Consider the following 57,671-nt stretch of genomic DNA (forward strand, 5'->3'; position numbering starts at 1 on the left):
ATATCACACGGCGCAGAAAAAAACAACCTGCGTTCTGCGAAATCTTGACAGGATGGCGAGTTAAGGAGGCTGTTCCCTCTTCAGAAGAGGAGTTGCAACATTCATTTATCGGTGCGTAGCGGTTGGCCGCAACTCAGCATCAAAATGCTTAACCTCCCACCCATTAGGGGGGGGGGCTCTTCCGTGGCGCCTGTTTTGGTCTTAATCCCTCACTCCGCAACGGGAACAACATCTTCCACTGAGTTGACCCAGTCCATGAAGATTTCATATCCGACGGCCAGCAAAACCGCGCCGAGGAACAGGCCGATGAATCCGCCCACCACCATGCCGCCCAACGCGCCGATCAGCACGACCGGCATCGGAACATCAACGCCCCTCCCCAGCAACATGGGCTTGAGCACATTGTCAACCATCCCGGCCACCAAGATATAAAGGGTGAAAACGATTCTCAGCAAAATCGAAAGATCCCCGCCCATCCAAAGATAGGCAATCACCGGCAGGGACACGACCATGGCCGGCAGCTGCATAATCCCGAGCAGCAAAACAATAACCGCCAGCACTCCAGCGGCCGGCACCTGGGCGAAATAGAATCCCGCGCCCAACAACAGCGCTTGGACAAAGGCCACGCCCAGCACGCCGGCAACCACCGAACGAACCGTCGCAACCGACAGGCCCTGCAGCTGAGGCCCTTTAACGGGACCGGCCAACCGAATAAAGATGCGCCGCATAGCGCCGGTTCCCGGGACGCCCCATGCCATTATAATTCCGGCAACAACCAGTGCGCCCAGAAACAGGAATACAGAGCTGACCGAGCTTTTCACGAAGGTGAATGCCCGCATCGAGAGCGTTTTTAGTTCCGGTTTATACGTATCCAAGAAGCCGGAAAAATTCGCGGAGGCCTGGTTCCAGGCCTTGTAGATTGGTTTGCCCACTACCGGCCATTCTTCAACAGAGGGTGCCGGCGGTTTAATGCTTAGCTGCTCGGTGGCCAGCTTTGCATGAGCCGTTTTGATGTGGCTGACGAATGAGCCCCCGAGCGTGACCATCGGACCGCCGACGAGCAGCAGGCCGACCACCACCAGCACCGTCGACGCCCGGCCCTGTTTTCCGCCCATGCGCTTTGCCAGCATTTGATGCACTGGATAAAGCATGACCGCAAGCATCAGCCCCCAAGTCATGATCGCCGTGAACGGGGCAAAAATGCGCACGCATAAAAACACCAAGAAAGCGACTAAACTGAAACGGATCAACGTGTTCATCAGCACCATAGACTGCATTTTTTCTGTCATAGTATTTTCTTCCGACATGGGAGTTCTCCTGATGATAAAGATAATTATTTAAGCGTGTGCTTCCAGTATTTGGTTCGGTCCAGCATTTCGTCCTTAACCGACTCGGGAAGGAGATCGACCGGATCGCGGTTATCGCGAATCTGCCAGCCGCCGCCCAGCGCTTTGTAGAGCTTGACGAGATTTCCGGAAACATTGCCCTTGGCCGTGGCGAGCAGATCCTGCTGCTGGGCGTCGGAGCTCAGCGTGGAGATTACGGTGTTGAAAGGAATCAGGCCGTTTTTATACTGGGTCTGCGAAATATTCACGGCGCGTGCAGAGGCGTCGGCCGCCAACTGGTACGACACGAGTTGGTCGTGCGACTTGAGGTAGGCCACAATCGCGTTTTCCACATCGGCCTGCGCACTTAGCACCGTGTTCCGGTAATCAACCAGCTGCTGCTGGAACAGGGCATCCTGTAGCCGGATATTGCTGCGCAGCCGCCCATAGTTGAAAATGTTCCATTCAAACATGCCGGAGAGGCTCCAGTTTTCGCTGTCGCTTTCAAACAGCTCCCCTTCCTGGCTGCCGCTCGTTCCGACGGTGCCGCCGATGGAAAAGTGCGGATAGAGCTCCGTCACGGCATAGCCGATCTCGGCGCTCTGCGCTGCCAGCTGCCGCTCGGCGGTGCGGATGTCCGGACGCCGGCGGATCAAATCCTGCGGCATGCCGATGGCGATGTCGGCCTTCACCTTGGGAATTTGGTTGGTGGCGGTCAGCAGATGCGTCATGGCCTGCGGAGGCTCTCCGAGCAAAACCGCCAGCGAATTTTTAAACTGCTGGAGCGACACCTCATAGGTCGAGATGGTGGCCTTGGTATTGTTCAGCAGGCTTTCGGCCTGATCAACGTCCAGCTCGCTGACCTCGCCGGCATTAAACTTGGCCTGGGCAATCCGCAGATTGTCCTCCTGCAGCGTAATGTTGGTTTTGGCTACTTCCACCCGGCTTTGGTAGGTCCGGATCAAAATATAATTTTGGGCCACTTGGGAAATCAGGGAGACGAGTGCGCCGTCATAGCTTGCAACACTGGCATCCAGCTCCGCAGAAGCCGACTCCACCTGACGGCTGAAGCGCCCCCACAAATCGGCTTCCCACGCAATGTTCAGGCCGAGGCTGTAGTTGTTCGCAATCATTTCGTTCGCTTTCGAGCGCGAGGCTCCGCCGGTGGCCTGCTGCTGTTGCGGAAACTGGCTGCCGAACGCAATGGCCAGCTGCTGCTGCGACTGCAACACGCGCAAGGCCGCCGACCGAAGCGACAGGTTTTCCTGCAGCGCCTGTTCGACCAAAAGATCAAGCTCGGCATCCGCAAAAGCCGTCTTCCACCATTCGGGATCCGTGGGCGGCGCATTGGTGACCAGCGAAGCCTCTAATTCGCTCCAACCGGTTTCTACAGCTGCCTCGGGCTCGGCGTATTCGGGGCCAACCGCAACGCAGCCGCCGAGCACGGACGCCAGCAAAAGGCCGGCCGCTCCAATTTTCCAATCCTTGGAAAAACGTCTCACTGTTTTTCCCCCGAACCCGTGTGCACCAGAATCGAAGCCGTGGTGCCCACGCGCAGTTCAACCCCGTCCGGCAGCTTGTCGAGATGAATCCGCACGGGCACACGCTGCGCCAACCGGATCCATTCAAAGGTCGGGCTGATGGTGGGCAGCAACTCAAAGCCGGTGCTGCCGTCCTGCTGGGCAATGCCCCATCCAAGGCTGTCGACCGTGCCTTTGATCGGCTTGTCCGGATACGACATCAGCGTGACCTTGGCCTCGTTGCCGCTGCGTATGTTTTCGATGGTGTTTTCCTTGAAGAATCCCACGATCCAGTAGCTATTGACGTCCACCAATGCCAGCACCGGCTGGTTGGCGACGGCCTGGCTGCCGTCGCGCAGATTGAGGTTGGTGATATAGCCGGCCACCGGCGCGCGCACCTTGGTGAATTCAAGATTAAGCTCCGCCGTGCGCACCGCCGCCTGCGCCGCGCGCAGGCTGGCGTTGGCGTCGCCGGGTTCGCCGAGGTTGGCTTTGGCCTCGGCCAGCGCCGCCTCGGCCTGAGCCAGTCCTGCATGGGCCTGGGTCAAGCTGGCCACGGAACCCTTGCGCTCTTCGATGGAAACGTCGCGGTTGGCCTTGGCCCGCTCGACCGACTTTTGGGAGGTGGCCTTTTGCGGCAGCATTTCCTGCTGCCGCGCATATTCGGCTTTCACTTTTTCAATCTGGGCATCGACCTGCTTAATGCCGGCTTCGGCCTGCACGACCGAGGCTTCCGCAGATTTTACGTTGGCCTCTGCAGACAGCACTTTCTTTTCCAGCGCCACATAGTTGTCCTTGGCTTCATCATACTGCGCCCGGGCCTGCGCGAGATCGGCCTCGAAGGTGCGCGGATCAATTTCGAACAGCACATCGCCGGCCTCTACAAACTGGTTGTCCACCAAGGGAAGGTTGATGATCGGGCCGGACACCCGCGGCGTGATCTGAATGACCTCAGCGCGTACCTGTCCGTCACGCGTGCGGGGATTGATGCTGTGGTTTTTGGCCATCAGGGCAACCGCTAGGACAGCCACCAGAACCACCAGTCCAGTTGTGATATATTTTGGATTCATTTTCATAGAATTACACCTTTACGACAAACGTTCCGATCAGAACGGTATAAATGACACTCAGCGCCAGAAAGACCAGCGGGGGATAAAAAAAGTATTTGGAAAGCCGGCAGCGGTTGAGCAGCCAAGCCGTTGCAACAGCCGCCAGCACGCCCAGGAAACCGGCCACCATTAACGGCGGCATATACACCCCGCCCACGGCAAAATCATGCGGCATTTGATTCATATCTGATTCCTCTGTTCCATCAATAAAACCGTTCTTCGCGCCAGGGCGTCCAATTGATTGCGCCCGTGTTTCCGGCATAGTCGACCAAGGCTTCGGACAACCCGCGGTACGCCCCCAGCAAATGATAAAACCGTTCCGCATCCTGAAGGCTAAGGACACGCTCCTCCGGCAGCGATGCAAGGGCCGCCATGCGCACTTCCAACCGCTCCCGGATTCCAGCCAAACGGGAAGAAAACTGCTGGTGGTCTCCAGAGGCTGGATCGGCCGACAGCTGCCGCGCAACGTCCTGCACATCTTTGCGCCATTCGATAAAGTCGGTCTGGAGTTCCTTCTCCAGCGCCGGAGACTGAAGCTGGTTGCGCTCTTCCAGCAGTTCTGTCATTCGGAAGCTGAGCGACTGCACGCTGGCCAGCATCGCCTGAACCAGCTCCTTCGTGGTTCCCCCAAGAATCTTTTCGTCCAATCCTGGCGCCCAGCTTCCGATTTTTTCCGGCAGGCTGGCCACCTCGTGCAGATGAAAGTTTTTACGCTGTCCCGCCATCCACGAATCCGATTTCGGCGCAGCAAGCAGATATTCATAACTCCGGAAAAAGCGGCGCAGGAGCCGCAGCATGGCACGGTCCGGCCGGGATAAAAACGGAATATTCGCCGTAACCAGCAGCAACACAAAAAGAAGCGGGAACATCAAGGCTGTGCCGGCCACCACCATAAAGCTATAGCTCTGTTCATTGGAAATTGACGCAATCGAAATAAACATGGCCAGTCCGAAGGCTCTGACCAGCATCTGCTTGGGGGCGGCAAAAAAATAACAGAAGCCGAAGACCACAACAAAAATCAGCAAGCCGAGTTCCTGATAGCTGGACAGCCGGGGCATAATGCAGAGATAGATAAGACTGGCGCATATCACCCCGAAGATTACCGGACCGGCCAGCTTATTCACCCGTAGCTGAGGACTCGTTGCGAATATCATGCCCAGAGGCCCCGCCATCGACACCAGCCCGCTTCCGCCCGGAATGCAATCCACATAAATCAAGGCTAGATAGGCCAGCCACAACGTCAGCATCGCGCGGAAGGCGGCGAGTCCCCGGTCGGGATCAAATGCAGCAGCGGTGCGCGAGGCAGCCACCTCGCTGACCGTGAGCGGGCCAAACCCTTTGATGCCGCCGACCTGTTCAAACATGGACTGCGTGATGCCATCGAGCTCCTTCAGACGCTTCCAAGCCACCACCACAGCGGCACGCTGAAAGTGCGGAAGCGCTTTTAGTTCGGATTGATCCAGCGCCAGCGCAACGGCTTCGGGCTGTTGCGGCGGGTCCTCCCCTTTCAGCATACGTTCAATCTGGACAAACCGCTGATCTAGTTCAGCGCTGAAGGCGGAAAGATTGGGGAGCAGGCGCGCAAGGTCCAACAACTGAATTTCGGCAACGTTCTGGCTCCACCGCTCCACCGTTTCCGTCAGCTTAAAAACCAACCCGCGATAGACCTGCCAAGCCTGCCGGTCTTCCCACACCTCATAGGTGTCGGCCACCGCGGCCGCCAGCAGCTGCGCAAAGCGGGTCTGCCCTTGAAGCACCTGCGCTTTCAACGACGGCACTTCATTCTCAGCCTCGGGCTGGGTTATCCGTTCAAAGCAAGCGATGAGCAGCTGCCGGTGCGCCTCGGCCTGCGCATGGACGGAGTCCACAAAAACCGAGCGGGAAGAGGCCGGCCAAAGCAACAGCGCCACCACGCTGTAGACCAGAATGCCCAGTCCGGTTTCTTCCGCGCGAAGCACCGCCATGCTGAAGGCATTGGTAGGGTCGGGACCGGTATCCATGCAGACAATCACGCTGACAAGGCCAGCCACGTTCCAGAAATACGGGTTCTTCGGTCCGGCCATCATGTAGGTGCATACACCGATAAAGACCGACAGAATCCCCATGAAAAGCCAGCGCTCCTGCGGAAAGAGCGCAACAAACAGCAGGGACGCGCCCGCGCCCAGCAAGGTCCCGCTCATCCGCAACGCCGCCTTGGTGAACGACTGCCCGATGGTCGCCAGACTACAAAAGGCCACGACAAAGCCCGCCCACATCGGTTTTTCCCAGCCCCAGCTCAGCGCAAGACCATAGGCAATGCTCATGGCCAAAGCGGTCTTGATCGCCTCTTTTGCTTTTCTGGAGGGAAAATCAATCATTGGTTTGGCTTATGCCGTTTCCGGCTCCGCGCGCTTCAACCGCGCAGCGAGCAAGGCAACCAGCGGGTTGGCGCTCAGGCCATGGCCAATGACACTCAGCAAAATGGTGCAGACCGCCGTCATGGTGATGGTCTCGGCATGAGGAAGGTGCTTGTTGAGCACGATCACCGCAAAGACAATGCTGGCCAGCCCGCGCGGCCCGAACCAGCCCATGAACAGTTTTTGATCGATCCGCAACTTCAGGCCGGTCAGCACCAGGAAGACCGGCAGCATCCGGATGACGGTTAGGCTGAGAATGGAATAGAGCAGGATGGACCAGCTGTACAGGCCGATCGATTTTCCAATGACCACGGCGCCAAAGCACACCCAGGTGATGATGGCCAGCGTATCGCCGGTGCCCTCAGCCGCCAGTAGATATTCAGTCTTGTGCCGCTTGGCAAGGGCGCCGGCGAGCAGGCCTCCTGTGAAGCAGGCAATAAATCCGCTGCCGCCGAGGAGCTGGGTAACGGCATAACAGGTGAAGGCCAGCGCCAGCACCGGCAACTGCCTCCAGCTTTCGGTAATCCACCCGTGGCGGGCGGCCATCTTGACGATATGCCCCGCCAGAAAAGTCAGGCCAAGGCCCACGGCCAAGCCGATGCCGATTTGCTCTCCGACCAGTTTAAGTGCCAGCGCTTCGGTGTTACCCTCAGCCGTTCCCGTTACGGGGGGAATGAGCGCCAGGAAGATAAAGAGGATCGGCACGCAGATGCCGTCGTTAAGGCCGCTTTCCACATTCAGCCCTTCGCGGATATTTCCCGGAACGGATTTGTTGGTCACCACCGCCTTGCCCAGCGCCGCATCGGTGGGGGCCAGCATGGTGGCTATAATGGCCACCTCCAGCCAGGTCAGCTCGGGGAACATAAGCATCCCCGCGCCAAAGCCCAGTACGATGGTGAGAGGAAGGCCGATGAGCAGAAGGCGCACCGGAATCTGCGAGCTGCGCTTGAGAATGCCCAGGTTGGCGTTGGCCGCATCCGTGAAAAGCACCAACGCCAGAGTCAGTTCCGCCAAGGTGCGCATTTCCTCGGCATTGACATCCACCTTCAACAAATCCAACCAAATCGGCCCCATGATGAGGCCAAAAGCCGCAAAAACCACAGCGCCGTTGATCGGCGTTCGTTCAAGCCCGCCGCTCACGATGCTGTATAAAAAAACAAACGCGCCAAGAATCGCTAGATTTTCATACATGACGTTCCTCCCTGAAAACTAATTATTAACGCCTGTAAAAACTTACTGATTGATTCCAAACGGGGCAAGCAAACCACTAGCCCCAAAGTCCCAGCAACATCCCTACCCGTCAGTTGACCGCTTGCCGAAGAAAATGGACACTACCTTTTCCCGCCCGAGCGCCCCCACGAGGGTTGAGGTGGCGTTATATACGATTAAAAACAGAACGGTAATCAGATGCGTTGCGACAAACCGGTGCCAATGAATCTCTCCGCCGAGGTGCTTGAAAGCTTCCCACGCACCCCCGCTTTTTTTAATGAGAGGAATCCATTCCTCCAGAATTTGAAAGACCAGCACAATCGATGCATAAAGCAGGCTGCGCCAGATGACATTATAGACCAGGCGGTTTTTTTTGAACCAGTTGGAAATGGGCAGCAGATCAGCAATCAGAATCGACTTACCGACAATTAATGCGCCGATAAGGGCCGCGACCGATGATTTTGCAGGAATTCCATACTGGTTGACCATCAACGAGCGAATGATGATAATCACATAAAACAGTACGAGGAAGTACAGAAAGGGCGGCAACAGCTCCAACAGTTCTTTTTTGATTACAGCCAATGCTTTTTTCATGGTCCCATTCCCTCGGTTCACAGCCCACCCGACTCAAATCTGTCTGTCTGACTGACTGTTTCTATAAAATCCTGCAGCTTTCCTAAACTCTATTCTGATTAATACTGCACGGACTGAACCGATTGAATGAAGCCGTTAATCCCAAAAGCAAAAACCTCCAGACACCAATGGAGGGTTCCGCTTCGTCGGAACCTAGCGGTGACCAAGCGCCGCCCTCCAGCTCTCTATAATTTAAGCGATGGGCAACCAGTCTCCATCGCCCACAATGGGGGATAAACGAGGTACTGACAAACTTAGCTCACCCTCGTAGACAGGGAACCAATATGCCACAAAATCATGATCGGGGTTTAGAGGTAATGGCAATGAATTAAAGAGTTTTTCATACACCGAAGGTGTTTGTGTTTCATCATCAGCCCCGGGTTGGAACAACCCTGGGGCGGGTGCAAAGAAAACATCAACCCCAACGGGGTTGTGTCCAAACCAAACCCAAAGGGACACAACGCTTTCAGCGTTGATTGCCTTCCTGCGAACAACCCAAGGTAGCCGTTGGCAACCTTGGGCTTATGACAAAGCCCTTTCAGGGCTGTTCGCGTGGTAAACGACCTTAAGTCCGTTCCATTAGGGTTTAGAGGCACCGTGCAACAACAGGATATGGTAAAAAATGGAAGGTAAAATATTAAGGAAGAGATACATACATCCCTCGGGCTCTATTTTTTACCTTCCATTTTTTACCTAACCCGCCAGAACTGCTTTACGGAGTTGGCGGCATTGCTCAGTGCGTTTTCAGGTTCTGCAGGTTTTCCTGCATGACCGTAAAATAGTCGCCGTGGGCGGGGCGGTTGCCACAGGGATCGAAGACGCGGGGTTGCAGGCCTTTCTTTTCCACCATGAGCTGGATGGTCGGGAGCGGCGCTCCTTCCCACAGCATGATTTTCGCGGGGTGCGCTTCGAGCATGTCATCGAGCTCCCGCTCCATAGTTTGATCCGGAAGCGCATCCGGTTCCCAGTGCACGCTTTTCATGTTCAGTCCATATCGCTGGGTCAGATATTGATAGACCGGATGCGATCCAATCAACGGTTCGTTTTTTATCTCAGAAAAGGCGGCTTCGAACTGGGCATCGAGCTCGCGCAACTCCTTTTCCAATGCCTGGCAGTTGGCCTCAAACGTTGGCGCATGTTCTTTCCAACGATAGGAAAAAACATCGCGAATGGCGCTGGCCTGCTGTACCGCCAGTTGCGGATCGAGCCAAGTGGTAAAGGCGATTTCGCCATGGGCATGCTTTTCCCCTGCCCCGTGAGCATGGGCCGCCGCTCCGCCGATGGAAATGAATTGATTCCACTGTCATCCCATAGATTTTAAATAAAAAGGCTGGCTTGTGAGCTCTAAATCCTCCACTCGGAGGGTATGAAAAAACAGAGACAAAAACACAAACCAGCCGGACATAGGTATACAACCTTGAAGCAATTGTGCAATCTGATTCCCGGACACATGGTCACGAACCTTGCGAAGAAGCATGGCGTCGATGCCCGAAGCCGGACGTACACGCCATGGAGCCATGTGGTTTCGCTGCTTTATGCCCACTTTGCTCATGCGCTCGGGCTTAACGATGTATGCGACGCGCTCCAGATGAATGCGGCGGCGCTCTCCACCATCCGCGGTGCGGTTCCACCGTCCCGCAACAACCTGAGCCATGCGAATCAAGTGCGCGACGCGAACATGGCCGAAGAGCTTTATTGGAGCATGATGAAGCATCTGATGGACACGGTGCCTGGTTTTGCGAAGGGAAAGGTGCGTAGTGGATACCTCCGTCGCTTCAGCAAGGCGATCCATGCGCTCGATTCGACCACGATACAGCTGGTGGCCAATAGCATGGACTGGGCAAAGCACCGCCGCCGCAAGGCCGCCGCGAAGTGCCACATGCGTCTGGACCTGCAAAGCTTCCTTCCACGATGTGCCATTGTCGACACTGCAAAACACCATGACAGCCGCAAGACCTTGAGCTTGTGTGCCGACCTTGAAGCCGGAGAAATCGTTGTATTCGACAAGGCTTATATCAAATTCAAGCATCTCTTTGAGCTAACGGAGCGCGGCATTAATTGGGCGGGTCGAGCGAAAGACAACATGCAGTACACGGTGATGCGCTCCCTCGAAACGACTAAAAACAAGCGCATCCTTCGCGACGAAGTCATCGAGCTGATGCTCGAAAAATCGAAGAAGGCCTACCCGTGCGAGTTGCGCCGCGTTGTAGCCCTCGTGGAGATCAACGGCAAGGATGTCGAAATGGTCTTCCTGACCAACCATCTGGAGTGGAGCGCGTGGACGGTCGCGGAGCTCTACCGCTGCCGGTGGGATATCGAGGTGTTCTTTAAGGAAATCAAACAGACGCTCCAGCTCTCCGACTTTCTCGGCTACAGCGCTAATGCCGTACGCTGGCAGGTATGGACCGGGCTGCTCGTCCATCTGCTGATGCGCTGTCTCAAATTCATGCACGGATGGGATCACAGCTTCAAGCGCCTGTTCACCGTCGTAAGGGTCTCGCTTTGGCGTCGCTGGAACCTGCCCGCCTTGCTGGAATCCTATGGGACAGCCAAACCACCCGGTCGCATCCGAGGAGCACCGGAACAGGCGTATCTGCCGGGGTTCATCTAAATGCTGTGGGACAGCCAACTGTTTAAAACGGGGAATCATCATTACTCTTCAACAAAAAATCGGAATCGACTAAATAAACTAAACATCAGAAACCTTAACAAAAACGGGAGCTGACACTCCGTTAGCGGCCTCTATGGGATGACAGTGAATTGATTCCTAAATCCTTTCGAGGTATCGATCAGCTTGGCCGGGGGCAGCGAAACCTGCTGCACCCATTTGGCATACCCGGCCCCGTTGAGCAAAATCAGGTCCGCTTTTTGATCCGCTGCAATTTGTTCCGCAACCGGACTCCAGAAGGCCGGGTCGCCCTCCATTTCCGGAAAGACCACCTCCACCGCATCGCAGGCAATGCGCTCGGCAAAATAGGCGAGCGGATAGTTGACCGTATAAACCACCGGCGCGGCATTCTCCGGCACCGCGCTCTCCTGCGTCGAGCAACCCGCAACAACAACCGCTCCCAGCAGCATCATGAATACACGTTTGTTCATCGTCCTAATCTCCTTAATTTCTATTCATCGCCGTTTAGGAAAAATAATTTTTCCAGCTGAACTTCATGTATGAAATCTGAATCATCAGTAACCCATGAGGGCGGCTTCTGTTTATAAGGGTTTAATTCCGGGCGTCAGCAGGCTAATGGGGACGGCAAACAGACGATCGCCAAAAGGCAGTATATTTTCGCCATCATAAAAGACGACACCGGCTGCGAAGGTTTCGCTACAGGCTTCTTTCAGTTTGTTTAGTCCTTTAAAGTCGTCTTTCGTGACGGTCGCTGCGGCTTTGACCTCGATACCGGCGAGGCGAGTTCCCTGTTCAATGATGATGTCCACCTCCACTTTGTCTTTGTTGCGGAAGTGGTAGAATTTCAGTTCTTCATCATACCAGTCGGCCTGCTTTCGGAGTTCCTGATAGATGAAGGTTTCCAGCAAACGCCCGAGCAACGCTTTGTCCTGCCACAGGGTTTTGCTATTCATCCGCAGTAACGCACAGGCGAGCCCACTGTCCGTTAAATGCATTTTCGGCGTTTTAATCAGACGGCTGAGGCGGTTCGTGTGCCAGGGTTGCAGTTGCTCAATGAGAAAGATCTGTTCGAGCAGCGTCAGATACTCGCGAATGGTTGGACGGCTGATAGAAAACGGCGAGGCTAAGTCGGTCGCGACAAACAACTGGGCGGTCTGGCCAGCCGCCAAAGTTAACAGTTTCGGAAGAAGTTCAAGATGTTGGATGCGGGCAATGTCCTGCACGTCCCGTTGAATCATGGTCGTGATGTAATCCCGATACCAGATGGCACGGCGATTGGCGGTTTTTCGGGCGATCGCCGCCGGATAGCCGCCGCGGCAGATCAATTCAGCAAGCGATTCGCCCATACGTCGTAATGGGCCGAGATTCGCATTCATCCGAAAATCAGCTCTAAATAGTTGTTCTATGAACGTCGGTTTTTGTCCGGCTATTTCGCATTGGGCCAGTGGTCGAAGGTGAATGATTTCCATCCGGCCCGCCAAAGAATCCGACAGGGTCGGAAGCAAGAGCACATTGGCCGATCCAGTCAAAATGAAGCGCCCTGGAGCTCGGTTTTGATCGATGCTGGCCTTGATGGAGGTAAAGAGCTCCGGCACGCGCTGGATTTCATCGAGAATAACATGTTCGGGCAAACTGTGGACAAATCCCACCGGGTCGGTTTTGGCCGCTTGCAGCTGGTTGTCGTCATCGAAACTGATGTAGTGATAGTTCCGCTCTTTCCCAATCAGTTGAGCAAGGGTGGTTTTGCCACACTGGCGCGAGCCATGGATTAGAATGGCCGGCGTATCTTGCAGGGCATCCTTCAATGCATCTGCCGAATATCTTTTGTATAGCACTTCATCCATGCGTAGTGATCCCGTTGTGCGAGTTATCCGAACACGTCCATATGTAAATTATAATTCGTCCAAATGAAAGAATCTATTCGTCAAAATGCAAATGGTGTAGGCCCGATGCCCTCATCGGGCGAGCGGTGCTACGGTGCGGGTGAAAACACGAATCATCCAGCGCGACTTCCACCTTGTAGAAGCCGGCCGGTTCGTTGGTGCCGGCGGTGCGCAGGGCCCTCCCTGGGTGTAAATTTCGACGATAAACACAGCGAAGGGCAACTTTTCGTCAAAAACAAATGGATTTCGACGAAGCATGGCGATATACAACTTTTCGACGACGCCCACTTTTACCGTTAGTTTTTCGACGAACAAGAAAGGATCTTCGACTATGAACCTTGACATAGAGACACCTTCGATCTTCCAGGAAACGCTTGCCCCCCCCGGCACACGGCTGGCCGGATGGGCCGCATTGGTTCACGCGCTTTCCATTCAGGCGCCTGTTCGAAACCCCAGCTGTGTTTCAGAGAAACATGTCAGCGGAAGCCGCAGAAACGAAAACAACTGGGTTGTATTTGATAAGCGGTATTGGAGTGGAGATAATTTCGAATGTCATTTGACGTTTGCCTTGCGACATGAAGCACTGGATCTCCTGATCTTAAAGCGGATATGCGCTGCAGTCGCACCAGCAATTATTGAAGACCTTGTTCGCGCCACGCCCACCGGAACCGTGGCGCGGCGCATCTGGTTTTTCTATGAATTCCTAACCGGACGCCCCCTCAGATTGCCCGACGCGCCCGGAAACCTTACCGCCATCGACCTTCTCCCTTCAGATGCATACTTCACCGGCAAGGCAACGCTCTCAAAACGCCACCGCGTGCGGGACAACCTGCTGGGCACAGCAGCATTCTGCCCGGTTATTCGAAAAACAAAAGCCCTGGAGGAGTTCGTCGGACTGAGCCTTTCCGATAGGGCAAGAAAAATTATCGGCCAGGTCGGGGCCCGCCTCATCGCACGCGCGGCAAGCTTCATGCTTCTCGCCGACAGCCGCGCCAGTTTTGAAATCGAGGGCGAACGACCGCCGCGCAATCGTCTGGAACGGTGGGGCCGAGCCGTATCCCAGGCCGGCAAGAATGCTTTGTCGATGGATGAGATCGCGCGCCTCCACGGTGTTTTGATTGAGGATAGGCGTTTTGTTCAGGTTGGGCTGCGCCCCGATGGGGTTTTCCTGGGTGAACGGGACAGCGATAACAATCCACTGCCTGAATTCATCGGGGCTCGACCGGAAAATCTGAGCGAGTTGATGGAAGGGTTGCTCGATGCCAACAGACGTATGGGCAGAGACGGGCTTGATCCGGTGCTGCAGGCTGCAGCAACCGCCTTTGGATTTGTATACATCCACCCCCTTCAGGACGGCAATGGCCGTCTGCATCGATATCTGTTCCACCACATTCTGGCCGACCGGAAGTTCACACCTCCAGGGATGGTTTTCCCGGTATCATCCGTCATCTTTGACCGAATTGATGAATACCAGAAGATACTGCAAAATCATTCCAGACCATTAATGGAGTTTATCGAGTGGCGCGGGACGGCCAGCGGCAACGTTGAGGGGTTGAACCAGACGGCGGATCTGTATCGTTATTTTGACTGTACGGATGCGGCGGAATTCCTATACGCCTGCGTTCGACATACCGTCGAGCATGACTTGCCCGGGGAGATCGACTATTTACAAAAAAACGACGCGGCGATTCGCCACATTACGGATCTTGTCGAGATGCCGGATCAAGTGGCTCAAAGCCTGATCCTGTTTGTTCGGCAGAATCAGGGCACCCTGCCTACTAAACGCCGCAAAAAAGAATTCGAACTCCTCACCGATGAAGAGGTCGCATCCCTCGAGCAAATCATTCGTGATGAATTCGAGGGGCTTGGTGAGCAGCCCGGACATTAAAAGAGAAGGCCATTCACTTGATCAAGGTTTTGGAGTGCACCCCGCCGCTGCGGGGTGCTTTTCAAAGCGCTTCGCTTGACCAACCCGCCTTGAAAAGCTGAACCAAAGTTCAGCACTCCGAAGGTTTTTTTAGTCCGGCTCAATCTTCAGGCGAATGAACGGTGCGCACGCGCGCCGGGTGAGGCACCCGGCCTACAGACCACAGCGTTGGCCATCCTCGCTTCTACTTCACCAGCTCAATCTCACCCGGGCGCCAGGTTTGGTCGATCCAGGCTTTTCCCGGGCCGTAGATGCGCAGCGCGATGAACCAGCTCTTGCCGGGAACGGTCTGGAGCCAATTGCCCTCTTTGCCTTCAGGCGCTTCGGGGGCGAAGTAAATGTCCATCGAACCGTCCGCGTTGGTCTTGATTCCTTTATCCTGGCTGCCCAGGGTAGGGAACGGCTGGTCGGTTTGCAGCTGCGAGCGGGTCTGGGTGTCGTACATGGTGATGGCCCAGAAATCCTTGGCCGGCGGGTTCGGCGGGATATGCAGTTTGTAGGTCTTGGAACCATTCATAACCTTGCCTTCGGAATCGAGCATGCCCATGGAGTAGTCCGATCCTTTGCCGGCCACCGTCATGGCCATGGCGGGAGAGACGCAGATGTAGCCGAAGTGGAAGAGGACGCGCGGGTCGAGGCGATAGGCGCCATTGCGCGTGAAGGTGGTGTCCTTGTCGGCGTAGGCGGTAACCCAGGCCTTGCTGTCCTTGAAGGTCAGGTTGCCGGGATCGCGCGGGAAGTAGCTGATCGCACGGGCGGCGCCGTTGCCGATGGCCGCCGCGTCGGTCAGAATTTTTTTCATGCGGGCGTCCGGGTTGAAGGCCTTGCCCTTTTCAATGCCGATGGCGGCCATCATTCCTTTGGCCTCTTTGCCGAGATAATCATCCGGCTCGGTCTGAATCAGGGCATGCAGTTTCTCAAAGGCGCTGTAGTCGTTGGGAACAATCATATGCATGTCTTTGCCGGACACGTTGATGAATTCCATCGCCGGCGGGTTTTTCACCGTCGACAGCGGGTAGACTTTCAACGTGCTGCGGATGTTCTTCGACGCGGCCGGAATCGCCTGCTCAATCGGCAAGCTCTTATCGAGATAGCCGCGCATGAAGACCCATAACCCGCTGGTTTTTGACGGAACCACAAAGTAGCCCTTAGGAATATCCCCTTTATAGCCGGGAGGCAGCACAAGATATTTGCCGCCTTTGCCCTTGTCGGGCCCCGCGACGCCGAGGTCGGTCATATAATGAAACTCCATGTCGTCGAGGATGCCGAGCATTCCCTTCGGCAGGTCGATGACGGTCGGGCCGTCTTTGAGGAGATCCATGAAACCCACGGCGTACATCGTCGAGGTATTGCCGGTCAGCAGAATCGTCTTCGAGTCCATCAGGCTGTCCCAGATGCAGATCTTGTTGCAGGCATCCGCGCCCATGGCCACCTGCCCTTCGCGCAGGGCGTTCATGGAGAGGGCCGGGATCGAGTTGAGAAAAACGTTTACCGCCCGCGAGGTGTCGAGATAGTCGTAAATCGCTTCGGTGCTCTTTTCCGAGGGCACGCCATCAAAATATTTCAGGGTGCCGATCGAGGTTTTCACCTTGTCCGGTGCGGTGTAGGCCTCCGGAATTTTAGAGGTCATTTTCATCACGGGTGGCTTTGCCGCCTGTGCAGTACCGAGGATCATTGCGCCTGCGAGCGCGGTGGTTAGCATTTGTTTCGTTTTCATCTCATTCTCCTTGTTGATTGCCAGAATTTATTAACTATCGTGCTACGTTCCGTACGCACCCTCACCACGAAAAGGTCAGGCAGAATGATTGGGTGGCAGAATGATTTTTCCTGTACTAAGTTCTGAAATTATTCTGCCACAAAATTATTCTGCCTATATTCCTCCTGCAACGAGCCTCGTTAGACTATCAGGTTTTTATTTGATCCGCTCAAAGTCGTTGAGCACCCATGTCTTTTTGATATATCCCTCTTCCGGTCCGTAGAAACGGAAGACCACGAAAAAGCCTTTTGCCGGATCAGTCTTGATCCAGTTCTTTTCTTTTCCTTCCGGGCATTTGGGGCCGAAATACATGTCGACCGATCCGTCGGCGTTGACCTCGGGTTTGCTCATGCTGCCGACGGTAATATTGCCGCCGGAATCGAGCAAGCTGCGGCTGAGCGCATCGTAGGCGGTGACGGCCCAGAAGCGTTTGACCGGAGGTTTGGCCGGAACGCTAAGCCGGTACGTATTGTCGCCGAGCAGGTAGTCGCCCTCTTTGTCTCGGAAGCAGGTCAGGTACGATGTGCCGACGCCCGGCGTGGTGGAGAGCAGGTTCGGGGAAACGCAGATGGCCTGATAGTGCCAAACGGTGCGGGCCTCAATATCCGTATGTCCGTTCTCGGTGAACTCGGTGTTGCGAATGAACATTTTTTCCCAGTGGCGGTTCGACCAATATTTAATCTCGGGATCGCGGCAGTCGTAGACAATCGTGCGCGACATCGCGACACCCTGTTTAGCCGCCTGTTCGAAAATATTTTTCATACGAGCATCCGGATTAAACGGTTTGCCTTTTTCAATGCCGAGCGTAGCCAGACGGCCAAGCAGTTCCGGGCTGAACAGTTCGGTCGGCTCGTACTGAATGATTTCATTCAGCGTTTCGTAATAGGATCCGTCTTCAGGCGGCAGCGTATTCGCGCCTATTCCGGAACAATTGACCGCCTTGTGTTCCCGTGGGCCGGAAGCCAACGGATAAACTTTAAGGCGGTCCTCAAACCATTTCACGGCTTGATCGCCGTTGCCGACTTCGCCGAAGCCGCGCATCATGGCCCAGATCCGATAGCCGGGCGAATGAAACACAAAATATCCTTTCGGAATCTTCCCTTCATAGCCGGGCGGCAGGAATAGATATTTACCGCCCTTCCCTTTGTCGGGACCAGTCGGACCGAAATCCGTCAAATATTTAAAGGCCGCATCGTTTGCATTGCCGTACATGCCCGGCGGAATTTCCACCACGGTCGCCCCGTCGATCTTCAGGTCGATGGAGGCAAACGCATACACGGTGATGTCGTTTCCGGTGAGATAGTTTTCAGTCGGTGTCATGAAATCGGCCATCACGCCGATATCGGATGCCGACTTGAAACCGAAATCCCGAATCTGGGATTTGACGATGGTGTAGAGCGACATAGGTGGGAAAAAGTCCATGTAGGCTTGAGTCGCACGCTGCAGATCCATTTCGTCGTAGATTTTTTGCGCGGATTTTGCATCGGGAAATGCACCGCCTTCAAACTTAAGCGTGCCGAACTCCGTTTTAATTTTCTCCGGAGCCGGAGCAAAGTCGCTTGCCGTTTCCTTCTGCCCCGCCGTCTTGAACAGGTTTCTATTTGCGCCTGTATCAGCGGCCTGCGCACCGGCCCCAATCAAGCTGGCCAGTGTTGCTGCAATAATCTGTTTTTTCATCTCATTCTCCGTGTTGACTACCAAAATTCATGTCATCCACTGTCCTGCGTTCCGTACGCACCCACCCACCACACGAATTTTTTAGGCAGAACAATTGGGTGGCAGAATGATTTTCCCCGCTCTTGGAACTGAAATTATTTTACCTACACTCCTTCTGCTACGGGGTGGTTTAGGTGAAAATCGAGGGGTATAAAAATCTATGCGCATGCTCGGATTTTTCTGCCACAAAAATTTTCTGCCCATAATCATTCTGCAACATCCTCCGTTGCTATGCTGGAACATCCAGTATATCCGGCGGAGCGATTTGATTCCGCCCCGCCTTATCGTTCTATTTTATTTTCTCAATTTTATGCATCGGGAAGGTTTGGTCGAAGTAGGCCTGTTCCGGGCCATAGAGCCGCAGATAGACGAAGAAGGATTCTCCCTTGTTGGTTTGGATCCAGTTGCTGTCTTTACCCTCCGGTGCTTCGGGGCCGAAATACAGATCCACCGAGCCGTCGGTATTTTTGATGAGCCCTTCGGTGCGGGATGAGCGGTCCGACCGCTTGGTTTCGTTGCGGATAATCAGGCGATTTTCAATGTCGTATACGGTGATGGACCAGAAGTTGGCCGCCGGCGGATTGGGGCCGATGGTCATTTTGTAGGTGCTTCCTCCGCGCAGGGCGTTGCCGTCGGCATCGTAGTACGCGCCTAGGTAGGCGGAACCTTTTCCAGCAACACGCGAAACCATGCCCGCCGATGTGGTGGTGGCTTCAAAGCCGTAGGAGGCCCGCTCGTTAAACTCGGAGTAGGTCTCCATATCAATTTTCGGATTCATGCCTGCCATGGCATCTTCCCATCCGGAATCTTTTGCGTAGAGGGAGGTCGGGAACATTTCTCTGGTTTTATTGAAGGAGATCGCCTGCGACATCGCCATGCCCACATCCAGCCCCTGCTGCAGTATGGCTGCCTGATCGGCCGTCGGTTTGAAGGGTTTGCCCTTCTCAATGCCGAGGTCCTTGAGCCAGGCATAAAAGAAGCGATCTCTTTCGGCCATCGGTTCCCGCTGCACATAATCATTCACGAGTTTCCAGAAAGACATATCCCGAGGCTGCGTGTTGAGCGCAACTTTGTCGCCGGGTTTCGGCTGATAACGCACAAAATTGGTCTTAGGCGGTTTGGCGGCATCGGACAGCCTGAAGGCTTTAACGGCCGTCCGCAGCTTGGCAGCTTCATCCCCGGTTCCCAGCGCGCGGTAAAAGTAGAGCACAAGGAAGGTGTCGGACTGAATGACCTCGCCTTTGAAGTTTTTAGGAACATCCTGCCCGGGGCCCACCAGCAGGAGTTTGCCGGGTTTGCCGTCAATCTCCTTGATGGGTTGCATCCAGGCATCATCGATCACGCCGAAAATTTCACCTGGAGGGATCTCTACAACTACCGGCCCCGTCTTGGAGAGGTCGGACATCGCGATGGTATAGGGCGTAGTGACATTGGCGGTCATGTAGGGATACACGCCGTCGTTGCCGTCACATAAACTGAAGAAGACATCGTTTTCGGTCATCTTCTGGTTGCTGAGCATCGCCGGATAAAGTGTCTCAAAATTCATCATCGGCATGGCCCACGTCACCAGTTGGGATGCACGTTGCAGAAGAATCTGACGATGCAGCAACTCGGCAGTTTCTTTGGTGATGGTTTGGTCCTGATATTCCAGCTTGCCGACGTAGGTTTTTTCGGTTCGGGTTTTGCTGCCCCAGGCATCGGCCTGCGGGGTGGCTCCGAACAGAGTTGCTCCAGCGACAGTACACATGACTATTTTTTTCATTTTCTTCTCCTGTTGCTTCCCGGCGAGGCAGGTTCTGCCCCGCCGGTGATTCTTTCTATTTCACCAGTTCGATTTCACTCGGACGCCAGGTTTTGTCGTACCAGACTTGGGTAGGACTGTAGACTCGCCAAAGCATGTTCCAACCTTTATTCGGAATGGTCTGTACCCAGTTCGCTTTGCCTTCTGGTTTTTCAGGACCAAAATAGATGTCATATGAACCATCAGCATTTTGCACGATATCTTTTTGAAGGCTGGTAACGCCCGGCAAACGCTGATCTGTTTGCAGCATACAACGAGTTTGATTGTCATACACGGTGACTTCCCAGAAACGTTTTACTGGCGCATTGGCAGGCACATGCACTTTATAATTATTTGCTCCGTTTAAAATTTCACCATCAGCATCGCGTAAGCCAATGACATATTGAGAACCCGCTCCAACCGGAGGCTTAACCATTACCGGAGTAATTCCAGTCGCATAATAATGGAATCGCACCCGTGCATTAATTAAACGAGCTCCATCGCGTTCAAATTCATGGCTGCCACCTTCAAAACCTAATTCCCAACTTTTACTTCCCGGCCAGATAACGACATCGTCGGCACGGTTGCGAAATAAAATTGCGCGTTGGGTGGCTGAACCTACCACTGCTGCTTCAGAAAGAATCTTTTTCATGCGGGCATCAGGAGCAAAAGGCTGACCTTTTTTGATGCCAATGGAAGCCAACATACCCAGTACTTCAATATCCCATGATTCAGGATTTTCTTCCTGTACCACTTCATTTACTTCTTCAAAGAAAGTAATATCCTGAGAATGCAGGGTGTTGATGTATTTATTGGAAAGGTTGTGCAATTGAACCGGCTTGGGATTATTTTTCTCAGCCAATGGATACACCTTTAATTTAGTTTCAATATTCTCAATGCCCTGATCATAAGACCCATCAACCGCAAATGCGCGTAAGGCAAACCAGTTACCGTATGTTGGCGATTTTAAAACAAAGTATCCTTCAGGAATCGCACCTTCGTATCCCGGAGGCAACAACAGGTATTTGCCCCCTTTACCACGGTCAGGGCCCGCATTTCCAATATCGCCTACATATTGAAACCAGAAGTCATCGAGAATAGCTAAAACGTTTGGTGGTGTTTCAAGAACAACAGGTCCTTTATGTGTATCCAACCACATAAACAGATAGATCACAGTTGTATTTCCTGTTAGCAATAGACCTTTGGAGTCTAAACGTTCTTTCCACCAAATAGCCGTTTCATTATCCGGGCCATATTCTCTGATACCTCTGCGGAAGCCAACCAATGAGGCGGCAGGCGTGTTCATTATCATACACTCCACTGCACGTGAAAAATCTTGCTGATCCCATATCTTTTGAGCGGTTTCAGCCGTTGGAACCCCATCAAAGAATTTCAGAGTACCCAGGCGGGTTTCCACCTGATCTGGAATAAGAACCCCTTCCGGAGTTTGGGTAGTCATTTTGTATTTTCGCGGTGCGGCGCATACCGAAGTTGTGAGGCTGACCAACATCAATCCGGTAATGGCCATAATCATTAATGATCTTATTTTCATGATTTCATCTCCTTTTGTTTCCAGCGAGGAGAGTTCTCTCCCCGCCATTGATTCGTTTTGAGCAAATTATTTCACCAACTCCAGTTCACTCGGACGCCAGGTTTGGTTCAGCCACGGCTCGAGCGGGCCGTACATCCGCAGAATGATGAACCAGCTTTTTCCGGGGATGGTCTGGATCCAGTTGCCTTCTTTTCCTTCGGGAGCTTCCGGGGCAAATAGGATGTCGAACGAGCCGTCGGCGTTGGATTTGACTTGTCCGCTGAGGCTGTTGACGCCAGCGGGCGGCTGATCGGTCTGCAGCATGGAACGGGTCTGTGTGTCGTAAATGGTGACCGACCAGTTGTCCTTGACCGGCACATTGGGGGGCAGATGCAGCTTGTAGGTCTTGGCACCGTCGAGCGGCTGATGCTTCGAGTCCATTCCGGCAATGCCGTAGTCCGAACCGGCACCGGGCTTGGTCAACGCCATGGCCGGTGTCACGCAGATCGCGTTGTAATGCAGCCAGAGCCGGGCATCGTAGCGACGCGCTCCGTCTTTCAGGTAAAAGCAATCTTTGCCGGCGTAGCCCATGACCCACTCGCTGTTTTCGCCGTAGATGCGGGCGTCTGGATCACGCGGATAAACCGTGTTTGCACGAGCATAGCCATCGCCGATCGCCGCCGCTTCAGTCAGCAGTTTTTTCATGCGGGCATCTGGGGCGAACGGCTTGCCTTTAATGATGCCGATGCTGGCAATTAGACCGCGGGTTTCGGGATCAAGGAAGCTGATCGGTTCGTACTGAATCAGATCATTAAGCCGGTCAAAAAAGCTAACGTCGGTGGGAGGAACCGTGTTGTAGTGCACGCCCGTCATGTTCTTGAACTCCATCTTTGGCGGGTTGTCTTTCTTCGCCAGAGGATAGACCTTGAGGTTGTTCATGACGTTGTCTGCGGATTTTTTGAGGTTAGCGGGGATGGTTGCATCGCCTCGGACATAGCCACGCATGAAGTTCCAAACGACATAGCTGGTGGATTTGACCACAAAATAACCCTTGGGAATCTTGCCTTTATAGTCCGGAGGCAGCACGAGGTACTTGCCACCCTTGCCCTTGTCGGGGCCGGCTGCACCCATGTCGCTGAGATAGCGCATATCGCCGTCATCAAGAATGCCGAGCACATCCGGCGGAATCTCAATGACCGTCGGGCCGTCTTTTTTCAGGTCGAGAAAGCCCCACGTATAGAGTGAGGTATTATTAAAGGTCAGCACGAGCGCTTTCGAATCGGCTAACTGCTCCCAAATCAGGATCTGGTTGCTTTTCGCCATGCCCATATCTTTGCTGCCCTGAAGCAGGCTGTAGGTGGACACCGCCGGGATCATATCGACAAACACTTGAACGGCGCGCGCGCGGTCCATGTAGTCGTACAGATTGTCCTTGGTGTCTACGGTCGGCACACCATCAAAAAACTTCAGCGTCCCTATAGGAGTGTCGACCTTGTCGGGGGTTGTGATCGATACCGGAATATCTGTGGTCATTTTATAGGTTTTACCCGGCGCTTTGGAAGCACCCGCTTCCACGACAACTGCGCCGGCGAGAACCCCCGCCATCAACATACTGATTCTTGACTGCATCTTCATTGAACTTCCTCCATTACTCTTTGTTTCATTTCACCCATTCCAGCTCACTCGGGCACCAGGTCTTGGCTTGTCATTGATGGACTAGGTGCCGGCTCCCCCGAAGGAGAGCCTTTGAATTACAACTGCTGCTGCATGGTCAGCTGTCGCTTACCTTGCCTTGATAAAACTCAACACCGCGATAGCTGACGGCGTAGCTCGAACCCGTACGGATCACGTCGAACGTGGCGGAATCGCCATTTTCGAAATCAATGTAGAGATTCGCGGAGGTATCGGTCAGGCGTTCAACCCGCGCACGATCCACCTGATGGAGGCCCAGCTTCTGGACTTCCTCTTTCGGCATGTCAACCACCGGGCTTTTGCCGTTCAAGTTGTTTTCGCCCGACCAGAATTCGATCGAGTTGAAAACGAGCAGGTCAAGAAAGGCGCAGATTGGATAGACCAGCGTAATCCACAAGCCAACGAAGATCCCTTCCCGGCCCCAGCGGCTTTCTGCGGTTTCCAGATTCCACTTAACCACTTTTTGGGTCAACGCATTATGCCCCATGCAGCCACTGAACATCATTGCAGCCAACAATCCTGATATCGTTTTAATTTTCATGGTTTACACCTCTTCCTTTACCAAACCGGCGGCATCGTTGATCTGACCCGTATAGAACTCCCGTCCTTGATAGCTTACGGTGTATGCGGCATCCGAACGGACAACATCGAACGTCATCGTGTCGCCATTGGTGAAGGCCATGTACATTTTCGCTTCCGTCTCGTTGATGCGCTCAATCTGGGCCATATCAACCGAGTGCTCCCCGAATACTTTTTCGATTGTCTCCTTATCGATATTCACCAGTGCGGGCTGGTCGGTCAGCGGATTTTCGCCCGACCAGAATTCGACCGAGTTGAAGACGATCAAATCAAGCAAGGTGGAAACACGGTAAACCCAGAATATCTGGAAACCGAGAAAGACACCTTCGCGTCCATACCTGTTTTCCGTGATGCTCAAGTTTCCTTTTTTCACCTTTTGAGTGAGGCCCATATGGCCCATGCATCCAGTACTCATAAGAATACTGGCCGTCACCGCCGCCATCGCGGGAACGGTGAAGCGCTTCAGTCGGTCATTATTATTCATGTATCTGATCTCCTTTCAGAAACAACTGTTTCCGATTTTTTTTCATTTCCATGCTCATTATCCATCGCGAGAACCGCTAAAGAACATGCAAGGACGCTTGCGCCTATCAAGAGAAATGATTGGATCGACTTATTCATCGTAGTTCCTCCCTTGTTCCGAGGTCATTATTTCAGGAACAGAAACTGTACCTGGCACTGGAGCTGCCACTCCGCACCCTGATCCGGATGAACGACGTTATAGTATCCTCCAATCTTGATATTGACCGGAGGGCCGCTCTTGGGCTTGAATACTTTTCCGATGGTCAAGCCGACCGGCACCGTCCACTGCTGATCGCTGTCCGCCTCCCAGTCCGCCGTAACATTCGGCGCTGTGCTGAGGTAGAACTCCTTAAAGTTATAGTTGCAGAAATAATTGATCAGCATGTTGTTCTGGTTCTCGCCCGTACCGCCATACGACCACATATTGTACGCCAATGCCCCGTATACCCACGGACCTTCCATTTTCATCAGAAGCCCCGCCGGCCCGGCACTCCATTTCTTGTTGCCCAAATCAGCGGTGACCGTAGGGAACGAGAGCACGGGGCCGACGCCCCAGATTAATCCGTTTTTAGGATTGGCCGGCGTCAGGAAGCCTTCATACAAAATATTTCCAATGCCGCTGTCGTTTACCGGCGCCGGCTGATCAATAATCGGAACAATCGTACGGTGGATCCAGTTCCAATCCTCATTCAGCTCCTGAGGAATAACGGGCTGCACATTAATGATGGTCTGGCTGTCGCTCTTCGGCCCGACATTCTGGTTAAAGTTAAACTGAACCGGCAGGCTGATCATATTCGCCACCGGGTTTTGGGTTTTCTTGGCCAGCTCGGCCGCATCGTGTGCCGCCGCTGGTTTTCCGGCCGGATTCGCGTGTGCCGCCGAAGAGGTGTTTTGAGCCCCAGCGGGCGGCGCGTTGGTGTGCGTGGCCGCATCGTGTGCAAAGGCAGAGAACCCGCCCAGCAGTGCAATTAATAAAAGGGGTCTTGCCGACAGTTTGTATTGTTGAGTCTGTTTTCTCATGTTTTTTCTCCGTTGGGGTGTTTCTTCATATCTATAGGTTATCGAATCCATTGCTGATCTCCTGGGCATCCGCACCGGTTCAGCCCGTATTCGGGGCTGGAAAAGGTGTTTGTGTTGTTTTCAGGGAGGATGTCTCCTGTAGTTTGAGCCTTGGATCTTCGTCAAGCAGCCGAATCCTGAGAAGGGTTCCCTGAAATCCGGAAAGCATTCCGGCGACCCGCTCCCCTGAACGATCGTTTGTTAATACGAGCACGCCTGTGGATCCCATCGGAAGGGCCTCCTCAATCCGCTTCTGCGCGGTTTCATCGATCCCGATCGAGTTTAGCTTCGCCTGGATGGAGCTGAGCTCAACGGTGTCATCCAGCGGCGGAAAGAGCAGTCGTGCAAACCGTTTCCAAAACCCGCGGTCGCCGCCGTTTTTTTTATTCAGGCGGATGGATTCACGAATGGTGGTCATATCTTCCGTCACCCGGGATAATACGGCCACATCGCTGCACGAAATCGACAGTTCGGCTTGCAGTCTGGAAAGTGTGCTTTCCGCAAGCAGTGCCGCATGAGGGCTGGGGTAGCCAGCTACAATCAGTTCATTCATTCCGCATCTTTTCCTTTGAAACGATGCAGGAGATTCTAGCGTCAGGAGAAAAACACACCTCCCCCAGAGAGGGGGAAAAACGGGGGAGGATCATCCCGGATTTCCAATCCCTGGACGTTTCCAGACCTTGGAAGAAAGCGGGTTTTCCAATGATTGGAAACGCTGAAGTTTAATTATGTCCGGTCGGCCTATATAATCATATTGCTTCGGTACTTAAATATTGTGAATCAGCTTACACAACTATGAGTCCGGATTGCTTTTCATGGAGGGACAGCGTCCCCGCTGTCCGCAGACGATGAGGACATCGTCCCTCCATCCCACGAGCAACCCTAGGTTGCGTTTAAATCTCAGTATTTATCTGCCGGATCTATAGTATCGGAAACTCATAATTGAGGATGACGCGGAGTTCATCACTGTTGCCGGCATCACCGGAGAAATCCAGATGGGACCAGCGTACGCGCAGCCAGAACCCGCGCAGAATGCCTTCATCCACCTTGTAGTCCGCCGTAATGTTAACCTCTTCGGTATCGGGAAGGTCGGCCCCGGATGATGTCTGCGCATTGTTGCCGCGGGCATAGTTGACAAATGAACTGAGGCCCTTTAAGCCGACTCGTTCAAAATCATATGAAACGCCAAGCAACCAGGACTCTTCGTTGGCAGAGTTAAAGTCCGACTGCATCAACGACACAAAACCGGGATAGGAACCATAGGGGTTTCTGATTCGTGCGTCCTCATTAATTTTTGCGGCGGCGGCAGTACACATCAGGCCTTTCCAGCTGGCTGCAAGACGCCCCGACAGCATCCAGGTGCTGAAGTCATCTCCGATCAGCAATTCATCGCCAACGCTCTGCTGATGGGTGAACTGGGTATCAAAGCGCAGGTCCAAGTCATCGGTCAGCTCGCGGGTATAGTTGGATTCCAGATAGAGGGTGTTGAACACATCATCAACATAATGGTCGACGGCTCCGATCAGAAAGTTTGTGGTGGGCTGAATGGCTATGCCGGCCGTGAACAGGCCGCGGTCCACGCCCACCGCGCCCGCCGCTTGAGCCATGCTGATGAATGAATCTGAAGTCTTCCGTTTTATCTGATCCACATAGCCGGCGGCATATTCCACATCACCGACGACGGGCTGATCTCTAAATAGGCCTCTCAGCATATAGGCCTCGAAGGTATTCGGAACCATCCTTGAATCGGATTTATTAAGATAGGGAAGATCAATAATCTGGCGGTAGAGGGTCATCTTATGCTCTTCGTGGCGCAGTGCCACATAGGCTTCGCCAAGCACATCATAACTCTTCTGTATCGGGGCCAGGAGTCCTGTTCCCCCCTCATCGGAATCGCCGCTGATTTTATCCGAGCGGTAATAGCTTGCCCCGATGAGAAATCGAATCATAGAGCCAGCCGGAATCAACATGCACCCGGCCGCCACCGGTAAAGGCTTCGGACTTGCTTCCGTTCGGATTGTCGCGCTTAAAATAGTAGAAGCGCGGTTCAATCGATGCATTCATACCCGAAATTGCCGGAGCATGTTCCTCCAGATATTCTCTCAGACCAGGAAATAAGACCTCGGAATAGACGGCGTAATGAAGTGATTTTTGAAATGCACCATGAGCATCCGAAACCGATGTTGGCGCCGGACGTTCAGCAAGATTCGCCTCACCTGCCCATGCCACAGGCAGGACAGTCAGAACGATGAACAAGCATAGAAGCAGACACCGGATTGTCATGGGACCATTTTCTCTCCGGTCGAGGGGCTCTCGCCCCAGCCGGTTTTCAAGTGGAGATCCCGCTGCGGAAATGCAATTACAATGCCGGCCTGTGCGAATTTTTTATTGATCTCCGAGTGCAGCTCCGTGGTCGTAGAAAGCCGGCTTTCTATATTCGGAAGATAAGCTCGCAAACACAGGGTCAGAGAACTGCCTGCAAACTCCTCAAACGTCGCCATGGGCGATGGATCGTCCAATACCATCGGATGGTTCGAAGCAACCTCCAGCATAATCTTCCGGGCCTTTTCCGTATCGCTTCCATACGCCACGCCCACCGCAATCAGAACACGGTTCAGCGAGGCACTTAAGGTCCAATTCAGGATCGTGTTGGTGATCAGTGCTTTATTCGGGACAACCAATTCCTGCCGTTCCCAGTTCATCACCGTTGTGGCTCGTAGCCGAATCTTCATCACCGTTCCGGTCGTCCCTTCGATGGTAACCACATCCCCCACTCGAATCGGACGCTCAAACAACAGAATTAGTCCGGAAATAAAATTGGCGACTACCTCCTGCAGGCCGAACCCCACTCCCACACTCAATGCCGCCGCAATCCAGCCGAGCTTCGACCAATCCACATCCAGAATATGCAAAATAAGGCCCGCCCCGATTGCACCCGCCGTATACTGACCGAGGGTCGAAATCGCCGAGCGCGTCCCCGCCTGAAGACGGCTTTCCTGGGAGATCATTAGCTCCAACACACTCGGCAGATCTCGGATGGCGATGGCGGAAATGAACGCAAGAAATACAACCCAAACGAGCTGAAGGAGATTCAGGCTCCCGAAGACCGGAACGCTCGCTAGCAGCTGATCAAGCGGGAGCTTACTATCCCAAAACATGATCAATAGCATCAACCCCAGCACAATCATGCACGATCGGAGAAGGTGTCTGGCATGCCCGCCGATGAACTCCAAATCCGCCCCTTCCTCCTCCTCGGGATCAATCAGGACCACCTCGCCCTCTACGCTTTCCGCATCCGCCTCGGCCTCTTCGGCCCGCAACCGCCGCGCCTCCAGCGCCTGAGCCAATGCCAGCCGTCGCTCTTTGATCATAAACCCACGCAGCAGAAGCCAGTATATGACCGTACAGACCGCGACGATCCATAGGATGACCAACAGGTCTAAAATGACAACCCCCGCAACAAACAGGTATCCGGCCCACGCACTTCCCGCCGCAAATAAAGGGCCGCATAATAGAAGAGCCAGTATCAGATGACGCATTCGCACAAACCATCGATCCGGATACGTTTCAATCAGATAAGAAAAAACGCTGTCATCAAAGCGGAACAGTTGCCATAACAGAATCTCCACATACAGGATCAACCCGATAAAGCTCATCCGCCCCAAACTCTCTAAATGAAGTCCGCCCCCCCCGAAGACCGTGCCGGAAAGCAGGATCACCTCCGGAAGAATCACGACCGAAAACAGGCACAAGATATGCCGGGTTTTCTGAACGATCTCCTCTTTCCATCTAAAATGAGACCGGCCAATCCCCCCGTCTCGGCACACCACAATCAAAAAGCTCAAGACCAGACCAACCCGAGACGCAGTCAGAAATCCGCGACCGATCCCTCTCAACCATCCGGAAGGCTCCGGAGCCAGACCCATCCATTCGCTTATGAATCTCAAGAGCAGGGGCAACGGCAGGGCGAGGAGCAAACTACACAACAACGCCAGCATCGTCTGCCGATACGAGTCCGTCGAAATGCGTCGGGCAGCGATCGCTGTTCCTGCGATCAACTGACTCAGTCGACGACGCAAGAAAAAGAGCGCCGCCAGCAGCAAACAGGATCCGGCCAATCGGCCAGGGGCCCGCCCCGCAGCCCCTGTAAAAACACGAATCATCTCGCGCCCATGCGCACGGCTGAAAAACCATAGGAACCCGTCCGGCAGCGCCGCGAAGGTTTGGATTCCGACGGGCGGGGAGGTTCTCATCCCGAACAGGCTTTCAAAAATAAACGTCCGTACGTCCGCCACCTTCTGGATGTACTCCAACGTTTGGCCATAACAGGCTGCTCTCGTACGAATCAACGTACGATACTGCGCATCCAGCTTATTCAGCACCTCGCCCCGAGTGGTAACGATCGGGATGAAGGAGGCGCTCCCCCGATCAGAAAATGTCTGTTCCAGCCCAGACTGCTCGCGTAGCTTCTGATCGACCGTCAACATCCTCAACCGAGCCTCATCGACCCGCGCTCTCTCGTCCGCTACGCGATGGGCCAACACCTGACGCCCCGGTAGACCGTACTGCAAGGCAAGTATCGTATCCGCCATGGCCGTTCCCGTCCCGCCCAACTTCAGCTGCTCTCGAATAAACTCGTGTTCCTGCGTCAGGAGGGCGAGGTCGCTGGCCGCTTTCTCTTCATCAGCCGTCGCCTCTTTTAAACTCCGAACCACGGCCTCGAACTCCCGCGCGAGCTCTCCCATCTCCTGGACCAGCCGTTGCCCCGCCTCATCATTTGCGGCCACGTCCGGCAGGGTCTGCCCCGCAGCCTCCGTCATCTCTCGAGCCTCTTGCGTGAGCCGCTCTCCCAACCGCTCACTCTGAGCAGTCAATATCTTCTGAAACGACTCGATCTTCCGATCCAGCAGCTCTTTCTGCGCGCTCAACAAATCCTGTCGGATCGAATGACTGAAATTCTCCTGCTGCAGCATTTCCCGCTCACTCAACAACTCCGCGAGTTTCGCGCCGAACAGGATGCGATCCGCAATCCGCTCCGGCGACAAGTTCTCTTGGGTGTACTCCGGCGAATTCAGCTGGCTTTGAACCGCAGCCAGATCGACCTGAATCTCTGGCAGGCGGGTGCTGATTTCAAGGGGGCGTTCCTCCAACCGTGCCAAACTCTCCGTAACCTTGCCCAGTTCTCCCGTCAACCCTGCGAGCTCTACCCGCCGTGAATCCATTCCTTTTTGCAACTGCTCAGAATCGACCTCTTCAAAATCCTGAAGTCCCCCCTCTGAGCCTGCGCTTTCAAGCCGGAGCCTCAGCGATTCAAGGGTCTCCGGGCCGGTCTCCATCGTTTCCCGATATCCTGCCGCGGCCTTCGTGTTCTCCAGCACCCCTTTCGCCGTCTCGAGGGCTTCCTGATAGATCGGACGCAACACATCCTTTGTCGAATCATCAACTCCGGAATCCGCCTCCAGCTGACTCAGGGCGGCCTCAACCGTATTTACAATGTCCCCGCCCGAAACCGGATCATTCGGAGCGCAAACAGAAGCCATGGGCAAGCTGACTGCCCCCATGAGAAGAGCCAGCTTCATCCATCGTTTTAACCCGTTCATAAACAATCCCCTTTTCCCAATGAGCACTCACCCCGGCCTCGGCTGAATCCGCCCAGTGGAACCACGGTTCAAAGCCGTCAGCCGCATGCACATGGCCGGAGGGGAGTGACTCGGCGTTCGTTCGCATTAGCGGTTCATCCTCAGCCATTGGATTTATTCATCAGTTTTCCAACAATAACGGCGACGATGACGGCCATATAAAACTGACCGGCCACCACGGTCATGATCGATGCCGTTCTAACGACCGGATCGAGTGGAGAAATATCGCCGAACCCGACGGTGGTCATCGTCACCAGCGAAAAATAGAGGAAGTCGTTGAAGCAAAATTCGGCGTTGGGCAGCGTTAAGACCTGCGTTTCAAAACTGCCTACCACGGTCAGAAAGAAAGCAAGGCAGATGCCGATCATTAAATAGCCGGCGATGCAACCGGAAATAAAACTGCTTCTGATCTCGATGCTGGAAACCAGCATGGAGATGATGTTGATCACGACAGAGACCAGCAGGATAAAAAAGAGGGCAAAGGAGCATGCAAACAGAATCGGGAAATCGCTGAATTGCAAATAGCCATTCATTACTATGAACAGCACGGCGATGGTTAAGCCGGTACGGAACAGCTTTTGCCTTTCCCGCAGCACATTCAATCCAGCCAACAGCACCAAGGACAGCCCGCAGACCGTAAAAAGATCCGTGTGTTTCCAGGCCGGATTAAGCCACGGCAAAATGCCGATGAATAAAAGAAGAACAGCGAGGAGCAGGTGATATGGATCCAATTTTTTCATGTTCTCTATACTAATTCGAACTTAAACCTATTCAATTAAATTCCTGAATCAGCTTCTTGAACTCGGGCTGGTTTCGCAGCAGCTCCCGTCCAGCTTTGATCAGGGCATCGACCTGCTCATCGGTGAGCGAGAAGCTGGTGGGAATGGTATTGAGAAACTCGCGTTCCTCCTCATCCACAACATCGTCAAACCGCACATGGATCATATGCACCGAAACGGGGCGGTCGGGTGTGGAAAGCTCCTCGCCCCACTGGACCATGCGCTCCTTCATCAGCTCCTCGGTGGCCTTGGTGTAGCGGCTCATCTGAATGGAAGAAACCGAGCCTAAGGTTTGAGCCAAGGAGGGCTGTTTGTTGCTGCCCCCCATGCTGGGCATCTTCTTTTTGCTGGCGTTAACCGAAATAAGGATCAGGCGTCGCGGTGGCTTCACTCTCATCTGAGCATAGGTGTTTTTTATGCCTCCGCCCAATTCGAAAATGTCGTGGATGGCCCGCAGCCCAAGATTGTCGGTAATGCCGCCGTCCACAAAATGGACAAACTGGCGGTTGTCCTGGTCAAAATAGCTGTTGATCCCGCCGGTCAGCATTTGCAGCTGCGGCGAGCCCCCTTTTTGCATGGACGACTGGATACCCTGAAGCCAGGACGGCTTATTATTCTCCTCTTTCGCTTTGCCATAGTTCATCGCCACGATGGGATCGAACAGCACAGGAACCGCAGAGGATGCGGTGACGGCCCGCGACACCGGGAAGGTGGCGATGTCGGAGCTGAGGAGGTCAAAGTATTCCTGAATAAAGGTGAAGCGGACCCCATTGTCCAGATCGGTCGCATTGATCAGCAGCAACGGCCCGTTCTTTTTCTTGAGATCGGCAAAGGTGGCACCATGGAAAATATTTTTGTCGTAGTATTTAACCGCTTGTTCGTTGCGCCCGGTTCGGCGAAACCATTGCAATGGATTCAGATACATTCTGCGGATCAAACGCCCCTCAATATTCACCCGCAGAAACTCATCCTCGAAGTTTTCGAAAATTTGGTTGCCGTAGAGGCCGTAGTAGGCCGCGGTGAAACTGCCCCCCGACACCGAACTGATCGTGTCGACGGCTTCAAGTGCGGTCGTTGCATCTTTGTCGTTTAATTGGGTTTCATTCAGTTCCTGAAGTACGCCGTAGGCCAGTGCGGCCGCCCGGGTGCCGCCGCCTGAAAGGGCCAGCCAAACGGCATTGTCATCCTCGCTTTCATCCTTGAAATTTAAGTCATAATTGTCCGGGTCGGGATGATCGATGACCTGCTGCGTGTTGTCAATCACGCCATAGGATGCGCACCCGGCCAGCACGAGCAATAACGCCCCGGCACCTAAACCTTTTAGTTGCTGCAAAAAAACAATATTCATCAAGGATCTCCTCTGTCGTGTTTTTCATCTGAAGTCTGGACCGATGTTTAGCCACAGCACCGATCCAGTCAGCGTCAATCCTCCTTGGGCATTGGGGCCAGGTTGACTCCGAATTTTTCGACAAATACGGCAATGATGGCCGGGAGTACAAACAGCGTAAAGAGCGTGCCGATCGAAAGGCCGACCACAATCACCGTTGAGAGCCCCTTGAACAGCGGGCCTCCGGCAAACATTAAGCTGAGCAAGCCGCCCACCGTTGTCAGGGTCGTCATCAGGATCGGCATCAGGCGCATCTGCCCCGCCTCGGCCAGACAGCGCAGGAACGCCTGCCGTGTGAGGCCGTTGCAGGATTTTTCACCTTCTTTAGCGAGCCCCTCTCCGGCGGCCAGTTTTTCCCCGACCAGGACGCCGCTGAATTCAATCAGCAGGATGGCCGCACTCAGCACAATGCCGAACAGCGCAAGAAATCCGACCGACTCCATGAACCCGAGCGGAATGCGCATGAGCTGCAGCCCGAGGATTCCGCCGCCCGCCGCCAGAGGCAGCGTGAGGAAAATCATGAACGGCTTGATGATGGAACCGAACTGAATGACGAGCAGTACAAAGATCAGCAGGCCTCCCGCCGCCAAAGCCGTTGTATTCTGCTGGTTTCCTTTGTCCGCTTCTTCCGTGATCCCGCCTTGTTCCAGGCGGTATCCGGGCGGCAGCTCTGCGGCGATCTGTTCGAGATCGCCCTTAACGGCGTCGAGCACTTCGCTGAACAGAATGTCCGTCTCGGGCTCGCAGCGGATGCTCATATTGCGTTCGCGCTGGAAGCGGTTGATTTTGGCCGGCGCCCAGGAGCGCTCGATGGAGGCAATAGAGTCCAGCGGCACCTTGCCGGAATAGCCCTCGACGTACAGATTCTGAAACTCATCCAGATTCTTGCGCTGCGCCGCCGGCAGGCGGAACATAACCGGAATCTTTCGATCGCCTTCGCGGTACAGCATCAAGGGCTCTCCGCTGTAATAGGCATTCATCGAGTGCGAGATCGCGGCGTTGGGCACGCCGGCGAGAATCGCCTTTTCTTCGTTCACGGTCACATCCAGTTGGCGGGCGAAACCGCCCCAGCTGTCATGAATGTCCCAGGCCAGGCCGCTCTTGCGGAGCACCTCTTTAACCTTGGCCCCGGTGTCGCGGAGAATCTGTTCGCCGCCCAGGCGCGGCCCCAGAATCCGGATGTCGATAGGCGACATGACCGGCGAGCCCAGAACGAGCTGGTGCGGGACCACCCGCACACCGGCAAGCGGCGGAAGATAATCGGTTGCACCGGGGGTCCCGAGCCCTTCTGTGGTGGCGCGCCGCAAATCCTCCACAAAGCCGGGTACGTCGTCGCCGGACGACGTATTCACCCAGAGGCAGGCATAGCTCGGCTCATCGGGCTTCGGAAAGAGAGCGGGATAGTTAAACGGACCGCCGGACCCGACAAAGGTCGCAATCGAGCGCATGCGTTTTCCCCCGTCCGGCAGCTCGACGAGCTTGTCGTCGGCATAGGTTTTTGTGGAGAGTCTTTCCACCATGGCCTCGACCTTTTTCGCTATCTCGCTGGTGCGGGCAATGGGCGATCCAGACGGCAGGTACACATCGACCACAAACTGGTCGCGGTCGGAGAGCGGGAAGAACGACGACTTTAACGGCATGCTCAAGATGAGGAAGAGGATGGTATAGGCCACAATGAGCGTCACCCATTTGGCCTTCACCGCCACGTAGCATAATTTCAGGTAGGGGCTGTCCTTTTTGGGTTCGCCTGCAACCGGCTCCTTCGGTTTTTTTCCGCACAGCCGCATCACGAATTCGATCAGGGCGACCACCGGATTCTTTTCGCCGCCCTCCTTCAGGCCGTAGAAGGCCATGATGGTCGTAATGGTTACCGCAAACAGCCAGCCCAGCCCCAGCGCGAGGGACACGACCACCGGCAGGCTGAAAACAAATTCCTGGGATGAGCCGGTAAGGAAGATGGTCATCGGCACAAAGACGCCGACGATGGTCAGGGTGGCGATCAGCAGCGGAAACGCCATCTGGGAGGCACCCTGAATGGCCGCTTCACGCCGAGGGATTCCGCTTTTCAATTTGGAGCCGATATTGTCGCAAACCTGAATCGTATTATCGACCAGAATGCCCAGCGCAATAATCAACGCCGCCAGGGAAATCTGTTCAATCACAACCCCGAAGAGCGTCATCAGGCCCATCGTAATCAGCATGATGGCCGGGATGGCAATCGTTGCAATAATCGAGGTCCGGATTCCGGCCATAAAGATGAGCACAATAATTACCGCCACAATGGAGGAAATTACATTGCTGACCACCTCGCTGACCTTTTTATCCACCGCCGCCGGTTGATCCGAGGCTTTGGCGATTTTGATGTCCGGCGGGAGGAAGGTGTCGTTCGCGGTGGCCAGCATACCCGAGATTGCTTCGTTCAGTTTAACAATATTGACGCCGTCTTTCATCGTGAACGAAAGCGTCACGCTTTCGTGCGAGCCTTCATCATCAAAGTAGCGCGTAATGTTTTGCTGCGGGTCGGCATAGCCGCGGAAGACTTTCAAGTCGAGGTCGGTCACGGTGACCGGCACGGTCTGCCCCCCGGGGGCGCCGGCGCCCGGTGAAGTGGGCACCCGCCCAATCATGGTCCGTTCAATCTCGCTTTCCACATCCAGGCGGCCGCCGATCTGAATATTGAAGCTGGCCGTCTCCGTCTCGATGGTTCCGCCCGGCACCACCACATTGCGCAGGGCCAGATAGGCGCCTAAATCATCGGTCGACACCCCGAGCTGGGCCCACTTATCCATGTCCGCTTCAACATAGATGACCTCCCCCTGGTTGCCGTACAGGTCCACCCGTTCAACATACGAAGCGGCCGTTGGGTTCGGAATAAACCGGCCCTGCTCATCGACGGTTCCAGGCCGGAGGTCCATCAGCCGGTCGCGAAGCAAACGGGCGAAGTCCTCCAGTTCACGCGGGGTATAGCGATGTTTGTCCAGCGTCGCCGGATCCTGATAGAGCGAGAGAATCATGACCGAGGCCTGACTGATGTGGTCGCTCAGAATCGGGCTGGCCGCCCCTGGCGGAAGAGCGGGTTCCGCCAGCTTCAGCTCGCGCCGCACCTTGTCCCATACGGCGGGTGCATCCGTAACCGCGTCGATGGTGGTGAGCTGTATCACCGAGAGTCCCGGATAGCTGGTTGAATCGAGTTTGCGGGTGGTCTTGATTCCCGCCAGCGCCAGTTCGAGCGGATCGGTAACGAGCTGCTCCATCTCCTCGGCCGTAGACCCCGGCCACTGGGTGATGATGACGGCATCGCGAATGGTAAACGACGGGTCTTCCTTCCGCGGCGCATTATTAAATGTGGATACCCCGAGCCCAACCAGGATCACCGTAACAGTCAGGACGATCGCTTTATGGTTCAGTGCAAATTGAGACAGATTCATGATGAAGGCCCCTCGCTTTCAACCGGGTTTATTTTTTCTCCATCGGCAACGTAGTAGGCGCCCTCCACCACCAGCCGCATACCTTCGCTCAGGCGTCCGTCGGCAAGCGGCGAGATCTGTTGCAGTGCCCCGGCCGTTGCGCCGGGAAGCACGTCCACCCGGGAGGCGGTTGCTGTGTTGTCGCCCTGGTCTACGGCCAGGAACACAAAGTGTTTTCTACCATCAAACTGAATGGCCTCTTCCGGCACGTAGATTCCGGGAACACCGTCGGATACCCCCCGGCTGACCTGAACCACATCACCCGGGCGCAGCATCCATCTTTTGCGCGTCAGCACGACTTCATCGCCATCTTTAACCTCTCCGGTAACGCGGCGCAGCAGCAGGTCGGTTTCGGGATTCAGGTCCCCGAAATTTTTCAGTTCGCGATAGGTGAAGATCTGGATAAAGTCGAGCAGCTCGTTTCCCGGAACAACACGTACTTTGCGGGCGGTAACGCGGCCCGCTTTGCCCGGCAGCCCTTTTGCCGCCCATACATAAAAGCCAAACTCATCTTCGTGCAGGCACTCGTTTTCCGCAAACCAGGGGCCGGAGTCGTTGAAGCTGCGTTTTTCCAGGCGGAACAGGCCGCTGGCCTGTGCCTCATTCCTGACGGCTGCACCTTCAATAATACTTTTGTTCCGGGTGAGTACCGTAATCAGGAACGTACGGGTGGCGGCATCCGCAGCCGTGTCCTTGAGATAAACCTCGCCGTAAAGCGATTCCCCGGTTCCCGGTACGTGGACCATCATGGCCTCGTTATAGTCGATGTCGGCATCCACCTGCGAGGCTACGGCAAACTGAACCTTGACCGGATCAATCATCTGAACAGTAACCACCGGTTGGGCGCGGACGGCAAAGGTGCCGGTCGTCACATGGATACGGGCAATCTGGCCGGAGAACGGCGCCACCAGGGTGCAGTCTCTCAGGTTCAGACGGGCATTCTCAACATTACCTTCGGCCACATGCACTTCGGACTGGGCCTGCTTGCAGGAGGCTTCCACCTGGTCGAGTTTTTCGCGGGAGGCCGACCGTTCGGCCACCATCCTGGTGTATCGTTCGAGCTCCTGCTGCTGAAGGATCAAATGGGCCCGGGAGGCCTCCAGTTTTGCTTCCGCGTCCTTCAGGGCAATGCGGTAGCGCTCGTCGTCCAGGCGGGCAATAACTGTTCCGGCGGCAACACTTTTGCCGCTGATGTCGCGGGTTTCACCGGCCACCTCGGTTCCCATATCGATGACCCACTCGACGCGACCGGCCACCTCGAATCCGACCTGTGCACTTTTCCATGCATCAACGGTGCCCGAGAAACGCCGGGCGGATTCCGGGGTTGTGGTTTTAAGGGTAACATACGAAACCGGACGGGGAGGGCGCTCCGGGGGTTCGACGCTTTGGCTGCATCCCGACAGGACGGCCAGTAAACAAATCAGGCTGAGGGCTATACGTTTCATAGTTAATATCTCCGGTTTCTTTTTTAAAATAGTGAGTCAGGCAGCCGTACGCTGTCGCTGGGTTCGGTTTCGCGGTCAGGTGCTTCTTCGGCTTCGGCCAGGAGTCCGCCCCATCCGGTTCTTTCCTTCATTTCTTCCCTGGTTGCATCTGGAATAAGCGGCTTACCTTCCCTCAGCTGCCATCCGCCGCCGAGGGAGCGGTAGATGCTGATGAGGTTGATGCATACATCGGCATTCTTTACGGTGAGCTGATCCTGCCAAACCGAGAGGAAGCGCTGGCTGTCGAGCACCCGGGAGTAGGATGAACCGCCTTCGCGGTATTGGTTCAGCGCGAGTTCTTCTGCACGTTTTGCCGAAAGCACCACTTTTTCAAGCTGATCCACCCCGTTCTGCGCTCCAAGGAAGCCGGAAACGCCATCTTCAACTTCGCGCTGCGCCACGAGTACGGTCTGCTGGAAGTTAACCAGTAAGGCCTGATATTGCGCATCTTCAGCGCGGATCTGATTTGAAATGCGGCCATAGTTCAGAATGTTCCAGGAAAAGAAGGGGCTGATAAATCCGGTCTGGTTGTCGGAAGAAAACAACCCATCCGAATGGGGGGAACTCACACCGAAGGCACCACCGATTCCAAACCTTGGAAAAAGCCCGGCTTTGGCAATGCCGATCTGCGCGCACTGGGCCATGGCCTGCAGTTCGGCCAGGCGGATATCGGGGCGGCGCCGGATGAGGTCGGCCGGGATTCCGATGGCCACCGACTCCGGAGCAACCGGAATCGAACCCGGTTCACCAAGAATAGAGCGGACTTCATCCGTCTGCTTTCCAACGAGGATCGCCAGACCGTTCCGGGCATGCTGCAACGAGGTTTTAAGTTGGATTACCAGCACTACGGTGGAGCCGTGAAGCGCCTTGGCCTGCGCAACATCCAGTTCGCCGGCCGCTCCGTTTTCAAACCGGGATTCCGCCACTTCAAGCCCCGTTTGCTGCAGCTCCGCATTTCGCTGGGCAATCGCCAGCCGCTCTTCCAACATTCGGAGGGTCACGTAGGATGTCGCCACATCCGCCGTTAGAGAAACCAGCATGTCATCATAGGTGGCAATCGAAGCAATATAGGATGCATCGGCAGACTCCACTCCGCGGCGGTTGCGGCCCCATAAGTCCAGCTCCCATGCGGCACCCAGCCCGGCCTGATAGTCGTTATAATAGCCGGAGCCATCGGAGGAGTTCGGCAGGGCCGAATTCGGCGATGGATTGTCGGCTCCGTTTAACTTAATCCGGCTGTAGCTGCCGAAGGCGGATTGGGTGGGGTAGAGTGCTCCCACGGCCCGGCCGAGGTGGGCCCGGGATTCCATAATCCGGATGCCGGCAATCCGCAGCGGCAGGTTCTGTTCGTGAGCGAGCTCAATCAGCTCGGTGAGGATTGGATCGTTAAAGGTATTCCACCACTCGCTGTGATCGATTTCTCCTGCTTCAATGCGGACGTCTTCTGCATCGCTCCATTGTTCGGCAACCGATAGGTCGGGAGCCTTGTGTTCGGGGCCCACCGTGCTGCAGCCGTAAACCAGAAACAGCGTGAGCAGGGGAGAGAGAGTTCTGAATATCTTCCCTATCTCGCAAGTCCGTTTGACTGGACGAAGCTCGCGCAGTCTCCTCCGTTTATTCCATTTACTGTTCATCATGTATTCTCCCTTTGCCGCACTGCGCATTCGTATCTGTACCCAATTCTCATATTCTCATCCATGGTTAGAGCGGTGGCCCTGCCGGTCAGCAGAGCTTTCGGCGGCAAAGCGAGTGCGAGTTGATTTCCGGGAGGGGGACTCCTGCAGTTTGAGCCTTGGGTCTTCGTCAAGCAGCCGAATCCTGAGAACGGTTCCCTGAAATCCGGAAAGCATTCCTTCGACCCGCTCCCCTGAACGATCGCTTGTCAACACGAGCACGCCAGTGGATCCCATCGGAAGGGCCTCCTCAATCCGCTTCTGCGCGGTTTCATCGATTCCGATCGAGTTCAGCATCGCCTGTATAGAGTTGAGCTCAACCGTTTCATCTTGGGAAGGAAAGAGCAGCCCCGCAAAGCGTTTCCAGAACCCCCGGTCGCCACCGTTTTTTTTATTCAGGCGGATGGATTCACGAATGGTGGTCTGATCTTCCGCCAGCCGTGACAGCACGGCAACATCGCTGAACGAAATCGACAGTTCGGTTTGCAGTCTGGAAAGTGTGCTCTCCGCGAGCAGTGCCGCATGAGGGCTGGGGTAGCCGGCTACAATCAGTTCATTCATTCCGCATCTTCTCCTTTGAAACGATGCGAAGACTCTAGCTTCAGGAGAAAAATGCACCTCCCCCTGAGAGAGGGAGAAACGGGGGAGGTCCGTTAAGAAAGGAATTATCTAAGAAACTACGCTAAGGAATATCCAACCACTGAATACACCAAATACACGGAAAAGCGAGACGGCCTGATTTTGTTCCGTGTATTCGGTGTATTCAGTGGTTCAATAAATACGTATGACATTCCTTTGCGGCAGTTTAAAACAAGAGAGCGGATGGCGGTCAGTCTTTGGAAACCAGACCGAGCTCTTCGGCTTTCAGCATCGCTTCGCGCCGATTGCCGACGTCCAGCTTCTGGAAAATATTTTTTACATGCGTTTTTACGGTTTCAACCGAAACAGAGAGCTCGTCGGCGATCTCTTTGTTGTAGAGCCGTTTCATCAATAACTCCAAGGTGTCGAGTTCACGGTTGGTCAACGGCTCGATAAGCTCATCCTGTTTAGTTTCATGCTGCTTTGAACGTTCTTTAAGGGATTTTTTCAACGACTGCTCAACGCCGTCATGGCCGGAAAACCATTTCTGGGCACCCACATATTCGATGAACTCTTCTTTGGAAGACATGCCCAGCTTCTTGATTATCTGCTCCTCAAGGTCGGCCAGCGCATCGGCATCAAGTTCATGGCGGGATGCAATTTCATCGGCGTCGCATCCTTCGCCAATCAACAGGATATATTCCTTTTCCAGTTTGGTGAGTTTGGCCTTACTGGCCGAGGTCTGGGTGCGGGAAAGCAGTTCCATATATTGGGAAACCACCAGTCCGGTGACTTCCGAGCTGAGATACTGGCCTCCCTGATGCACGGTTCGGATCGCCGTTTCCAGTTCTTCGGGTGCGCTGTCTTTAAGGATATAGCCCACCGCGCCGGTCTGGAGCATGTTCTCAACAAACCGTTTTCCGCCATGGATGGAGAGGGCGATGATTTTGGTGTCGGGAAAGTCCGCAAGAATTTTCCCGCTGGCTTCAATGCCGTCGCTGTTGGGCATGGTGATGTCCATGACCACCACATCCGGCTGCAGTTCTTTCACCTTGTCGTAGGCTTCCAGGCCATCTCCGGCCTCGCCAACGACATTCAGGTCGTCCTCCTCCAGCATGGCACGAAGCCCTTTGCGGAACAGGGCATGATCATCAACCAGCAATATGGATATCGACATTATTTTTCTCCTTGACAGCAGTGGGGCATGGGCATTTTCAGTGTGGCCTTGCACCCTTGGCCGGGGGCGGATTCAATCTCCAGCATTCCGCCCATATCGGCCATGCGTTCATAGACGCTGAACAAACCGAATCCCCCTTCGGACCCCGGTTGTTTCTGGCGTTTGTCGGGGTTGAAGCCTTTGCCATCATCCTGCACTTCAATATGCAGCACCTGATCAACACAATGTAGTTTAACGGCGATCCGGCTGGCGTCCGCGTGTTTGATCGTATTCATAAGCAGTTCGCGCGCGTTGCGGAAGAGCATGGCGAGCATGTCTTCACTCAGTTGTATATCTTCACAATCATTTGAAAAGGAGGTGTGCAGGCCTTCTCTGCGCCCGGCCTGTTCTTCCAGCCATTCCGACAGCGCCGCAGCCAGGCCGATCTCATTCAACGCCGGCGAACTGAGATCGAGCAATACGCCCCGAATCTGCTGGAGCGATTCCTTCAGCAACCGGGAGAGATCATCCAGTTTGTTGGTCGTTTTCGGATCCTCGACGGCCTTGTTTACTGAGACGAGTTTGACGCGAGCCAACGCCAATGATTGCGCCGCGCCATCGTGCAGTTCTGTCGCAATCCGGCGGCGTTCCTGTTCTTCCGTCAGGGTGAGCTCGGACGCCAGTGCTCGGAGACGTTTCTGATACTCTTGAAGACGGATATCTGCAAGCCGCGGCTCGGTCATGTCCTCTTCCATATACACCACATTCAGAAGTTCCCCTTCCGTATTTTTAACCGGGTACAGGCGGGCTTGAATCCACCGTTTATTGGACATGACATGTGCCAAGTCCAAGTTTTCCATGGTTTCGGGGGCATCGTATTCCACCACCGGAAGAATCACGTCCTCCCCGGCAAACGCCCTGCGAATCCCAGGCAACAGCCCAAGTTTTTCCACTTGAGCATCTTCAAACGTGTTATACGTATCCATCACCTCCTCCAGATCCTCATCGCTTATTCCCCACAACTTTTGAAAGGCCTGATTGACTTTGGTGATTTTCCCATCGGGGTTGAGTATCTGGATGGAGATCGGTGACTGCTCAATCAGACTTCTGAACTCTGACTCGCTGTCACGTACCTTTCGCTCGGCCTGCTTTTGTTCGGTAATATCTTCATGCATCATAACAACATGCGTCACGTTGCCTTGGAGATCTCTCACTGGATACACTATGTTGCTTAACCATCTTTCTCTGCTTTTTTCCTTATTATCGACATCTTCTCGAGAAGCATTAAAATCCACATCAGGAATCGCGCCAATCTCTTCTCCGGCAAAAGCCCTTTTAATATAAGGCAAAAGCCCCACTTCTTCAACTTGAGAACTTTCAAGAACATTAAATTTATTAACAACATCATCCGCTTGAAGATTCCACAAATTTTCAAAAGCCCGATTGACCTGAACTAAAACTCCATCCGTATCATATAGCTCAAAGGTAGTCGGAGATTGCTCAATAAAACTTCTAAATTTCTCTTCACTTTCCTGCAGCGCCATCTCCGCCAGTTTTTGTTCGGTGATGTCCTTCACTACAGCAGCAAACCATTTCGGTTGAGCGTCGTCATCTCTAATCAGGGAGACTATAAGAGTGATCCAGACGATTGATCCGTTTTTATGAATGTATCGTTTGTCTTTAGAATAGGTATCGCCCTCGCCGTCGAGGAGGCGCTGCACTTCGGCGACATCGGCGTCCAGATCGTCGGGGTGCGTTATGTCCTGAAAGGTCAGTGCCCGCATTTCGTCGCGGGAATAGCCGACGATGTCGCAGAACTTCTGATTGATCCTCAGAAAGTGGCCATCCGGGGATACATGGGCGATGCCCACGGCCGCCTGTTCAAACGTGGCGCGAAACCGCGATTCGCTCTCCTCCAGACGTGCCTGGGCCAGCTTTCGTTCCGTGATGTCGACGTGACAGCCCAGTATGCGAACCGGATTGCCGGCGTCATCCAACTGCTTCTCCCCGCGGGTGTAGATCCACCGGTAGGAACCGTCCTTGTGACGCAGGCGGAACTCCTTCGCGTATTCCGGGATCCGCCCGGCGAGGTAGTCCTCGACCATATCGAAGGCCTCTTCCCGCTCGTCCGGATGCAGGCGGGATTCCCATTCTTCGATCCGGCTCTCGAATTCGTCATCCTCGTAGCCTAGCTGCTGCTTCCATTCGGGGGACAAAAAGACAGCATTGGAACGGGGGTCAAAGTCCCAGATCGCCACCCGCGCGGCGGCGGTGGCCAGGCGCAATCGGTCCTCGCTCTCCACCAGAAATGCCTGTGCTTGCTTTTGTTCCGTGACATCGACCCCGATGGACGTGATTCCGATGACGGTATCATGCCGCCTGATTTCACTATTGCTCCACGAAATAATCCGCTCTTCACCCGATTGGGTTAAAATCACGTTTTCGTAGTGTTCCGGAACCGTGCCGGAAAGCGCTTCCTGTAACGCCGCATGGGTTTCGGGGAAATGTTCGGGCGGAATAAGCATCTCCATCCAGTTTTGCCCAATGAGTTCGTCCGCCTGATAACCCGTGACGGTTTCAGCGGCTGGATTCATGTTGGTGATGAGGCCCTTCGTGTCCATGCTTACAATCATCACGTTGGCGCTTTGGATCAGGTGATCGGTATATTCGCGCTCCTGTTTCAAGGCAAGCTGAGCTTCCCTTTGTTCCGTGATGTCTTCCGCAAAAAAGACGGCGTTGATCACCTGGCCGTTACTGTTTTTCAACGGGAACCCGCGCACCTGCGTCCAGAGTTCATGAGGGGCGGTTTCATGCCCGACACTCTTCGTCGCCTCGTCGGTTGAATATTTATACGGTGGGAAAATGACATCTTCGCCGGCATAAACTCGTTCAATGTACGGCTGCAGCCCGAGCTCTTCCGCCTGTTCGTCTTTGCGGACATTGTAGTGTTCCAGTATCTGGTTCAGGGCCTCTCCTTCCAGATTATGCATGGATGCAAAGGCCGGGTTGGCCTGGACGATTTTCCCTTCCAGATCATGGATTTCAATGGCCATCGGAGTCTGTTCCACCAGGCGACGAAAGCGGGATTCCTTTTCAAGAATTTCAGCCGTGCGAGCGATAACCTGCCGCCGCAGCTGTTTGTTCCACATCACGAACAGCAGAATGATAAGGAAGGCAACAGAAACAACAGTAATCACGCGACGGGAAGCTTCCCCAGGAGACATACCGTGTTCATAGCGAACCGCCAGGTACTTGCCGTGAATATCTGCGTGTTCTTCGACAGTCAAGTGATCCAGCGCCTTTTGCAGGATACCAAGAAGTTCAGGCCAATCTTTCCGAACGGCGAAAGCCAATTCACGGTCACTCAATGGCCCGGGGGCTGCAACCTTCACGTTCGACAGCTGGCGCTCCTGGATGATGTGGGTCCCGACTGCGATGTTTCCAACAAATGCCGTTACCTCGGCAGAGGCAAGCGCCAGCATCGCTTTCTCGGCAGTATCGAACTGGACGAGTTGAATATCTGGATAGTTCTCAATGATGTGCAGAGAGAGCGGAGTCTTACGCCCGACCGACACGCGCTGATGGGCAAGAGAGTCCATACCCAGGATGACACCAGAGTCCTCACGCGTGAAAATGACGACGGGTGAGACCATGTACGGGGTGGTGAAGGAGACAGAGCTCTCCCACCTGTCGTCTGCCATGGTGGCTGGGAGCAGGTCGGGACCGTTGCCTTCCTCAACCATGTTGTGAGCCAGACCTACAGACGCGGGTTCGTAAACCCATTCGTAGTTTATCCCGATGTTTTCGGAGGCCGCCCGCAGGTAGTCGATCGCTATCCCCGAGGGTTCGCCGTTGCCAGTGATCATGAAGGGAGGATTGTTCGCAACATGAACCCGGACCGTGTATTCCTGTGCGAGCCAGGCCTGCTCTTCGTCAGTAAGCTCCAAACGCTTCTTGTCGGCGGGGAGGTAGCTCCACGTGCGGATGATGTTGTGTGCGTCGCTCTCTGAGAACCCGGATAGCCCTTTGTTGAGAATGCTTACCAGCTCCGGCCAGTCCGAACGCACCCCGACACACTGCCATGTGGGCGTGTCTAAAAATACATGGGCCGTGACAAGCTCCAGCAATTGGTACTTGGTGAGATAGTACGAATTGTACGAGCTGCCCAGAAACAGGTCCGCTTCTCCATTGGCGACGGCCCGCAGTCCGTCCAATGCGGTTTTCACTTTAACGACCGTGGTCCGCTTGCCGTGCTCGTCGATCATCTTCTGGGTGATGTAGACCTTGTCGATGAGAGCGACTCGTTGGTCAGAAAAATCCTCAGGGCCCTTGAATGAGGTGCCGCGGCGCGCAAAGACGGCGGGATAGTCGGGCCAGAATACCTCGGTTGATAACAGCCCAAGATTTTCGGCATATTCAGGATGAAGGGTAACAATGCCGTCCACCTTTTTAGTCTGCGCGTTTTCAAGCGCCGTCGGGATATCATCTAAACGCAATTTTATCCGGGTCCCGAGGCGCTGGTTCAGCTGCTCCAGCGCGTCGACCAGCATGCCGGTATGCTGGCCGTTCGGCCCCGCAATGACGGAGGGCTCCAACGAATCGGTGTAACCCAGCGTGATGTCTGGATGGGCTTCCAGCCAGGATATTTCCTTCTGGGTCAGCTCGATGGCGGTGGACGACATCGTATTGCTCTCCGCCCGCACCGAACCACACAGACCCGCTATGCAGATTCCAGCTAATACCATTGAACGGAATGTGGACATTTTCCCCCGGAGTGTCTGTTTGGCAACGACCAGTTAAAACGCTTGAAACTGTAAAGATTACTCCCCCCCCATGCAATGAAAGATCCTGATCATAAAGAATCCCGAATGGTCTCAACAATCCGGCCATGTTGCTTTTCCGGCTGGTGGCCGACTGCACCGGCCATGTTCCTTTTCCGGCTGGGGGCCGCCCCAAATTCATTCATCCAACGATCCAGCTCGTCAGGTTAAGGAGTCATTCCTGTTTCCAAAGATTGGAAAAGCGCGGTTTTTCCAAGGGTTGGAAACGCGGAGGTTCTTCAGTTCTCGGTCTTCACTTTGCTCATCAGCCAGGAAGGAACGGTAAGGTGCCAGTGGATGGCCGCTGCAGAGATCAGGGTCAGGGTGCGGGAGATATTCTGCTCCAGCTTCGCAATCAACTGTGGCCCGCTAAAACCTACTGCTCACATGGAACGTAAAGGGAACGTCGAATCCGTCATTCGAATCGTAGATGCTGGCGTTTGATATGTGCCGGCAGCAAAAGTCGACCGACCACCGCTTCAAGACTTGAGATAAACAGGGGTTAAACAGTCATGTTTACAGCCTCTTGCTATTTTAAGCCTAACCACATGAAAAAAAGGTTTATGCCCCAACTAGAGGGGAAACAATCGGATGGTTGAGATCGTAGACGCGATGCCCTCGTCGCGTTCCGTAGAATCTGGCCTTGCGCATGCAACGCGACGAGGGCGTCGCATCTACGTTGCAGATTCACCGCAGATGGGACGTAAAAAAAGGCAGGAGCCGCCACCCTGCCTGCACCGTTCGTAAACAGCGTGTGCCGGCAGAGCGATTTAGAAGTTGTAGTCCAAAGCAACAAATGGGCCGGCTACTTTTAGATTTTTCATTGCAGCACCCAGATCATCATCCTTGTGAAAGTTCCACCTCAAATAACGATAGCCTCCCGACACCGCGAATTTTTCAAACCGGTATCCCACAGCCCCCATAGCCTGATACGTAAGGTGGGAATCGCCCGTTCCGATATCCGCGTAATACACGCCATACCATTGTTTCGGGAACTGGACCTTGCCGGAAAGCCCGACAATGCCGTTCCACGCGTTTTGAGAACCGGATACGTTATCTTTATAGTCCGTCCCCTTCACCTTTGCATCCAGATCCAAATCAAGGTAAAGAAAGCGCGCTCCGCCCAACACATTGACGCTGAAGTCGTCATTATAAAAAACGGTATAGCCCGCGCCCATCGTGGAGATCCAGGATTTCATCGTCAGATCAAGCTTTAGCTTGGCGGATTCCGGCAGCTTCACCGTTGCGTCGTCTTCCAAATCAAGATAGATCAGGTCCTGAAACAGACTCCACCTTCCTTTGCGGGCCCCGGCCTTCAACATGATGACCCCATCCAGATTATCGAGAATATCCTTCAAGGTGATATCAATATCGGGTCCCACCCGGGAATCGGCCTTGATCGACGGCATCCATCCGTAGGCCGAGACACTGAACTGCCAGTTCTCGCTGAGTTCCGTCACCGACGGATTCGTTTTGGCGGCGTCTTCAACCGCTTCTGCGCCCTCAACCGGCCCCGCGCCAACCAACAGCAACGCAGCAAGCACCAGCACGCCGCCCCGTCCCGACAACTGCATCCAACCCTGAGTCATTTTCTCCTGCTTCATCTGCATTCTCCTTCAATTTATCATTCTTCGTTTGGTTCTTTTTCCGCCTGCCAGCACTCGCTATTGATTCCTGCATCCATGGTATTGTAGACCGTGCGGGACGGCCGGGCAAAGCCCGTACCGGCATCCTTTATAATCTTCATGATGCGCATAAATATATCCTCACGGATCGTGCGGAACTCAATAAAGTTGGTGGTGTTGACATCGGCCCTGATTTCCACGTTCAGCGCATAATCATTAAACCCGATGAAGCGAACCCGGGGATCCTCGTCCATTACCCTTGGGTGCTCCTTCAGCATGCTGCGCAGTTCGTCGAGCACATGCCGCAGCTGCTCTTCGGTGGTTTCATGCCGCAGCTTGAGAACGTTGAGCAGGAAGCGGTGGCTGCTCCGGCTAAAGTTCACGATGTGCATTCGGGAAAATTCACCGTTGGGAATGGTCGTGACGGTGTTGTCGATGCCCCGGATACGGGTTGAGCGCAACCCGATGGACTCGACCGTACCCGCGCGCTTCCATTGATCGGAAGGATCCTCACCATAGCGGCAGAAGTCGCCGACCCGCACCGGCTTGTCGGCAAACAGATTGAGGCTGCCGATAAAGTTTTCAATCGTATTCTGGGCGGCGAGGGCAATGGCGATGCCGCCGACGCCGAGTCCGGCCACCAAGCTGTAGAGCGGCGCTCCAAGCCGGTTGCTCACCTGAAAGGCGATCACAAACACCGAAACAATGCCCAAGGTACGTGCAACGAGCCGCAGCAGGTGGGCATTCAGGCTCTGATCGCCGATTTTCGGCGAAGCAATGATCAATTCAGCCACCACCATGGAACCCACCCAGATGATCCAAGCCAAAGAGAAATAGCGGACAAACTCGCCCACCAGCACAAAAAATCCGGACACGTTACCGGTAAGGGTCAACTGCCGAATGGCTAAATTGATCAGCACCGGCGTTAGCCAGCCCAGCATAATCGGTGTGGCCAGCCGGAACAGATAGGTTTTGACGGAGGACCCCGCGAACCGTTTCCGGCTGATCCAGTGAACCCCCATAATCACCAGCACATTAACAACGAGCAGGAGCAGCACTGCGATCCACTTCCACACCGCCTGATCATAGACGCCGCGCTTAAGCCAGTCGGGAAATGAGTTGATGGTCTTCGTGGAAACCATCCAGCCGGCGGGGCTCAGATAGGTGCGCATTTCCGCATAGTTCTCCACCGGGACATCGCGGCGGTAAGACAGGGCACGGGTCTTTTTATAAAACTCTTCAGCCCGGGCAACGGTTGCCGGGCTGAATAAAAAGTCGCCTTTGCGGGGCCCGTCCTTCTGACGGATCAATGTGATTTCTGTATGAGGAATCGTCCAGCTGACATCCAGCCCGTCGGTGTTGTCTTCGAGATCGGGATATTCAGAGGCATCGGGGATTTCCTCTTCCGGAGGAAGCTCGATGCGGGAGAGCACTTCGTAAAGATAGAGATAGCCATCGCGCCCGAATTCATAGCGTGCGGCGGGAGGAATTTCGCTGAGGTCGAGCGCCCGCGCACCCTCGGTTGATTGGGCGTGAAGACGCTCGGCGACTGCTGGAGTCGGGTTTTCCCAATATTCATCCCGCATCAATACCAGCGCGGCATCGGCCGTGGTCAGAAAATTATCCAATGTGGCACGCGGACTGGATAGGTCCATGGGTTCCAGTGCATATTCGACGATATCCCTCGCGCAAACCATCGATGACGACGCCGTCAGCAGCAACAGAACCGCGATTCTGAAATCTCTTGAAAACCACTGGATCATAAATATCTCCGGAACGAACCTCTATATTAGTACATACTTTATAAAAAATGCCCACATAACGCCAACCCGAAAGTCGAATGGTTAAGCCGTCACTCGGGCTTGACCTTGGAGATCAACCAGGAGGGAACGGAGAGGTGCCAATGGATGGCCGCCGCACGGGTGAAAAAGATAAACAAACAGCAGGCCAATCCACTGACGAATCGATAATCCGGGAGGCAATACAGCAGCACCACGTAAAGCGTGCACCCGAACAGCACCGGCGCGGCATAGAGCTCGTTGGTCATCAGCAGCGTCGGGCATCCTCTTTTCCTCATAACGAATAACGAATAACCGATACCAGCGGCAAAGCCGCTTAAGCATTGCCCTATATATAAGGGGGGGCCCTTCCTCCACGGATGATCAAGCGCGTCTCCGACGCTTTAATCATGCCGCCTCTCCGCAGCTTACATGAACCTGACAATGATGCTGATCGTTCCCTTCGTGCCTCAGTACAGATCACTTCATTGCTTTACGCCATCAACTTCTGCCTTAGATTCGTTGGTGTAGTAGTTTCCATGCACTAAAACTAAATAATCGATATCGTTGATAGATTTCTCATTAGTTCTGCTCGACCCATATTGTATCGTGAGTACTCCACACTCTTGACCATACTCGAGCATTGCTTGCTGTTTCAGGTATTCAAAAGAGTAATGATTGGGTTTTTCGATCGTTGGTTCTTTGACATTCAGGATTTCATCTCTTTTTCCAAAAAGAGATATTTTTAAGTTTTCCACCTCATCTTTTTTGCTTTCAACTCTTTGCTCGAGCAGCTTGATAGTGTCACTCTTTTTTGATTTCTAAGAGCAAGAAGAGTTATCACAAGAGTTCCGAGTGCTCCCAATAGTTCATTGCTCATATCATTTCCTATAGTTTAAAATTATTTGAGACTAACGTTACTCCTTCCGAATACACTTCTGCGGGTTTGACTGACTCGCGATCCATTTCTTCAAGAACAGAAGCGATAAAGTTCGCAGATTCTAAGTCACCTCTCTTCGCGCACTTGGATTTCAGGTCGAGCAGTTCTAGATAATATTCGTCATTGATCTTTTTAATCTTATGTTCGTGCGACACTTTAAGGCGTTCGAATTCAGAAGGGACTTCCTTCTCTGCGAACGCAATTATTGCAAAGGCGAAGATTGCAGCGATTGTTGATGGTATTTTCATAATTTTAGATGCCGAGTACGTCAAAACAAACAGAGAGAAGGCTATGACAGCGAAGCGCTCTCTCCATTGGTGCGTGGCTTGCGATTGCGCTTTGGTTGCTCAAACAGGCAAGTGTCCCATTTGTGGCAATCGACAAAACGAGAAGAAAAGAAAAGGCATCTAACGTCTCGAAGCAGCGTTTGGGAGCGGAGCGACCAATAAGCTGACTTCGCTTGTTCGATATTTTTATTTAGTACGCTCCCAAGCTTCTTTCAGTACTGCTTGGGCAACAGGTATAACTGATTCTGTCAGCTCCCTCATCTGGGGCATTTTCTCTTTGATTTTTATACTCTCATCCCCTGCAAGTTGGACAATAGAATCGAGTATCATCTCCAAACTGTTGTGATCTACTTCTCTTGGGTTAAGCATCATTTTGGCTTTGCCTTCAAGTAGCACCAACTTATTGTAAGCTTCTTTGAAATTAGGCTCGATTGCTCTCGACTGAACAATAATGGAAGATGCAGTTTCTGCCGTTGAAATAATCTCTGATAATGTTTCCCGCAAATCAGCTATCCACTTTTCTCGCATTGCAGACAACGAATCTTGTCGATTTATTTTTGCAGTCACAAGCGGACCAATAAATACGGCAACCAACGCGGTGCCAGCAGATATAATTGCTGCAATTCCAGTAAGTATTTCTGGTTTCATTATATTTTCTCTATCGAACGTTATGGGATTGGTATGAAGATTGTGCATTTTGCCGCGTAGGGTCTAGGTGCCGGTTCAATTTTCTGTAGTTTATGTACATCTGGAAATCCCAACTTTACTCGAAGGAATTCATGACGTGATATCAGTTTTCGGTTAACGAAATCTCTCAGTGCTATAAACTCATTTAATATTGATTCTGAATATGAAGCAGAATCTCCAACAAGATAATGTAAGGCGTTTCGGCTTTTATTTATCCTGTTTAGCGTAGTGAGTAGCGAGCTGTTTAGTTTGTGTTCTGCGATATATGAAGGTTCATTAAGCAATTTTGATAAAACGAGGGTGTTAGGTTTCAATGAATTAAAGCTGTAATTATTTCCTCTTCTGCGGCTTAAATTTTCAGCATTTTTAATCTCGTTGATCTTAATTGGCCTGCTTGCTTGGTCATTCGCGAGGTGTTTGAATGCTTGAGGTAGTTGATTCTTGATTATCATATGAATTATGAATCGCTTTTCAATCAACCGAGCTTTCATGTAGTTCTCAAAACACGTGCATATACGAATAGAATCGAGAATATGCATATCCAAAAGGTTCCACGTAATCTCGCTACTTTTTTTGATGTCACCAAGGTTTTCCTTTAAGGCGTCCGCATATTGGAGAATGCTTGTTTCTTTGGCTAAACGGTGGGCTGCTGTGAGAATGTTTAATGACACCCATTGGGCATGCAATAGGTTTGTGTAGCAACAACCTTCATTCATTATATTTGCATGTAACATAATTATTTATCGAACGTTAAGCGTCACTCTGAGCGCGGCGGAGCAAGCGATAGGGTGAACGCTCTGGTTGGGCGTATTTTTATTATGTTGTGCTGCGGGTCGCTTGCTTCCGGCCAGCAAGTATTCTTACTAGCAAAACGAAGAAAACGCCCAGGGTGCCAATGAGAGCACCAAGGGGTACTGACTCGGCTATAGTACGACCTGTGCGCCATAATATAAATGTTCCTACTGCGCCAAATAGAGGCAACAAGATTGCAGATTGTTGAGTTATCTCGCGAATTGTTGGGCGAATCCAGACTGATACAGATCTCTGGGAAGTGCCATTGTCATCCGAATTAATAGCAACCGTGAATCTAGCTTTACCATCCTTGTCCCCTGCCATGCTGACGGGACTCAGAAAATCTGAGCTTGATATAGGAATGCGGATCGTTTTGTTTTTTTGTAGGTCCAAGAGGGTTCCATCTATTGTCACGGTCTGCTCTGATGTTGGCGGCGTGGTAGTGCAGATAGCTCCCAGCACTGCCTCACGCATCACACATGTTTTAGGAACGTACACACTAATGCAGCACTCTGGGAAGTTCAGTACGTGCCACCGACGGTTGATTGTACTTTGGACCAAATCTGTCGTTCTCTGGCAATGCTGACTGAGCTTCTGAATATTTTGATATCCACATATGAGATCACTGTAACTCTTAAAGTCCCCATGTTTGAACGTGGTGAGAGACTCCACCAACTGATCTCGACAATTTCGTAGAGCTTCCGGCATGATCTCTAGGATTTCGAATAAGGACTAGAATGAGACGTTGTAATTTGGGAAACTTCTCAACGATGAGGTCATGTCGGTGATTGAGTTCGGCAAAATTGCTCCACTTGCGAGTGTTGTACCAAATTCCGAATACCGTTGAGAGGACAAGACAGCAGTAGGCAACGAGCAGTCCATATGTGTAAGGAACTGCTGTGCGAACTGACGGCACATAGAATATCAGTAAAAGGAGGATGGAAACTGGAACAGCTGAAAACCGATAAAAGAAAATAACCTGCCTTACTAATGGAATTCCTGAGAGGGTTTTATGTAGCAGCAATACTGCTAGAAGCAGATATATCAAACACGGTATTGGAGATGACCATGCGTGTGCCCAACTACTCCAGATAGCCGGGAAAAAAAACCAAAAAATCAGTCCCGTGAAGGCCAGAAGGAATTGCACAACAACTTGGGCGTATGTCAGGTACTGATGGCCCTTGTCCCAGAAGCTGGGTTCATTCCCTTGCTTGATCATCATTCGCCGAGCAATCGGTCCCAAAGCGGTGGACACAAGCTCGGAGAGTCCACGCAGGAGCGCGAAATGTGTGACCGTTACAAGTAGTCCGAGTATCACGCCAAGTATCATTTTTCGATTCCTTTTTTCAGCCCAACGTTTCGCGTCACTCTGAGCTGCGGAGCCAGCGATAGAGTGAACGCATTGGTTCGAATTTGTTATCTTAATACTGAATCAACGATCACTGTTCCGCCCCAATAGGCTGGCACAGCGAAGGCTATAAATATGCTAATATAGATCACCCATGGAAGGTGTTTTATTTTTTCAATTATGCAGACCGCGATGAGTTGAGTTATTGCGATGGAAGTTGTTGTAACCGCAAGAGATCCTCCATTGTATTCCGCAAAGGATGAATAAACATGAATCGGAGCCACCGCAATCGCGACTATCGCCAATCCGGCATCAAGCCCCAGTGTAATAGGAGCCATAATACAGCCTGTGATGTATCCAACTAACGCCGAGATGAAGTAATATTTTTTCATTTATATTTTAATCGAACAGTGTCATCAGTGGAAAATTTTCCATATATGACCCTTATGGGATGGACTCATTTTCCACATATGACCGTATTAAAGGGGTAAACATGGAAAATAGCCCGTTTTGCTTTCCACATATGACCCAAGGTTAAAACATTTTCCACATATGACCGCATTAAAGGGGCAAACATGGAAAATGGACTTTCTTCTTCTCTCAGTCATGTTATACTTAATCAGTATTTTTTAGACAGAGTCATATTCATGGAGAGAAGCATGGAAAACAAGAAAAAATTCAAGCCCGACCCAGATCTTAAGCTCATGGAGCAGGTGCGGGAGGTTTTGCGATATCACCATTATGCTTACCGGACAGAGCAGACCTACTGCGACTGGATCAAGCGTTTTCTAAAATTCTATGGAATGAAGCAACATCCAAAGGATATGGGCGCGGCAGAGGTGGAGCGCTGGCTGAGCCATCTGGCGAGCGAGGGCAAAGTGGCGGCCTCGACGCAGCGGCAGGCGTTGAATGCGATCATCTTCTTGTATCGCGAGGTGCTGGACATCGAACTGGGGGAAATCTCGCCGATGCGGAGCAAGAAGCAACGCAAGCCGCCAACGGTTCTGACACAAAACGAAGTTCAGCAGGTACTGCGCAGCATGGAGGGAACGCATCGGCTGATGGCGCAGCTGCTGTATGGATGCGGCTTGAGGCTGATGGAGTGCATCCGACTGAGGATTCAGGATATCGACTTCGGCCAAGGTCGCATTTTCGTGCGTTGCGGTAAGGGCGGGAAAGACCGGACGGTGGTGTTGCCGGAGTCGGTGCGATCGCTGCTGGCGGAACATGTTGAAAAGGTGGCGGAGCTTCATGAGACGGATCTGCGTGCAGGGTTTGGCGAGGTATATATCCCCGATGCGCTGGCGCGGAAATATCCGAACGCCTGCCGCGAGACCGGCTGGCAGTATGTTTTCCCGTCGAAGAGCCGTTCGATCGATCCGCGGTCTGGAAAGGAAATGCGGCACCATGTGATGGAATCGGGGCTGCAGAAGGCGGTCAAGGCGGCGGTGCGGAATGCGGGAATCGTCAAGCGGGCGGGATGCCATACGATGCGGCACAGCTTTGCAACGCACCTGCTGGAAAACGGCGTCAACATACGCTTGGTGCAGGAACTGATGGGCCACAAGGATGTGAAGACGACGGAAATCTACACGCATGTGATGAACAAGGACATCGATGCGGTGAAGAGCCCGCTGGATTTGCTTTAGGAGCATGCCGGGGAGAATTCAGACTAATCCCTAATAAAAGGTTCTTCGCAGAATTTAGTGGCAACGAATGAAGGAAAAGCAACGAAGCTTGCTCCCAGCGCAATCCAGATATAATTCAGATCGGCCGCCCAAAAGACCGGCACATCAAGAACCAGGTCCCGCAGGGTTCCCCCGCCCACCGCAGTAATGATTCCGAGCACCACCGCACTAAACAGATCGATGCCCCGGGTGGCCAGCGCAAGCACGGCCGTAACCGCAAAGGCCGTGATTCCGGCCATGCCGATCCAGTAACTGAATTGTGAGATATCCATTTTTCCGTTTCTTAGAGGGAGTTATTCGCTGATTGTTTTTGTTTGGTCATTTCAGGGATCAGCAGATATGCACCGGCAAGAAAACAGAGCGCGCCGGCCAAGGTCCATACATTGACGGCCTGGAGGTCGAGCACATCGGTTGCCCGGGGCAGCACCAACGCAAAAACACCCGAAATTCCAAAACCGATGGAGCCGAGCAGGTTGATCATCACAATCCACCACGGCAGGCCTTTAATTTTCCAAAAGGCCATTCCATGGCAGCACTCCAGCACCGCCAGCCAACTGGCGACGAGAAAGCAGATGCAGCCCACGGCGTCCGGCGTCCAAATCAACAGGTCTTCCTGCAGCCAATTGAAGCTGGGCAGCAGGGCATCCGCCGTGTTGACGTTGAACAGCAGCGTGCCCGCAAACTGAACGGCGGCACTCAGCCAGCCAATCTGGCCGGGTTGCCACCCAAACCAGCAAAACGGCTTCACCGCGGTTTCTCCCCTCGCCTGCGCCGCCCGCCGGCCGGCATTGGCAGCCTCAAGCAATTGCAGGTAAGCGGCGGAGGTAAAGAAGAGCGAGCCCATAAAAAACACCGCGTTGAGCACCGCCACGCTTTGAGACACCTGCCCGAAAAGACCAGGCGCCAGTCCGGCCAGGCTCCCGATTGCAAAACAGGCCGAGCCAACCATAAAGAGGACAGAGATCCACCAACCAAGGCCTATATTAAGTCGATGGCCCCTGCTCTTACGGTGCGACCGGGAAGTCCAGGTATGGCGCGAACCATCCGGCCGGCGATGAACCATCCGGGATACAAACGGCCCGGCCCCCTCGGCCTCAATAAGTTTCCAATCTTTGGAAAACGGAATAAGCTTCCGGGCATGTCTCTCCGCCTTAGCTAGATCCTGTTTACCCATCCTGAAAAACCTCTGCGTATTAATCGAACCACGGAAAACACGGAATACACCGAAAAAACTAATTAGATGCGGGTCCCGTGTTTTTCTGTGTGTTCAGTGGTTAACAGCTCTGTCTCATCAATGGTGGAAGCCGCCGCCGTCTTTATGATCCAGCGGGGTCTGAGCGGGATGCTTGTCAAGGTGTTCCATGGATGCCTTGATATCGTCTACCAGCAGCGACCCCAAATCCCGGCTGACGCCGTGACGAACGAGAATCCGTTGAATGGAGAGATCCTTGCAGTTGGCCGGCAGGGCGTAGGCCGGAACCTGCCAGCCGCGCGCGCGCAACCGGTCCGCCACATCATAGAGGCTGAAGCCCGGGTCGGTTCCCTCTTTAATCTTCCAGCACAACGCGGGGATGCCGCCGTCCATCGCACCGCTGTAGATCATTTCGAAAGGACCCAGCTTTTCGATTTCGCCAGCGATGTATTGCGCCGTTTCGTAGCAAGCCGTGTGGATTTTACGGTAGCCTTCAATCCCCAACCGTAGGAAGTTGTAATACTGGCAAACCACCTGCCCGCCGGGGCGGGAAAAGTTTAGCGCAATGTCCCGCATATTGCCGCCGAGATAGTTCACCCAGAAAATCAGCTGTTCCGGCAGATCCTGCTCCTCGCGCCAAATGATCCACCCAACACCGAGGGGGGACAATCCAAACTTATGCCCCGACGAGTTGATCGACTTAACGCGCGGCAGGCGGAAGTCCCAAACCACCTCGGGCGCACAGAAGGGCGCCAAAAAGCCGCCGCTCGCCCCGTCGACATGGATCGGGATATCAATTCCGGTGTCTTTCTCAAGCTGATCAAGCGCATCCGATACGGTCTGAACAGGTTCGTATTCGCCGGTAAACGTTACGCCCAACGTGGGCACGACGCCGATGGTGTTTTCGTCGCAGAGCTTGAGCACCTCTTCCGGTGTCATCAGCAGCCGGCCGTTCTCCATCGGAATCTCGCGGTGCTCAACATCCCAGTAGCGGGTGAACTTATGCCAGCAAATCTGCACCGGCCCTGTGATCAGATTCGGTTTATCAATCGGCTTGCCCGCGGCCTTTTGCCGGGCCTCCCAT

44 protein-coding genes (1 of these 44 running past the window's edge) are annotated in these 57,671 nt (G+C 53.7%); 3 read left to right on the top strand and 41 right to left on the bottom strand.

From position 1 onward, the window contains the following. Positions 1–209: 209 nt before the first annotated feature. From SCARR_RS27175 to SCARR_RS27210, 8 genes are all read right to left on the bottom strand, one after another. A complete protein-coding gene (locus tag SCARR_RS27175; protein WP_136065807.1) occupies positions 210–1,307 on the bottom strand; it encodes an AI-2E family transporter in 1,098 nt (365 codons plus the stop codon). Positions 1,308–1,333: 26 nt separating this feature from the next. After that, positions 1,334–2,827 carry an efflux transporter outer membrane subunit gene (locus SCARR_RS27180; RefSeq protein ID WP_136065809.1) on the bottom strand — a complete coding sequence of 498 codons (1,494 nt, stop codon included), beginning with the start codon at positions 2,825–2,827 and terminating at the stop codon, positions 1,334–1,336. Further along, entirely contained in the window at positions 2,824–3,921 is a 1,098-nt protein-coding gene (locus tag SCARR_RS27185; RefSeq protein ID WP_136065811.1) for an HlyD family secretion protein, read from the bottom strand. Before SCARR_RS27185 ends, SCARR_RS27180 begins: the two co-directional genes overlap by 4 nt. 4 nt (positions 3,922–3,925) lie before the next feature. Next, complete coding sequence (locus tag SCARR_RS27190; protein WP_222846488.1) at positions 3,926–4,138, bottom strand: DUF1656 domain-containing protein; 213 nt, start codon at positions 4,136–4,138, stop codon at positions 3,926–3,928. Between the two features lie 19 nt (positions 4,139–4,157). Next, on the bottom strand, positions 4,158–6,311 hold the full coding sequence (locus SCARR_RS27195; RefSeq protein ID WP_136065813.1) for an FUSC family protein: 2,154 nt from the start codon (positions 6,309–6,311) through the stop codon (positions 4,158–4,160). Positions 6,312–6,320: 9 nt separating this feature from the next. After that, complete coding sequence (locus SCARR_RS27200; protein WP_136065815.1) at positions 6,321–7,541, bottom strand: cation:proton antiporter; 1,221 nt, start codon at positions 7,539–7,541, stop codon at positions 6,321–6,323. 102 nt (positions 7,542–7,643) lie between these two features. Next, complete coding sequence (locus SCARR_RS27205; protein ID WP_136065817.1) at positions 7,644–8,153, bottom strand: hypothetical protein; 510 nt, start codon at positions 8,151–8,153, stop codon at positions 7,644–7,646. Between the two features lie 772 nt (positions 8,154–8,925). Further along, complete coding sequence (locus SCARR_RS27210; protein ID WP_136065819.1) at positions 8,926–9,480, bottom strand: metal ABC transporter solute-binding protein, Zn/Mn family; 555 nt, start codon at positions 9,478–9,480, stop codon at positions 8,926–8,928. Positions 9,481–9,558: 78 nt separating this feature from the next. Between SCARR_RS27210 and SCARR_RS27215 the strand changes: the two genes are divergently transcribed. Next, positions 9,559–10,803 carry an IS4 family transposase gene (locus SCARR_RS27215; protein WP_136060137.1) on the top strand — a complete coding sequence of 415 codons (1,245 nt, stop codon included), beginning with the start codon at positions 9,559–9,561 and terminating at the stop codon, positions 10,801–10,803. Positions 10,804–10,934: 131 nt separating this feature from the next. On the opposite strand, the gene SCARR_RS27220 is transcribed toward SCARR_RS27215, so the two are convergent. The 3 genes from SCARR_RS27220 to SCARR_RS27230 all read right to left on the bottom strand — a co-directional run bounded on the left by SCARR_RS27220 (position 10,935) and on the right by SCARR_RS27230 (position 13,049). Then, positions 10,935–11,291, bottom strand: a complete 357-nt coding sequence (locus tag SCARR_RS27220; RefSeq protein WP_136065821.1) for a metal ABC transporter solute-binding protein, Zn/Mn family — start codon at positions 11,289–11,291, stop codon at positions 10,935–10,937. A 111-nt stretch (positions 11,292–11,402) separates the two neighbouring features. After that, positions 11,403–12,665, bottom strand: coding sequence for an ATP-binding protein (locus SCARR_RS27225; protein ID WP_136065823.1), 1,263 nt, complete (start codon positions 12,663–12,665; stop codon positions 11,403–11,405). Between the two features lie 111 nt (positions 12,666–12,776). Then, positions 12,777–13,049, bottom strand: coding sequence for a hypothetical protein (locus SCARR_RS27230; protein ID WP_136065825.1), 273 nt, complete (start codon positions 13,047–13,049; stop codon positions 12,777–12,779). On the opposite strand from SCARR_RS27230, the gene SCARR_RS27235 reads away from it, so the two are divergent. Next, entirely contained in the window at positions 13,036–14,592 is a 1,557-nt protein-coding gene (locus SCARR_RS27235; protein ID WP_136065827.1) for a Fic family protein, read from the top strand. The two genes, SCARR_RS27230 and SCARR_RS27235, sit on opposite strands and share 14 nt — an antisense overlap. 223 nt (positions 14,593–14,815) lie before the next feature. Here SCARR_RS27235 and SCARR_RS27240 read toward each other — a convergent pair whose 3' ends face one another. From SCARR_RS27240 to SCARR_RS27370, 27 genes are all read right to left on the bottom strand, one after another. Continuing rightward, positions 14,816–16,348 (bottom strand): DUF1254 domain-containing protein, encoded by a 1,533-nt coding sequence (locus tag SCARR_RS27240; RefSeq protein WP_136065829.1) that lies wholly within the window; start codon positions 16,346–16,348, stop codon positions 14,816–14,818. Positions 16,349–16,543: 195 nt separating this feature from the next. Continuing rightward, positions 16,544–18,064, bottom strand: a complete 1,521-nt coding sequence (locus SCARR_RS27245) for a DUF1254 domain-containing protein (protein WP_136065831.1) — start codon at positions 18,062–18,064, stop codon at positions 16,544–16,546. 328 nt (positions 18,065–18,392) lie between these two features. Further along, on the bottom strand, positions 18,393–19,865 hold the full coding sequence (locus tag SCARR_RS27250; RefSeq protein ID WP_136065833.1) for a DUF1254 domain-containing protein: 1,473 nt from the start codon (positions 19,863–19,865) through the stop codon (positions 18,393–18,395). Between the two features lie 55 nt (positions 19,866–19,920). Further along, positions 19,921–21,435: a DUF1254 domain-containing protein gene (locus tag SCARR_RS27255; protein WP_168433662.1), complete on the bottom strand. Its 1,515-nt coding sequence runs from the start codon at positions 21,433–21,435 to the stop codon at positions 19,921–19,923. 66 nt (positions 21,436–21,501) lie between these two features. Next, positions 21,502–23,049, bottom strand: coding sequence for a DUF1254 domain-containing protein (locus SCARR_RS27260; RefSeq protein WP_136065835.1), 1,548 nt, complete (start codon positions 23,047–23,049; stop codon positions 21,502–21,504). Between the two features lie 136 nt (positions 23,050–23,185). Continuing rightward, positions 23,186–23,647 (bottom strand): DUF3332 family protein, encoded by a 462-nt coding sequence (locus SCARR_RS27265; protein ID WP_136065836.1) that lies wholly within the window; start codon positions 23,645–23,647, stop codon positions 23,186–23,188. A gap of 3 nt (positions 23,648–23,650) precedes the next feature. Then, positions 23,651–24,169 carry a DUF3332 family protein gene (locus SCARR_RS27270; protein ID WP_222846489.1) on the bottom strand — a complete coding sequence of 173 codons (519 nt, stop codon included), beginning with the start codon at positions 24,167–24,169 and terminating at the stop codon, positions 23,651–23,653. A gap of 164 nt (positions 24,170–24,333) precedes the next feature. After that, positions 24,334–25,227, bottom strand: a complete 894-nt coding sequence (locus SCARR_RS27275) for a neuromedin U (RefSeq protein ID WP_136065838.1) — start codon at positions 25,225–25,227, stop codon at positions 24,334–24,336. A 79-nt stretch (positions 25,228–25,306) separates the two neighbouring features. Further along, positions 25,307–25,819 carry a DUF1269 domain-containing protein gene (locus SCARR_RS27280; protein ID WP_136065840.1) on the bottom strand — a complete coding sequence of 171 codons (513 nt, stop codon included), beginning with the start codon at positions 25,817–25,819 and terminating at the stop codon, positions 25,307–25,309. A gap of 367 nt (positions 25,820–26,186) precedes the next feature. Then, entirely contained in the window at positions 26,187–27,215 is a 1,029-nt protein-coding gene (locus SCARR_RS27285; RefSeq protein ID WP_168433663.1) for an OprD family outer membrane porin, read from the bottom strand. Next, on the bottom strand, positions 27,172–27,330 hold the full coding sequence (locus SCARR_RS28470) for a hypothetical protein (RefSeq protein ID WP_168433664.1): 159 nt from the start codon (positions 27,328–27,330) through the stop codon (positions 27,172–27,174). The genes SCARR_RS27285 and SCARR_RS28470 overlap by 44 nt, the downstream gene beginning before the upstream one ends. Positions 27,331–27,545: 215 nt before the next feature. Then, on the bottom strand, positions 27,546–30,866 hold the full coding sequence (locus SCARR_RS27290; protein ID WP_136065844.1) for a mechanosensitive ion channel domain-containing protein: 3,321 nt from the start codon (positions 30,864–30,866) through the stop codon (positions 27,546–27,548). A 140-nt stretch (positions 30,867–31,006) separates the two neighbouring features. Beyond that, on the bottom strand, positions 31,007–31,645 hold the full coding sequence (locus SCARR_RS27295; protein WP_136065846.1) for an ion channel: 639 nt from the start codon (positions 31,643–31,645) through the stop codon (positions 31,007–31,009). Between the two features lie 31 nt (positions 31,646–31,676). Next, positions 31,677–33,032, bottom strand: a complete 1,356-nt coding sequence (locus SCARR_RS27300) for a patatin-like phospholipase family protein (protein WP_136065848.1) — start codon at positions 33,030–33,032, stop codon at positions 31,677–31,679. A 74-nt stretch (positions 33,033–33,106) separates the two neighbouring features. Then, positions 33,107–36,499 (bottom strand): efflux RND transporter permease subunit, encoded by a 3,393-nt coding sequence (locus SCARR_RS27305; RefSeq protein WP_136065849.1) that lies wholly within the window; start codon positions 36,497–36,499, stop codon positions 33,107–33,109. After that, the gene (locus tag SCARR_RS27310) at positions 36,496–37,983 is read right to left on the bottom strand and encodes an efflux RND transporter periplasmic adaptor subunit (protein ID WP_136065851.1); all 1,488 of its coding nucleotides are present in this window, start codon (positions 37,981–37,983) and stop codon (positions 36,496–36,498) included. The genes SCARR_RS27305 and SCARR_RS27310 overlap by 4 nt, the downstream gene beginning before the upstream one ends. Before the next feature lie 23 nt (positions 37,984–38,006). Beyond that, on the bottom strand, positions 38,007–39,659 hold the full coding sequence (locus tag SCARR_RS27315; protein ID WP_168433665.1) for an efflux transporter outer membrane subunit: 1,653 nt from the start codon (positions 39,657–39,659) through the stop codon (positions 38,007–38,009). A gap of 54 nt (positions 39,660–39,713) precedes the next feature. Further along, positions 39,714–40,256 (bottom strand): DUF1269 domain-containing protein, encoded by a 543-nt coding sequence (locus SCARR_RS27320; protein ID WP_136065855.1) that lies wholly within the window; start codon positions 40,254–40,256, stop codon positions 39,714–39,716. Positions 40,257–40,524: 268 nt separating this feature from the next. After that, positions 40,525–41,451: a response regulator gene (locus tag SCARR_RS27325; protein WP_136065857.1), complete on the bottom strand. Its 927-nt coding sequence runs from the start codon at positions 41,449–41,451 to the stop codon at positions 40,525–40,527. After that, positions 41,451–46,112: a PAS domain S-box protein gene (locus tag SCARR_RS27330; protein ID WP_168433666.1), complete on the bottom strand. Its 4,662-nt coding sequence runs from the start codon at positions 46,110–46,112 to the stop codon at positions 41,451–41,453. The genes SCARR_RS27325 and SCARR_RS27330 overlap by 1 nt, the downstream gene beginning before the upstream one ends. 908 nt (positions 46,113–47,020) lie before the next feature. Continuing rightward, the gene (locus SCARR_RS27340) at positions 47,021–47,854 is read right to left on the bottom strand and encodes a porin family protein (RefSeq protein WP_136065861.1); all 834 of its coding nucleotides are present in this window, start codon (positions 47,852–47,854) and stop codon (positions 47,021–47,023) included. A 20-nt stretch (positions 47,855–47,874) separates the two neighbouring features. Beyond that, the gene (locus tag SCARR_RS27345) at positions 47,875–49,638 is read right to left on the bottom strand and encodes a mechanosensitive ion channel family protein (protein ID WP_136065863.1); all 1,764 of its coding nucleotides are present in this window, start codon (positions 49,636–49,638) and stop codon (positions 47,875–47,877) included. 89 nt (positions 49,639–49,727) lie between these two features. Then, positions 49,728–49,952, bottom strand: coding sequence for a hypothetical protein (locus tag SCARR_RS27350; RefSeq protein WP_136065865.1), 225 nt, complete (start codon positions 49,950–49,952; stop codon positions 49,728–49,730). 186 nt (positions 49,953–50,138) lie between these two features. After that, complete coding sequence (locus SCARR_RS27355; protein WP_136065867.1) at positions 50,139–50,411, bottom strand: hypothetical protein; 273 nt, start codon at positions 50,409–50,411, stop codon at positions 50,139–50,141. A 130-nt stretch (positions 50,412–50,541) separates the two neighbouring features. Continuing rightward, on the bottom strand, positions 50,542–50,841 hold the full coding sequence (locus SCARR_RS27360) for a hypothetical protein (RefSeq protein ID WP_136065868.1): 300 nt from the start codon (positions 50,839–50,841) through the stop codon (positions 50,542–50,544). A 225-nt stretch (positions 50,842–51,066) separates the two neighbouring features. Continuing rightward, a complete protein-coding gene (locus SCARR_RS27365; protein ID WP_136065870.1) occupies positions 51,067–51,528 on the bottom strand; it encodes a hypothetical protein in 462 nt (153 codons plus the stop codon). A 2,247-nt stretch (positions 51,529–53,775) separates the two neighbouring features. Further along, positions 53,776–54,099: a hypothetical protein gene (locus SCARR_RS27370; protein ID WP_136065872.1), complete on the bottom strand. Its 324-nt coding sequence runs from the start codon at positions 54,097–54,099 to the stop codon at positions 53,776–53,778. A 267-nt stretch (positions 54,100–54,366) separates the two neighbouring features. Between SCARR_RS27370 and SCARR_RS27375 the strand changes: the two genes are divergently transcribed. Next, a complete protein-coding gene (locus SCARR_RS27375; protein WP_136065874.1) occupies positions 54,367–55,356 on the top strand; it encodes an integron integrase in 990 nt (329 codons plus the stop codon). A gap of 23 nt (positions 55,357–55,379) precedes the next feature. Here SCARR_RS27375 and SCARR_RS27380 read toward each other — a convergent pair whose 3' ends face one another. The 3 genes from SCARR_RS27380 to SCARR_RS27390 form a co-directional block, all read right to left on the bottom strand. Continuing rightward, on the bottom strand, positions 55,380–55,667 hold the full coding sequence (locus SCARR_RS27380) for a trimeric intracellular cation channel family protein (protein ID WP_222846490.1): 288 nt from the start codon (positions 55,665–55,667) through the stop codon (positions 55,380–55,382). Positions 55,668–55,678: 11 nt separating this feature from the next. Continuing rightward, a complete protein-coding gene (locus SCARR_RS27385) occupies positions 55,679–56,344 on the bottom strand; it encodes a hypothetical protein (protein ID WP_222846491.1) in 666 nt (221 codons plus the stop codon). 342 nt (positions 56,345–56,686) lie between these two features. Further along, on the bottom strand, positions 56,687–57,671 hold the 3' portion of the coding sequence (locus tag SCARR_RS27390) for a glutamate decarboxylase (RefSeq protein WP_136065876.1). 410 nt of this gene lie beyond the right edge of the window; 985 of the gene's 1,395 nt are visible here — the last part of the coding sequence; its start codon lies off the right edge, out of view — the gene reads right to left on this strand; its stop codon occupies positions 56,687–56,689.

Source organism: Pontiella sulfatireligans (assembly GCF_900890705.1).
Lineage (GTDB): Bacteria > Verrucomicrobiota > Kiritimatiellia > Kiritimatiellales > Pontiellaceae > Pontiella > Pontiella sulfatireligans.

Excerpts from the sequence above, each read along its gene's own strand:
- SCARR_RS27175 (WP_136065807.1), bottom strand. The coding sequence starts at position 1,307 with ATGTCGGAAGAAAATACTATGACAGAAAAAATGCAGTCTATGGTGCTG.
- SCARR_RS27185 (WP_136065811.1), bottom strand. The coding sequence starts at position 3,921 with ATGAAAATGAATCCAAAATATATCACAACTGGACTGGTGGTTCTGGTG.
- SCARR_RS27190 (WP_222846488.1), bottom strand. The coding sequence starts at position 4,138 with ATGAATCAAATGCCGCATGATTTTGCCGTGGGCGGGGTGTATATGCCG.
- SCARR_RS27195 (WP_136065813.1), bottom strand. The coding sequence starts at position 6,311 with ATGATTGATTTTCCCTCCAGAAAAGCAAAAGAGGCGATCAAGACCGCT.
- SCARR_RS27200 (WP_136065815.1), bottom strand. The coding sequence starts at position 7,541 with ATGTATGAAAATCTAGCGATTCTTGGCGCGTTTGTTTTTTTATACAGC.
- SCARR_RS27205 (WP_136065817.1), bottom strand. The coding sequence starts at position 8,153 with ATGAAAAAAGCATTGGCTGTAATCAAAAAAGAACTGTTGGAGCTGTTG.
- SCARR_RS27215 (WP_136060137.1), top strand. The coding sequence starts at position 9,559 with ATGAAAAAACAGAGACAAAAACACAAACCAGCCGGACATAGGTATACA.
- SCARR_RS27220 (WP_136065821.1), bottom strand. The coding sequence starts at position 11,291 with ATGAACAAACGTGTATTCATGATGCTGCTGGGAGCGGTTGTTGTTGCG.
- SCARR_RS27225 (WP_136065823.1), bottom strand. The coding sequence starts at position 12,665 with ATGGATGAAGTGCTATACAAAAGATATTCGGCAGATGCATTGAAGGAT.
- SCARR_RS27235 (WP_136065827.1), top strand. The coding sequence starts at position 13,036 with ATGAACCTTGACATAGAGACACCTTCGATCTTCCAGGAAACGCTTGCC.
- SCARR_RS27230 (WP_136065825.1), bottom strand. The coding sequence starts at position 13,049 with ATGTCAAGGTTCATAGTCGAAGATCCTTTCTTGTTCGTCGAAAAACTA.
- SCARR_RS27240 (WP_136065829.1), bottom strand. The coding sequence starts at position 16,348 with ATGAAAACGAAACAAATGCTAACCACCGCGCTCGCAGGCGCAATGATC.
- SCARR_RS27245 (WP_136065831.1), bottom strand. The coding sequence starts at position 18,064 with ATGAAAAAACAGATTATTGCAGCAACACTGGCCAGCTTGATTGGGGCC.
- SCARR_RS27250 (WP_136065833.1), bottom strand. The coding sequence starts at position 19,865 with ATGAAAAAAATAGTCATGTGTACTGTCGCTGGAGCAACTCTGTTCGGA.
- SCARR_RS27255 (WP_168433662.1), bottom strand. The coding sequence starts at position 21,435 with ATGAAAATAAGATCATTAATGATTATGGCCATTACCGGATTGATGTTG.
- SCARR_RS27260 (WP_136065835.1), bottom strand. The coding sequence starts at position 23,049 with ATGAAGATGCAGTCAAGAATCAGTATGTTGATGGCGGGGGTTCTCGCC.
- SCARR_RS27265 (WP_136065836.1), bottom strand. The coding sequence starts at position 23,647 with ATGAAAATTAAAACGATATCAGGATTGTTGGCTGCAATGATGTTCAGT.
- SCARR_RS27270 (WP_222846489.1), bottom strand. The coding sequence starts at position 24,169 with ATGAATAATAATGACCGACTGAAGCGCTTCACCGTTCCCGCGATGGCG.
- SCARR_RS27275 (WP_136065838.1), bottom strand. The coding sequence starts at position 25,227 with ATGAGAAAACAGACTCAACAATACAAACTGTCGGCAAGACCCCTTTTA.
- SCARR_RS27280 (WP_136065840.1), bottom strand. The coding sequence starts at position 25,819 with ATGAATGAACTGATTGTAGCTGGCTACCCCAGCCCTCATGCGGCACTG.
- SCARR_RS27285 (WP_168433663.1), bottom strand. The coding sequence starts at position 27,215 with ATGATTCGATTTCTCATCGGGGCAAGCTATTACCGCTCGGATAAAATC.
- SCARR_RS28470 (WP_168433664.1), bottom strand. The coding sequence starts at position 27,330 with ATGAATGCATCGATTGAACCGCGCTTCTACTATTTTAAGCGCGACAAT.
- SCARR_RS27290 (WP_136065844.1), bottom strand. The coding sequence starts at position 30,866 with ATGAACGGGTTAAAACGATGGATGAAGCTGGCTCTTCTCATGGGGGCA.
- SCARR_RS27295 (WP_136065846.1), bottom strand. The coding sequence starts at position 31,645 with ATGAAAAAATTGGATCCATATCACCTGCTCCTCGCTGTTCTTCTTTTA.
- SCARR_RS27300 (WP_136065848.1), bottom strand. The coding sequence starts at position 33,032 with ATGAATATTGTTTTTTTGCAGCAACTAAAAGGTTTAGGTGCCGGGGCG.
- SCARR_RS27305 (WP_136065849.1), bottom strand. The coding sequence starts at position 36,499 with ATGAATCTGTCTCAATTTGCACTGAACCATAAAGCGATCGTCCTGACT.
- SCARR_RS27310 (WP_136065851.1), bottom strand. The coding sequence starts at position 37,983 with ATGAAACGTATAGCCCTCAGCCTGATTTGTTTACTGGCCGTCCTGTCG.
- SCARR_RS27315 (WP_168433665.1), bottom strand. The coding sequence starts at position 39,659 with ATGATGAACAGTAAATGGAATAAACGGAGGAGACTGCGCGAGCTTCGT.
- SCARR_RS27320 (WP_136065855.1), bottom strand. The coding sequence starts at position 40,256 with ATGAATGAACTGATTGTAGCCGGCTACCCCAGCCCTCATGCGGCACTG.
- SCARR_RS27325 (WP_136065857.1), bottom strand. The coding sequence starts at position 41,451 with ATGTCGATATCCATATTGCTGGTTGATGATCATGCCCTGTTCCGCAAA.
- SCARR_RS27330 (WP_168433666.1), bottom strand. The coding sequence starts at position 46,112 with ATGTCGTCCACCGCCATCGAGCTGACCCAGAAGGAAATATCCTGGCTG.
- SCARR_RS27340 (WP_136065861.1), bottom strand. The coding sequence starts at position 47,854 with ATGAAGCAGGAGAAAATGACTCAGGGTTGGATGCAGTTGTCGGGACGG.
- SCARR_RS27345 (WP_136065863.1), bottom strand. The coding sequence starts at position 49,638 with ATGATCCAGTGGTTTTCAAGAGATTTCAGAATCGCGGTTCTGTTGCTG.
- SCARR_RS27350 (WP_136065865.1), bottom strand. The coding sequence starts at position 49,952 with ATGAGGAAAAGAGGATGCCCGACGCTGCTGATGACCAACGAGCTCTAT.
- SCARR_RS27360 (WP_136065868.1), bottom strand. The coding sequence starts at position 50,841 with ATGAAAATACCATCAACAATCGCTGCAATCTTCGCCTTTGCAATAATT.
- SCARR_RS27365 (WP_136065870.1), bottom strand. The coding sequence starts at position 51,528 with ATGAAACCAGAAATACTTACTGGAATTGCAGCAATTATATCTGCTGGC.
- SCARR_RS27370 (WP_136065872.1), bottom strand. The coding sequence starts at position 54,099 with ATGAAAAAATATTACTTCATCTCGGCGTTAGTTGGATACATCACAGGC.
- SCARR_RS27375 (WP_136065874.1), top strand. The coding sequence starts at position 54,367 with ATGGAAAACAAGAAAAAATTCAAGCCCGACCCAGATCTTAAGCTCATG.
- SCARR_RS27380 (WP_222846490.1), bottom strand. The coding sequence starts at position 55,667 with ATGGATATCTCACAATTCAGTTACTGGATCGGCATGGCCGGAATCACG.
- SCARR_RS27385 (WP_222846491.1), bottom strand. The coding sequence starts at position 56,344 with ATGGTTGGCTCGGCCTGTTTTGCAATCGGGAGCCTGGCCGGACTGGCG.